This window comes from Microbispora sp. NPDC049125 (genome assembly GCF_040802045.1).
GTDB lineage: Bacteria > Actinomycetota > Actinomycetes > Streptosporangiales > Streptosporangiaceae > Microbispora.
Genome location: NZ_JBEZDW010000053.1, coordinates 1 through 46,892, shown reverse-complemented (window position 1 = coordinate 46,892; position 46,892 = coordinate 1). Strand labels below are relative to the sequence as shown.

Here is a 46,892-nt window from a genome sequence, read left to right as displayed (position 1 = left end):
GTGGGCACGTGGTCGTAGTAGCCGGTGAAGTTGTACAGGTGGTGCAGGGTGACCAGGAACTTCAGGTTCTTGGACCGGATCGCGTCGGCGAACAGTTTGACCAGGTCGAGCTTGGGGCCGCGGTCGACGGAGTTCCATTCGTTGACCTGGCTGTCCCACATGGAAAAGCCGTCGTGGTGCTCGGCGACCGGCCCGGCGAACTTGGCCCCGGAGTCGGCCACCAGCTGCGCCCACTCGTTGGGGTCGAAGGCACCGCCGGCGGACTTGAGTTTCGGCGCGAACTGGACGAAGTTGCCCGCCTTGTCCCGCGCGCCGTCGATGAAGTTGTTGTACGGCCACGCCGAGGGGTCACCGTAGACGCTCTTGTGGTGGGTGTTCTCGGGTGAGCCGTTGATGTACATGGTCCGCGGATACCACTCGGTGCCGTACTCAGGCGTGGCGAAGGCCCCCCAGTGCCAGTACACGCCGAACTTCGCGTCCTGGAACCATTCCGGCGCGGCCGGATGCTGATCCACCGACGCCCAGGTCGGCTGATACGTGGCAGGCGCGGCATCGGCCGGAGCGGTCAGGCCCGGAGCCGTCAGAAGAGCTCCAACGAGCAGGGCCGAACCGGTCAGAGCGGTTCGCCGGCGTAGCCGGAACCACTTCGTGGTGGGCATGCTGCCTCCTGATCATGAGGGTTGTCGTATCGATTCGACAGTGGAATCGCGGATGGAGGGGTGGACAGACGGAGAAGACGCGCTTCTCGTGTGATCAGGCGGTGCGGGCCGGCCGGTACCGCCGGCGGCCCGCACCCCGGGCGGTTCAGTAGGAGTAGGTCGTGGCGCAGACGGTCCCGTTCAGGGTGAACGAGGCGGGCGGCGGGTTGGCACCGGTCTGGTTGCCGACAAACCCGAGACTGACGGTGTTGCCACCGTTCGGAGCGAGGTAGGTGTTCGAGCTCGTCGGGGTGACGACCACGTGGCGGCCGTCCGTCGAGAAGTTGCCGTTCCAGGTGCTGTCAGAGACGGTTTCGGTCGCGGCTGGGAAGGTGAACGCCAGCGTCCATCCCGTGATGGGCGTGGGACCGGTGTTGGTGACGCTGATGTTCGCCACGAAACCGCTGCCCCAGCCCGTGGCGAGGTTGTAGGTGACGGCGCAGGTGCTGTCCCGCGGCGTCCCCGTGATGAAGGTGACCGGCTGCGAGGGCATCGATAGATAGCCCTTCTGGTCGGTCGCGAGCACGTTCAGCGTGTAGGAGGTGCCGGGGACCAGGTTCCGCGCGGTGAACGAGGTCGAGGTCGACTCGCCGAGCAGCACGCTGTTGGTGCCGAACTGCTGGTAGACGGCGTAGCGGGTGACGGCGCCGCCGGTGGACGGCCGCCAGGAGATGGTCGCGGTGTCGGCGGTGACGTCGCTCGCCGCCGGGCCGCCGGGCGCGGTCAGGGTGGTGCTGACCGGGTTGGTGGCCGACGGCGTGAGCTTGAGCGTCACGATCGAGTACGGCGGAATGACCTGCGTGCTCGCGGTGCCCTGCCTGGAGGTGGCGATCGCGGTGTACCCGGAGCCGAGGGTGTGGACGGTCGGCGTGGTGCCGCTCGGGGTCCAGCCGTCGTAGCCGAGGTGCACGGTGTAGGCGTTGCCGGGGTCCTGGTTGACCAGTTCGACGCTGAGGCCGCCGTCGGCGTTGCGGGCCGCGTGCACGGTGACGAGCCGGTTGTCGGAGGCCGCCTTGACCAGCGTGTCGCCGGGCATCGCCACCTTGCTGAGCATCTGCAGCGCGTAGTAGGGAGCGAACGGCGTGTTCAGCGGCGGTTCGCAGACGTTGTCGCTGTTACAGTTGCCGCTCGATATCAGACCCCCGTCGCCGTACGACGTCGACCCGTCGGGCGCGGTGGTGACCTCGCCCATGCCGTTGCGGGTGTCCCAGTAGTCCACCGTGAAGACGCCGTTCTCCAGCGCGGCGAAGTAGACGTCCGCCGTGAACAGGCCGCCGACCTGTGTGTCCGACTGGTAGTTGGACGAGGTCTCGGTCAGCGCGATGCCGATGTCCGGGCCATTCCGACCGGCGTACTGATTGATTTGCTGTCGCACCTGCTCCAGCTCGCCGGGAAGCAGCCGCACCTGCTGGAGGACGTCAGCGGCGGTGGTGTGGTTCGGGTAGTAGTGCATGATCACGAAGTCGATGTACGGTCCCGCGATCGACAGCACCGTCTGGTTCCAGGCCGCGGTGTCCCCGTCCCCGACGACGCCGTCGGGCCAGTTGCCCGGATCGGTGACCACGGCCCCGATCTTGATCGTGGGATCGACCGCCTTCATCGCCCGGGCGTACTCCACCACGTTGTTCGCGTAAGTGGCCGGGCTCTTGCTCTCGTGGTAGTCGAGCTCCCAGTCGGCGCCGTAGTGACCGTTGCCGAAGATCTCGTTGCCGATCTCCCAGTACTTGACGCCGTACCCCTTGGTGACGTTGGCGTACTTCACCCAGTCGGCGGCCTCCTGGGCCGTGCCGGAGCCGTAGTTCGCGATGAGGATCGCCTGCGCGTCGATGGCCTTGACCGTGCCCATGAACGAGTCGAAGTCCGTCCCCGGCGCGACGTACCCGCCGCCGGAGACGGTGCTGGTCTTCCAGTGGAAGCCGTCTCCGTATGAGCCGCCGGGATACCGCATCATCCGCACGCCGGCTTTGCCGAGAAGGTCAACCGACGCCGGGGTGTTCATGTTTCCGTCCCATACCGCCTGGTTGAGGCCGTACGCGGTGTCGGGCACGGTGCCCAGTCCCTCACGGGCGTTGACGGTGACCTCAACGGTCGCGGTCGCCGCCTGGGCCCCGGTGGCCGGCGTGGTGAGGACGGCACCGGCGAGTGCCACCACCGCGCCCATGGCGAGCCGGCGCCGCCGGCCGCCACCGCGGAGAAACGACAGGTCCACTGGTTCTCGCTTTCTGGGGTTAGCCCGCGCTGGGGACCCGGGGCCGCGGCCGATGTGGCCGCGACCCCGTGCCGGTGTGTGGTCAGGTGGTGCTGCCGGTCACGCTGGTACCGGACTTGGTGATGTAGTAGGTGATCTTCGCCCCGCTCCAGAAGTGGAAGGTGAGGGTGACGCGGCCGTCGTTGACCTCGGCGAAGAACTCGGGTTTCAAGATGATGGTGTTCGCGGTGTAGTCGGGCTGGAAGGTCGCCCAGAACTCCTTGAACGTCGTCCAGTTGGCCGGTCCGGCGGGGCTGCCGTCGGCGTACTTGGCCTCCATCGTGGCGAGCTGGTCACCGCGGAACTGGGTGGGGATGGAGAACGAGGAGGTCGTGCCGGTGGCGGCGGCCTGGGTCGGCGGGTCGGAGGTGATGATGCTGATCTGCCAGGGCGCGCCCTGGGAGAAGCGGGCCTCGATGGTGGCGTTCACGCCGTAGGCCCGGCTGCCGGCCAGCCGGGTGAGGGCGGACGCGGTGAGGGTCAGCGTGTTGCCGGACACGGTGTAGTCCGTGCCGCTGACGAGGTTGGCGCCGCCCTGCCGCAGGCCCTGGAACGAGGTGCCGTTGAGGTTGAGCGTGAGCGTCTTGGCGGTGATCGTGCCGCCGCGCGGGAGATACACCTGATCGGAGGAGGCCGTGCCCGATCGTACGGTCCAGCTGGCCTTCATCATCTCGTAGATGCCCTGGTCCCGCCACCGCAGCTCGTTGCGTTCCAGGAAGGAGCCCGCGTCCCACAGCATGGTGGTGAGCTTGCGTATGCGGGCGTTGTAGCCCACGGCCTCGATGTACTTCAGGAACTCGCCGCGTTCGATGATGCCGGGCCGGGTGTAGTCGTAGGCGAGCAGCGCCCACTCTCCGATGATCACGGGGATCCCGCGGGACACGAACGTGTTGTACACCCGGTCGAAGCCGCCGACCAGGTCACTCTCGACGTTGCTGTCGTAGCGGGTGCCGCCGGCGATGTTGGCGCTGAACGGCCACCACCCGTAGAAGTGCACCGTCGCGGCCAGGTTGGGGTCGTGCAGCTCGTTGAAGGTGCCCGTCAACGCGTCCAGCCGGGCCTGCTCGGAGCTGGTGTACAGGGTGGGAAGCACGAGCAGCCGGGTGGCGTTGCCGCCGCCGGACGCGCGCACCACGCGGACGAACGCGGCGTTGAGCTCGTTCAGCACCTGATCGCTCTCGCTGTCTCCCGAGGTGCCGGTGAACTGCGGCTCGTTGATGCTCTCGAACACCAGCTTCTGGGAATAGTCACGGAACGTACCGGCGAGCTGCCGCCACAGAGCGTTGTACCGGTTCATCACGGTCGTACGGTCGCCCGGGTACCCGTTGATCCACTGCCAGGAGTCGTGATGCAGGTTGATCATCACGTAGAAGCCCTCGGCCAGCGACCAGTCGACCACCTGCCGTACGCGGCCCAGCCAGGCGGCGTCGAGGATGTAGTCAGGCGCCGGGCCGTGGTGGTTGCTCCAAGTGATCGGGATTCGGATGCTGTTGTATCCCTGGGACCGCACGTAGTGCAGCATGGCCTGGGTCGTCGGCGGATTGCCCCATGACGTCTCGTCGGGGATCGCGTCGAAGGTGTTGCCCAGGTTCCAGCCGGGCTGCATGGCGGCCACCCTGGCCATCGCGTCGCCCGGCTGCGGAGACACCGACGGCGAGGGGGACGGCGACGGGCTGGGCGACGCCGACGGTGAGGGGGACGGCGACGGGGATCGCGACGGGCTCGCCGACGGCGAAGGGCTGGGCGATCGCGACGGGCTCACCGACGGCGACGGCGAGCCGCCGTTCCCGGTGCACGTGACGCCGTTGAGCGTGAAGGCGCTCGGCGGGGTGTTGGCGCCCGACCACGACCCGTTGAAGCCGAAGGAGACCGTCGCGTTGGTCGCGATGGCCGCGTTCCAACTTGCGTTGACGGCGGTGACCTGTGCGCCCGACGAAGTGACCGTGCTGTTCCACGGCTGGGTGACCTGCTGCCCCGACGGGAACGTCCAGGCGAGCCTCCAGCCGTTGATCGGGTCACCGAGGTTGGTGATGCCCACGTCGGCGGTGAAACCGCCCGGCCACTGGGAGGTGACCGTGTACCCCACGCGGCAGCCCGCGGCCGCCTGGGCGTGTAGGGCGGTCATCACCCCCGCCGGCAGCAGCACAGCCATGGCGCCGGCCACCATGCTCACCCACAGCCGCGCTCTGCGTAAAAGCTGCAGATTCACGTGTAATCTCCTTTTCCTTTCATGGGTCTCGTCATGCCTTAGGCGGAACCGCGTGGTGTGGAGCCTCTCCCCGCGGTCGCATCAGGACGCGCCGATCAGGACGCCATCGGTAGGAGGGACGACCGGTTCGCCGCGAGCCATGACACGGGATGGCGTCCATCCGCCACGGGAATCACTGGGAAAAGGGCACCTGCAGCGTCGTGAGGGGCTCGCGCCCCGAGCCGCCATCCGGTTCGGTGTAGGCGATGGCGCGCTCAGCGTGAGAGGTTCGCGAAAGATGGCGTGCTCCCCGCAACCGACGCGGTTGCGGTTGCGAAAATCCCTGGAAGTCCGTCCCGCCCCGTCAGCGTGGCCGAGCGCGTTCACCGGACGGCTTCACGAGGCCTCGGAATGGGCCCGCAGGACCCACGCTTGAGGTGACCAAGCCATGCGAGTCTCGTCCACGGCACGCACTCTCCTGTTGATGAACGGCGGAACACGGCTCCCCGACCGCCGAACCGATTCGGATACGTCGAGATGCCGAAACCAGAGCGATCCCAGCTACGCAACAAGAACTGGATATGTCGCGAAACATAGCACCACCATTTATGGCAGTCACCGTCCACCACTTAGCCGACAGGTCAACGAACAGAGCACATCCATCAGGAGTGACGCCTCGAGAAGGGCCACACTCCCCCCCACCTGGTCAGCGGCGTGATCACCCTTCCCCCCGATGCGTGTTCATGTGTGCGGGGAGAAAACATCAGAGAGTTTCTAGGTCAGCACAGTGAAACTTTCAGTGTCCGAGGTACCGCCCCCCGGCCCGGATGGCGCAGCGGGTGCGGCGCGACGGTGATCTGTTCGGCGGCGACTTCATCAGGAGCCTGCTCGGGGTCCCCAGGAGGGTGGCAGGAACAGGCGCCAGTGCAGGGGGCAGGAGGCGGCGTCAGTGACGGCGTGGACGCTGATGCCGATCTGGCAGTTGCCGACCTTGCCCAGGATGCAGGAGTACTGCCGGGCCACCCGGGTGAGGCGATCCCGTCCCCCCGCGACCAGGGCCTCCACCCCAGGTGGCAGCTCGCCGTGGAGATGCTCGAGTGGCAGCTCGCCGTGGAGATGCTCGATGAGCTGGCCGCATGAGGGCTCGTGCCGCCGCTGGTGGTGGCCAATGCCGCCTACGGCGACAACGCCCGCCTACGCGCGGCCCTTGCCGAACGTGGCTTGCACTATGTGGTCCAGGTCAAAGGTGCTGTCACCGCCCACCACGCCACCGATGAACCCGACCCGTCACCTACTCGGGCCGCGGTCGCCTTCAAGGATCCATCAGCGGCCGGACCGGCCTGGGATGTGCTGGGACGCGTGGCCGTCGCCGTACGCCCGGATCCGTTTTGAAAGATTCAGGAAAGTTCACCTGGAAAGTTTCTCGGCTTACGGGCGTTTCAGATCGGCGTCGATGACAAAGGCGATGGTCCTAGGGACAGCGGACCAGTCGGTGGTGGCGGTGAACCCGTCATTCCAGGAGCCATTTTCATCCTGAGTAGCGGTCATCCTCGATGGCTTGCAGAACGAGGATGGCCTGCACGATCGGGGTGGCGCGGTGGGGGCAGCAGTGCAGGGTGCCGAGGATTTTCCAGGTCTTCAGGGTCGCGACGGCACGTTCACCGATGGCTCGGATGGGCATGCGCGTGGTTGACGTCCTTCTGCCCGCGTGACAACCGCGGGCGGTGGCGGTACCGCTTAAACGGGGTCCGGATGGCGCCGCCGGCGCCTTGGTAGCCCTTGTCGGCGAAGGTCTTCACGTTGCTGCCGATCAATGCCTCGATCAAGCCAACCGTCCGCGCGGCGGTCAGATCGTGGATGGCTCCGGGCAGGGCCGGTGAGGCCCAGATGAGGCGGCCGGCGGGATCCGCGAGGACCTGAACGTTCACCCCGTGGCGTTTGTGCTTCCCGGAGTAGTACGGCGTGTCATCGGCGACGCGGTCGATCGGGATGAGCATGCCGTCCAGGATCACGTAAGCCAGCCGGGCGGCCCAGACGATCGCGGCGTGCAGGTCATCGGCGAGGGCGGCGAGCAGGTCGACCGACTCGCATACGTACGTATCGCCAGGCGGTGGTGGTGCCGACGGCGAACCCGGCGGCCAGGCGGGTGTAGGTGTCACCGTTGCGCAGGTGGGCCAGCACGAGTAATGCCTGCCGTCCTGGTGTCAGGCGCCGCCATCGGCTCCTGCGTTGCGCGCGGTTGGCACGGATGAGGTCGGCCAAACGGGTCGACAGGCGGCCTTACACGCGCCTCCGCGCCCGCGCCGAGCTCAAGCGGCTGCCGATCCAAGCGGCTCGATGCCGGTCCAGCACGGGGTCTGACGGCTCATCCGAGGGTCAGATCGGGGTCAGACGATCAAAAAGCCGGACCCCCGATCTCGGGATCTAGCTCCTGACCTGCGTTAATGTGGTGGGCGATACTGGGATCGAACCAGTGACCTCTTCGGTGTGAACTTACCGGCCAGTGGACGACAGCGTCACTGTCCACGATTTGTCGAAGTTCGCAGTCCACCGGAGTCTGGCGCTCGAATGCCACGCGCCTTTACGACGTAGATTCGTTGCCCGTTTGAACATGGCCCGCCCGAACACTCAAGGGACCGGCGAATGCGGTGACACGCTGGACAGACATCTGTCACCGGGCGGCACCCTGCGGGAGGGTGGACTTTGATGACACCTGGGTGACACAAGAGAAAAGCCACAGCATCCGATCTTGGATACTGTGGCTCCGACCTGCCGAAACAGTGTCGGGACGACAGGATTTGAACCTGCGACCCCTTGACCCCCAGTCGCGTTTTCTCGTTCAACCGAATGCCGAACTGATCGCCTCGCATCTATTAAAGTGCAGGTAGACGGCCTGATCGGGCTGTCGGATCCTGTCGGCTGAATTCGATCGCTGACGTGAGATACAGCAACGAATGAGCAACGGACGATCATCCGGGGGACGCATGGGCCACTCCTACGTCAGGGTCGGAGCAGACGGCAGGAAGCGGTACACAGCCATGTACCGGGATATCCGCGGAGAGCGGCACTCGGCTGGCACCTTCACCAGCAAGAAGGCCGCCGACAAGGCCTGGCAAGCAGCGGAGGCCAAGGTCGCCGAAGGCCGTGTTGGAAGCACCGCCCGGAGTCGCCAGACCTTCCAACGCTACGTGGAGAAGGAGTGGCTGCCGCATCACGTCATGGAGGCGACGACCCGCGAGGGGTACACGTACTCGATCTACGCGCACATCATGGATTGGTTCGGGCCGATGCGCATGATCGAAATCCTCCCCAGCGACGTACGCGCCTGGGTGAAGGAGCAGCAGGACCGCGGCCTCTCCCCCGCCACCATCCGGCTCAACAAGTCGATCCTCAGCGGCATCTTCACCACAGCGCTGAATGACCAGGTCACCGCACTGCACCCGTGCAAAGGCGTGAAGACGCCGACGGTGCCGAAGAAGCCGCTGCGCATCGTCTCGCCGGAGGAGTTCGACAAGCTCTACTTCGCGCTCCCCACCGAGGAGGCCCGGCTCCTGGCCGAGACCGCCATCGAGAGCGGGATGCGCTGGGGCGAGTTGACCGAGCTCCGGGTCAAGGATTTCGATCTACTCAGCCGGATCGTCACCGTGAGCCGGACGATCGTCGAGATCAACCCGAAACACCATCCCGAGAGCAAGCGGTTCCTGATCAAGGAGTATCCCAAAGACCGGGAGTTCCGCCGCTTCAAGCTCAGCCCGCAGATCGCGGCGAAGCTTAAGCAGCACATCGAAGACACCAGGTTGGAGCGGGACGACCTGCTGTTCGTCTATCGCCCTGAGGAGCCCACGCCACAGCCGAAGCTGGAGCCAGTCGAGCTCCTGGGCCTGACCGAGCCGAACGCCGCCGGGCGACGGTACCGGCACGGCACGCTCAGCGCCTACTCCGCGGGCAAGTGCCGCTGCCAGCACTGCAAGAACGCCTACGCCACTTATCGTGCCGAGCGCCGAGCCGTGGGCAAGGACGACCCGCGCCGACCCCGCCGCTGGGACACCGACGGGCACATCCCCCGCCGCTGGTTCCGCGATCAGGTGTGGCGCCCGGCGCTGACCGCTTCAGGCCTGGAGTTCAAGGTCAAGATGCATGACCTCCGCCACGCCCACGCCTCCTGGCTGCTGGCCGGCGGCGCGGATCTGCAGGTGGTCAAGGAACGCCTCGGCCATGGCAGCATCTCCACCACGGAGAAGTACCTGCACACTCTCCCCGACGCCGACGACACCGCCCTCGACGCCCTTGCCCGCACGCAGTCGCGATCGCGAAGATGACACTACATCCGTCGATCAGAGGTGGGCGACACCTCCCCTAAGGGACCATCGTTAGTGATGGAGCGAAGCTTGATCATGGAGCCTGCAGCAAACCTCCGGGGTTTTCTGCACAACCGAAGGTTCACTGCAAAAGAGCGCTTAATCCCTCGTATGAAGAGGCACTTGATCTGCGCCTTTATACTGGGGGTCCGTCCTCATCGCCCCTACGAGGGGTCGCAACGTGATCCACCGGTCGTACGCCTTGGCAAGGATGCCAGTCCTCATCGCCCCTACGAGGGGTCGCAACATCAGTGCGGCTCCGGTGCCGGCAGTGCCCGAGGGCGGCGGTCCTCATCGCCCCTACGAGGGGTCGCAACGCTCAATCAAGCCGACCCCCGGCCTGGACCCGGAGAGTCCTCATCGCCCCTACGAGGGGTCGCAACAGTTGGCCGCGCTCGAGGCCACCGCGCGGGCACAGCGTCCTCATCGCCCCTACGAGGGGTCGCAACCGAGACCAGCTCGGCCGCCTCTTCGGGCCGCATGACCAGTCCTCATCGCCCCTACGAGGGGTCGCAACACCTCGACGTCGGTGACCTTACTCATCGGTGTCGTGTCCTCATCGCCCCTACGAGGGGTCGCAACTTGGGGATGACGGTGTAGCCGAGGCGCTTGCTGACGCGTCCTCATCGCCCCTACGAGGGGTCGCAACTAGCCCTTCACCCGGGCGCTGGTGCGCCGGGTGCGGGTCCTCATCGCCCCTACGAGGGGGTCGCAACCACTGGTCGATCCGGGCCACGCAGATGCAGTAGTCCTCATCGCCCCTACGAGGGGTCGCAACATGCATGGGGATGCGTGAGCCGCTAGGCGAGCGTGTGTCCTCATCGCCCCTACGAGGGGTCGCAACCGGCCCATACGAAACTCATCTCGACCTGACGACGCTGTCCTCATCGCCCCTACGAGGGGTCGCAACCGCGCACATGCGGTCCATGTCGCTCAAGGCCGCGGTCCTCATCGCCCCTACGAGGGGTCGCAACAAGAACGTGTGCCCCATGACGAGGTAGTAGCCGTCGTCCTCATCGCCCCTACGAGGGGTCGCAACCCACCACGGTCGCCCTGGCCGGCCTGTCGTGGGTGCGTCCTCATCGCCCCTACGAGGGGTCGCAACGCTGTCGTTTGAAGTCTGCATCCGGAATAGGGCGGTCCTCATCGCCCCTACGAGGGGTCGCAACAGGGAGCCGTCCTGCCCGGACAGCACCAGGTAGATGTCCTCATCGCCCCTACGAGGGGTCGCAACTAGAACACGCTTAGGACCACAGCACGTCCATGGAGACCAGTCCTCATCGCCCCTACGAGGGGTCGCAACACGCGACCGGCATCTACCCCGGTGACGTGCTCCGCGTCCTCATCGCCCCTACGAGGGGTAGCAACATCGGGTAGCCGATCGCGAGCATCCGCTCGGCCACACCGTCCTCATCGCCCCTACGAGGGGTCGCAACACGTCGCTGATGCCGATGTCGTCGTACAGGTAGGTCAGGTCCTCATCGCCCCTACGAGGGGTCGCAACCAGGAGATGATCCGGACCTTCACGGATGGGTCCTTCGTCCTCATCGCCCCTACGAGGGGTCGCAACGCGCCCGCCCTAGCATGGGCAAGTCCGTCCTGTGGTCAAGTCCTCTTCGCCCCTACGAGGGGTCGCAACAAGAAGACGTCAGTCTGCAGCATCATTTCAATCGGTGTCCTCATCGCCCTACGAGGGGTCGCAACCGCAGCCGGATGAGCTGAATGCTGAGCTGTCGCCGGGTCCTCATCGCCCCTACGAGGGGTCGCAACGCAGTGCCCAGGGTGGACACTCCCATTACATCCCCGTCCTCATCGCCCCTACGAGGGGTCGCAACAGGTGCAGCCGTGCCCGGTCGAGGTACTTGACCTGTCTTCATCGCCCCTACGAGAGGTCGCAACGCGGCGTTCATCGGGTCACCTCGGCAGCGTACCCAGGTATCACCGCCCCTAGGAGGGGGGCGAATGCCGCCGAACTTCCTCTGACCGGAGTCGCCCAAGTCCTCACCTCGGAGGTCACGCATACGCGAAGGCCCAGGCCGATGACATTGGCCTGGGCCTTTCGCGCTTGTTTGATGGTCAGCGTCTGACGCGTTGCGGGCTCTCCAGGTTGCAGTGCTCAACGACCCAATCCAGGTCGGCTCGGCAGACGTTCCTGATGAGCCACCGCACCAGAGCCTCCGCCTCTTCCTGATCGGTGCCGAGCTCATCAGCGGCCCATCCAACCAGCCCTGTGTCGGCCCCAAGTGCAGCAGCAGCGCAGATTCGCTCCACCACTAGGCGCTGAGCAAAGCTCTTGTCGGCCATCAGTCTGGAGAGCTCTCGCCGCGCGGCCTCCTGCTCCTCTTGGTGGATGAGCACATCCTCAGGGCTCAGATCATGGACGGCCACCCATGGCATTGGGTCGCCTTCGGCGAGGTAGAGGGCCACGTTGGCCATGTAGAACTCGGGCCTGAGTGACCGCAGCTGGTCGAGTGCCGCGCGCAACTGGCGTCGCGCGGTGACGGGGTCGAGCCCGAGCCCGTCGAGCTGCTCGGCGGGAGTGCCGTAGAGATCGCGGCTTCCGTTGCGGAGTCGTACGACGGAGTCGACAAGTAGCTCGAACCGTGCTTTCTGCTCACGGAGTGGCGCCGCCCAGGCGGACTGCCTGAGGTCGCGCACCGGCTGTGCGGAGGCCCCACGGGCGACCGCGTCATCGCGTCGCACTCGCGCCTCGATGCTCCGCAGCATGTGATGGACGAGCTGGGCGCGAGTGGCCCGGAGCCCGGCGGGCTCCCCTTCTCGAGGGCGCGTTTGGACCATCCGGGTCATGTGCTTGAGGTTCTCGACGCCCGCCGCCGGCGACGTCACCCACTCGACGATCGTCTGCATTTCGTGCACCGGGTCGCCTGTTCGGGTCCGTGGCAGCTCACCGGCCAATGCCTCGCGGAGCTTCTCATATCCAGCGAGGATGTGGTCGTCCATCACCTGCTCGCAGTCGTCACAGGAGCGCGTTTCCTGGACGCCATGGCAAGGCCTGCCCTCGTGCCTTGCACGCCGCAGGGGCCACCGCGCCGCGTCCCGGAGGGCGGGCGAGATGAGCGAGAAGTACGCCGGAAAAGCTACCGTCTGGTTTACGGACGTGAGAGCGGCGAGATTCATGGATTCCCCTCCGAGGGATGGCAGGAGAACGCGCCGGAAACGCGGTCTCGTGACAATGGCCTCGAAGCCCGAGGCCCTCAGAGGGAGCGGTATGAGCCCGCTCGAAGCTCGCCAGCGTCAGCTGTTGAACGTGATCAGGCTGCCAAACGCAATGACTACCGTCAAGCGCTTTCCCGATATATCACGTGGAGCGCTTCAGTAACCGATTTGTACTGCTCGATCAGCATGTCGTCATTCTCCGCCGGGCCTCCCAGCTCGCGTATCGCCTGACCCAGCAGGCCGCGTACGTCAGCCACCGCACGACGACCGCTACGGCCTTGGCGATCCCCTGCACGCCGGTCCAGTGCGTGCCCCTGCACCGAGGTGTTCGCGCGTATTCCAAGATCGTTCAGCACAGGCATCTCGGCCCGCATGGCCCTCCACTGTCCCCATTCGAAGAGCGCCGGACGCAGTGCCTCAACCGCGAGATACGCCGTCGGCACCCGGTGCTCATCGCGGCTCACATGGGCGATCAGTGCCAGGCGTCTCCTGGCGACGGCCAGGCGCTCACTCCAGGTCCACGAGTCAGGGGCGGCACCGAACAGGTCCTCTTCCAGTCTTTCCAAGGAGGGGCTCGCGTCGCGCAGCACATCAGAGCCTCGCCCGGTCAGCCGCCGGGCCGTCCGCAGGTCGAGCCGCTCGACCGCGCTCACACCGAGCCGGGCCAGCACGCGATCCGCTCCCAGCCGCGCCAGGATCCGCTGGCCGCCGCGGAGCTCTCCCGCCGGAGCCTCCGGCGAGCGAACGAGTTCAGTTACCCAGAGGGGGCAGGCAGCGGTCAGCGACCAGTCCACGGCAGCCGCGATCATGCCGTAGTTGGTCATCGGCGGTCCGGGGTTGAGTACGAGCACAACCTCGTCGACATCGCGCAGGCTGCCGAACGCCTCAGCGTCGGAAGGAATCGTACGTCCGGTGGGCGCCGCCTCCGACTCCAGCGCGGAGGTGACCAGGTCGCGGATTCGTCCCAGGCCTCCTGATACCCCCTCGATCACCCGTACGTCCACGGCAGCCGCCACGTTCGTGACCGAGCGCGCCAGCCGATGGGCGCGCTCCCTTGTCTCGGGGCTGGCCAGCAACCGCAGCCGTAGAGCGCCACGACGCGACAGCCGTTCACGTCGGCGCCACATCTCCGCGAGAACGGCCCCTACGGCCTGGCGGTCCTCGGCGTCCCTGCCCTCGCGGCCGAGGCCGACCGCCAGCAGCCCCAAGACGTCGCCGCTGCCCAGCACGGGCCAGCCGACTCTGCCGGTGCCGGCGACGAGCTTGACTCCCTGATCGTCCTTCTCCCAGCGCTCGGCGGCCGCCAGCAGGGTCGGCGGCAGAGGCCCAGGCTCCAGCCGTTCCGGCATCAGGTGCGCCCGATGGGTGGACGCAGCGGTGTAGAACTCGACCAGCGCATCGTCCTTGATCATGGCCGCGCAGGTGCTCCCGGTCTCGGCCCACAGCGCCCGGGCGGTCGCTCGCAGCCTTCCGGCCAGGCCGCCCTTTCCGTCGGCCCGGTCGCCGAGCGCGTCGATCAGTTCCCGCAGCCGGGTTCGGGCAGGAGGAGCGAGCGTCTGCTCCTCGCGCCGGAAATGCCTGCGGATCGATTCGGCGAACCAGGCACGCAACAGGCCGTAGTCGGCGGCCTCCCCTCGCCCGATGCGCTCGAACAGGGCGGCCTGCGCCGTCGGCCACAGATCGGCGAACCTGTCGATCTGGCCGGAAGTCAACCCGTCGACCGGCTTGGAGCGTTCCCGCAAAGCGGCGGCGAAGTGGGTGTCTCCCGCCTGCCGGGCTGCGAACAGCCGCCACAGGGTCCGGTTATCGGCGTCGATCTCGGCGAGGACGTCCCAGAACCGGTGGCGGAGCAGCCACGACTCCAGATGCGCGTCCGGGTCCCGCTGCCGATCAAGGACGTACGGCTCTTGCGGCGCTTCGATGTCGACGATCCTCGCGGGACACCGAGTGGTCAGGGCGGCGCAAAGAGCCCCGGCGCTCAGTGCGAACGCCCCTGAGCCGCAACTGATCAGGATCTCCTCCGGGCGACGGCCGGCGAGCCATCCGGCCAGAGCCCGCGAGGTGTCCTCAAGCCCCGGGCTCTCGACCTGGACGACTGCGACCGCTTCACCGTCGAACCGCTTACCGCATAGCCCCGCCTCCGAGATGAGCTCGGTTCGCATGTCGCCGGCCCACTCCGCGAAAGACCTGTCTCCCGGGCCTCCGGTAGACGTGGTTCCGAGCAGTACGAGCTGTGAGATGGGGATCTCAGCCGATGCAAGGCCCTCGAACATCTTGCGCAATGGGCGACGAGCCTTGCCCACCGCGGCGGGGTCGCCATCCAGGTCGGGAACAACCCCCACGAAGGTCCGGGCTGCCGGGCATCCTAGGTCGCCGCCACCCACGGCATGCACGAGCAGCACACCCTCGGTCTTCTCCACCCGGCGCCTCCAGTACAGCCCAGCCAACGGAACCAGCCGGGCAGACGGTACCTCTCCAGGTTGGAGGACGTTGATTAAATCGGTAACTATCCCATTTCACGTCTCCAGCGCCGGGTGTCCGAACTGGAGGAACCAGCCGATTTGCCATTAAATTTCCCGTTTTTCGGAGCTCTTGCGCCCCGATCGTTACCCGCATTTTTGGTGGAATAAATGACGAGCTCGGCGGACGGATTCACCGCGGTAGGCAACGAGCGCCCTCTGCCAGGGGCGATTACGTCACCGCTCATCCGCTCGTTGGCGGTGAACCACTCGTAGTTCTGCCCGCGTGGATCCGGGGGCGCCGGGTTGCCCTCCGGCCGCCAGCTCGGACGGACGCGAGGGTAGTGGACGGGGAGCCCCGGGTTGCCGCGCGCAACCGTCAGCAGGGCGTCTCTGATCGCGACGAGCTGAGGCGAGGATTCGACGAGCCGCTCGAACTCCTTACGCGCCTGATCGAGGATCGCGGTGGGGTCTTCGTCTGGGAGAGGGGCGGACAGCGACCGGTAGTAGTCGGCGTAGTCCCGGCCGGAGTGAAGCTCGGTGTTCTGGTAGTCCACGTCGAGCCGTACGCTGCCGAAGCCGAGCGGGCGGCCGTATCCCAACCTGTGGAAGTGACCAGGCGGGAAATCGAGCAGCCACGCGAGCGCACCTAGCTCGTGTTCGTCGAGGTCTCGGATGTCGACGACGAACCGGAAGGTCGTTTTGGGCCGCACCCAGCCCTTGATCGAGCGGTTCTGCGAGTCGCGCTGCTCGGCGTCCCTCGTCGCGTAGCGCTTGGAATCGCGAGTCGGTGAACCATAGTCATCGAGAGGGGCCCGCGACCGGCGGAACTCGCGAAAGTGACGGCCTACCCGCACCTGCGCTGGGTCGATCTTTCCCTGGCCCTCACTCCAATGCTGCGTGGGGTCGAGCCCGGCGTGATGCCAGTACGCCTTGCGCCCCCGCAGGCCCCGACCGGCCTGGTAGAGCTGCTCCTTCGGCGTTCGGTCTGGCACTGGTCTGTCCGGCCGATCGGCGGATTCCGCGAGGTAGAACCGTCCCTGTTGGGGCTTGGGGGCGCTGAGGATCGCGAGCGGGAGGCCATCACCGTCGAAACGGTCGACCGCCTCGGTGGCGACTTGCTCGCATACGACCGGGCCGACGCGAAGCCGCCCGCGATAGGCCGCCGGCCGTGCCCCCGAGCCGTTGGGTGCCACCCAGCCGAAAAGGCGGTCCGCCGGGGACAGCTGTTCGTAGCTCGGCGCCGGTGCGAGCGAGGCGGGCAGCAGCGCCGACGGCGCCACGGGGTAGAGGTCGCGCGGAACCAGGACCGGGTAGAGCCGATCCACCTTGCCGTCTTTCATGCGGGCATAGCAGGCCATTTTCGGCTTGAGCGTCATCCATTCCTGATCATGGATGTGCGGACTCCAGGCAAGCTGTCCCGGCCCGACACCGATTCGTTCCTCTGGTCCGGCGACACCGCCATCCTGACGTCGTCGTTCGAACAGCTCGGCCTTACTGTGCGCGTCCCGGTAGCTCTGAATGAGCCGGTCCCAGTCTTCGAGCAGCGCGCTCCACTCGCGTCCCAGGGGAAGCGGCTCTCGTTTGCTCCCGGGGGGCAGAGGTTCGAGATAGAGGAATCGCTCAGAGGTCTTGCCCTCGATGTTCGCTCCGGTGATGTAGGCCATTCCGTGTACGAGCCGCTGCCCTGGAGGGAGTCTTTCGGGCGATTCTCCTCGCACGAGGCGGACAACCCGGTTGCCGCCCTTTCGGCCGCCGCTGATCACGGCGCGGAGCTTCTGCAGGTGTTTTGGAGCCTCGTCCTTCCCGTAGATGCTCTGTCCGGCCTTGTCATACATCTCCAATGACGCGATCTCGAGCTTGCCGAGCACCCCCTCTGCCGCCACGTACACGGGCACCATGCCCAGGGCGTATCCGGCGTCGCGGCGGAACCCGAGAGGGGTGTCGTGTCCGCCGAAGACACCGAATCGGGAGTTGGTGACGGCTTCGTACGCGGCGCGGAGCATGCCTTTGACCGAGGTGGCGGGCAGGTGCGGGCGGCCGTCACGAAGTCGGACCGGGTAGACGAGATGGTCTGCCCCATCCTCGGACGGCGGCCGTCCTCGCGGCGTGTCGAGGAGCAGCAACGCTGTCTCGACCGTGAGCCTGATCCCGATGCGGCCGGTCCATGAGTCCTCCCGCAACCGGTCACGCGCGGGCGGTCGCCCGTCGTGGAACTGCTCGGGCAGGTCCTCCCGGGGAAACGCGGGAACGAAGGTGTAGGGATTCAAGAACTCGTCGGCCATCAGGCGGCACCTTCCACTTCATAGGGCTCGAAGCCGAGCAGGCGCTCCTCTGCGACATAGGCGTTGCCGTGCTCATGGTCGTGGACGACGTACTCGCGGGCGACCAACCGTACTCGGCCCCCAGGCGTAGTAGTAAGCGCGGGAACCGCGAGCGTGCCGATACGAGCAGAGGCGAGAGTGGCCCAGCCCTGATCCGCGGCTTTGACCCGTCCCCAGACCAGATACCGGGCCTCGATGACGTCGATCGCGTCCAGTGGCTCAACCCGATCGCCCATTGAGGCGGGCAACAGGCCGGCGTCCTCGGCGAGGAACACCACGTACCCCGCCTCCACCCAGCGCATCTCCACATCCGGTGTGAAGGCCCGCGCCTCATAGACCGTGGAAAGGTCCACGTGCCCGGCCGAGGTGACGCAGTCGCGTCCCATCACCCGGGTTACGTGGTACGCCGAAGGGGCGGTCAGCAGGGCGCAGCCGCCATCCATCCGGCCCGCCTCCAGTGCCTCGGAGAGCGTGACGCCGGAGCCGGCGACGCCGTACAAGGTGGTCATGACACCTCCTGTGCCAGGTAGTCGGTCCAGGCCCGGGCGATGAGCGCGATCTGAGCGCCCGCCAGCGCTTCGGCGAGCGTCACCTGTTCCGGCCACGGACCACCGGTGATGGTGATCTCCGAGACGTCGATGTCGCCGAAGCCACGATTGACGAGCGCGCCAAGCGGGATCCGTCCGGCGGCCAGATCTCGCAATGTCACGAACAACAGCGCCAATGCCTGATCACGTGCGTCGCCGAGACGAGTGAGGTCGACGGTGAGCCGGATGGGCTCCCAGTCGACCGCATGCGGCTCCAGGACGTGGAACAGCCGCCCTTCAGCGGCGCCGCCCGTCCACCTGTCGAGGGCGACGTGGTCGGCCTGGGCCATTCCGAGGTCCTCCAGCCTGTCAAGGACCGCCTCCGGCAGTGACCGGCGCTCGCCGTCGTAGTCCTCCGGAGGAGCTCCGTCGGCCCCAGTGACCGATCGCCACAGCGCGTCCGGGATCGTGACCTCGGCGGTGCACTCCTCGACGCGCAGCGCTCCCGCCCGCCGATCCGCGACGTCGTCACGGGCGGCGCCGAACAAGGCTCGTACGGCGGGCAACTGGTCGAGCTGGGCCCGGAACGCAGCGCTGTGCCCGGCGACAGACTCACCCGGAAGTGCCGTGGAGGCGATGAGACCTCGCGCGGTACGTTCGGCGAACTCCGCGTGGCCGCGTAGGGCCCCCTTCAGCGACGACCCCGGCAGGACCAGCGTCAGGTGGCCGCGGTCGACTCGGGTAGTGAGCGGCAACGTGTCGACGATCAGCCCGCTTGAGGTGCCACGGACCATAATCGGCGCACGCGGCCCCCAGGCGACCCGCACCTCCAGAACCTCCCGCCGAGGTGACAACTCCGGATCCACCGACCGCAGTGACACCGGCGATCGTCGGCGCGCCGGATCGTCCCGGAGCACGGCGAGCAGTCCCTCCGGCGAGTCGAACCGGTCCACCAGCACATCCAATGGCTCGTCGAGCAGCCGGACCGAGCCGAGCCCCCGGCGGGTGGCGGCCCCGATCCGGATCTCTCCCGCCGCGAGGGCGCCCAGCAACGCCCCCATCCGGGCCTCGTCCAAGTCGGCGTCCTCACGGGACTCGATGTCGATCTCCAGCCGCAGGTAGCATCCGGCGGGCACGACGGCCCTTCCGAACAGGAACTCCGGCGCCGCCGTCCCGGTCACCCGGTCGATGCCCACTGAAGGCCGGAACTCCAGGTACGCGGGATCGAGCGGGGCGGCGGGCACACCGTGCTCGTCCAGCCGGCATGCGGTGGCGACCAGGGCGTCCGCGACAACCACGCGGCTGGCTCTGCCCCCTTTGCCGCGCTCCGGCACGAAACCCCACAGATCGGTGAGGCTCGGCGACTCCGGATCGATCCCTCGTGACCAGCTTCGCAGGACTCCGGCGAGCGTCGTGCCAGGCACGTACACGCGGCCGAGCCCGTCCAGGGCGATCGGCAACGGTTCGGCGGGATCCCCGCCGAGCCCTCCGACATGCAGGGGCGACTCGGTGCGCAGCCAGCCCAGGGCCCTGACCCGGCTCGTCACGTGCCGCCCGGCTCTCACGCTCATCGCGTCCTCCCGTCGACCGGCACACGCTCCCGCGCGGCCTCACGGACCTGCGCCGCCACACACGTGGTGAGGAGCACGCGCACCGCCTCATCGTGCAGCTCGGCTCGCAGCGCGGCGGCGCCGTCACTGGTCACGGTGAGCTCCTCCTCGCGCAGACCGAGGAAAGTCCATACAGATTCGGCGTCGTCCAGCAGCAGGCGCAGCGACTCCACCCTCTCCTTCGGCCAAGGGCGGCGGCCCGCGTTCGACTTGGTGAGCCAGGCCAGCCGATTGCGGGCACTCTCCATCGACGGCGCCCTGACCACCTCCCGCAGCCCGTTCAGCTGCGACGAGGTCACTCCAGTGGGAAGGAGCCGGGCCCGTCGGTCGGGATCGGCCATGATGAGCTCGCACCAGCGATGCATCTCCGCGCGCCATGCCGCGCGCTCAAAAATCCTTCCCTCGGCGTGGCCGTCCTCGTCCGGTAGGAGGAGCTCGACAGGCGCGGCCACGGGGGCCGGCGCTCCCTCACCGAGGTCGGCCGCCGACCGTGTCCCTCCCGACACCGTGGTCTCCTCGAAAGTCCGGCGCAGCAGGTCGTGGTCGATTTCGAGCTGCCCGAACCCTTCGGCCCGGCGCTCCCCCACCCCTGCGGCGCGCAGCTCCTCCAAAGCCTCGGCGGCGATGGGGCCGCCCTCGACCGCGAAGGTCAGGCAGGCCCCGGCGGCAAGGCCGTACAGCGTGGCACGGGGCAGGCCCCAGCCGCGGTGCCAGCTCTCGGTCCGGCGCGCGCCAAGCGCCGCGTCAAGCGGCCCGTCCCCGGCCGTGCCGAGCAACGGCTTCAGCCTCACTCCGGGGGCTCCCGCGCGGCAAAGCGCCTGCTCCAGCGCACGCGCCACGTCGGCCGGCTGGGTGCTCGGGCGCAGCCGGAGGTCGCGCACCAGCAGGTCTGACAGCAGCCACACGCGGAGCAGGTCGGTCGCCCCCTGACGTCGCGGTGGGGCGACGACCGGACGCGCCTCCACCCGCACCTGGCCGTAGTCGTCCTTCGACGAACGGCCGAGCCGCCAGCGCCCGGCCAGCCGCTTCTCCCAGCCCGGCTCCAGGACGCCGGACCGCACCCTCACCTCGGCGCGGAGAACCGTTCCGGCCGCCAACGCCTGGTAGATGTAGACGCCACCGACCTCCCGGGTCGGCCGCTGCTCGTCGTCGCTGACCGTGTTGTGCATGCGCAGTGTGAAAGTGGGTCTGACCACCATGCCCAGGTCCGCGTTCTCCACGGCGACGTGGCCGTCCCGGTACGGCTTGCCCTCCACGCGATCCGCGGCCATCCGGTTGCCGATGACGACCTGCCTGTTGTTCTTCTCGTGGAGGAAGACCCTGGGCACGGGCAGCGTGCGCGACCCTCCCGGCGCCTGCGGGGTGGCCGTCGTCACCAGCAGGTCACCGGTGCGGACCAGGGCGTGCGCCGGGCCGCCGAGCCGCCGAGCCACCTCCGGCATGAGGCACCAGCCGGGCAGGTCCCCCCGGCCCTGCACCAGGTTTCCCTGAACGATGGCTCCAGCCAGCACCGGCTCCTCGACGGTGATCAGCAGCTCGGCGCGTTCCCAACCGCGCCCGGCCGGGGGGCGCGCCGGTGCGGGCCGATCAACCACCTCGTACGGCGAGGCTGCCGGAGGCGCGGGAACCGGCGTCCCGGCCAACACGGCGAAGTCCGGAGTGATCCCCCGAATCGTCAGCCGGCACCGGCCCGCGCCCCGGCGCCGCTTGCCGCCGACTCGATCCAGCAGCCGTGCCCCGGCCGCGAGGAGCGCGAGTGCGGCATCTCGCTGTGCCGGGTCCAGTTCATCGCCCCCCTTCAGGGCCGCCTGGCCGGTTAGCGTGACGCCCGCCCGCGACATTTCCTCGAACCGCAGCTTCCGGGCCTCGGCGGTGCCCGTCACCGGGTCGATCGTCACGCCCGGCTTGCGAAACGTGGCCGCCCACGCCACCCGGGGCCGCGCGCGCAGCAGCGCGGGCAACCGGCCGGGCAGCCGGAGGGCGCCTTCCAAGGACAGGGCGGCCGGCCGTACCGGATCGTCGTCCGGCCCGTACTGTCCGCCGAAGAGGAACCCCACCCAGGCGTGCCACGCTCCGGGCCGGCCGCCGTCCAGGGCGTGCGCCGCCAGCTCGCAGGAGTCCCGCCAGACACCGATGAGGGTCTTGGCCGGGACGATCGGCGCGGCCGGGGCGCCTCCGTCCTCGGGTGTGTCGCGCTGAACGAGCCGGTCGGCGTACCCACGAATGCCGGTGCCCGTGCCGATCCGCCAGTCGCTGATCATGTGGAGATCCAGCTCGAAGTTCACCTTGCCCCTCCCCCGTCGCCGAGGAATGCCTGAGCCTCCATAGCGTCTACCAGGCCCGTCATCGTCGTCCCTTCGTGATCACTCCACACCAGCCGCCCGGACCCGTCGCCCAGCTCGTCCAGCGCCTCCAGGCGGGACTGATCACCCCTGAACCGCATGCGCAGCAGACTCCACCGGGCCTCCGCCACGTCTGCGCCGAGGCACAGTCCCTCCCGCAGGTCGTGCGCGACACCGGCCGGCACGAGCGGCTCACCCGACTCCGCGTCCCTGCGCCGCAGCGCTGCCACCCGTCGTTCCAGATCCGCCCAACGCCGACCTTCGGCACGTGGGTTGCCGCTGCTCTCGCCCACCACGTACGGCGTGGCCGTGGCGGGCCCGCCGCCAGGCAGCGTGACCGACCGCCGGAGCCGCTTCAGGTCCGGGGCGGAGCTTTCCAGCAGCACGGTGAACGCGAGCGCCGACGCCCAGTCCTTGACCCCCTTAGCCTCGGCGGTGATCAGCTCCTCGGCGAGGTCGTAGGCGAATCGGAACGGGTAGTTCCGCTTGACGATCGCCACTCCCGCCGCGGCGCCGAGGCCCGTACGGCCCGCTTTCTTCAGCACGGGGCGGAGCGTGTCATCGTGAGCGGTTTCCCGTTCGAACGCCTCCAGGTAATGACGGGTGAAGGGCAGCGCGACCTCGCCCTCGCAGAGCACGGTCAGGTCGTCGCCCCCGAGCACCAGCGGCAGCACCGGCGGCCGGCCGTCGACGTTCCGGCTCGCGTGCTCGACGGCCGTCAGCTGCAGCGCGGTCCGGAACGCTTTCAGTGCGCAGCGGTCGGCACCGAGTGACAGCGTGCGCAGTTCCTTCGCGTAGGCGGCGTGCCCGAGGCCGGACATGCGCTCGCCGAGACCGCGGAAGAGCTGACCGAAGCCGTTCCCGTCGGCATGGATCACCGCCACCCATTCGGCCTCCAGCCCGAGGCGATCGACAATCTTCGACATCGTCCTGGAGGTGGTCTGCGCGTTTTCGGCCAGCCGATCCAGCGCGGACGGGAAATGCGCCAGTTTCGCCACCGAGGCCGCTGATCTGGTGCTGAGCGGCTCGCCGCGTCCCTCGCGGCGCAGCTCGGTCGCGGGCAGGCCGGTGGATTGGCAGTCCTCCACCAGCGGCAGACGCAGGAACCTCGCCTCCGGGCCAGGCCGGGTCTCCTGCAAGGCAGCCAGCTTCTTGCCCGCCTCTTCGCGGCCGGCGGCCAGCGACTCACCCACGTCGTGGACCACACCGCAGACGTCGAGACCGGGCGCCTCCACCAGAGCTCGCCGAGTGAGCTCGGTCACCAGACGCCGTCCCGCCTCCCGGTCTCTGACCAGCGCGGTGACCGAGCCGGCGCTCGCGGTGATCAGCTCGGCGTCATGACCGTCCTCCAGGCGCCAACCGGGGTGGAACCCCTGGAATGTACGTGTCAACGCCTCCTCTGCCCAGGTGCTGTTGACTCGGGCGATCAGGTCGGAGGCGCCGACGATCTCCTTTCGTTTCCTGGAGGAGAAGATGTAGCGCTGTTTGCCCGCCGTATTGATCACGACGAGATGCATGGCTCTCCCTTGTCGTTCGACGTCTCGTAGGGATGCGGGACCGCCTTGACCGCGTGGCCGAACAGCCAGCCCAGCGCGAAGGCGACCCCGGCCGGCGCGGCGATGAACAGCCGGGGCCGCAGCTCGGCATACTGTGGCCGAGCCACCGTCCACGAGCGCCAGGCCGCGTAGACGTGCCGTACCGCCAGTTCGAAGTCCGCCGTCGCCTCGGGCAGGTTGGCCGGGCCACCGTCGATGACCAGTGCCGCGCGGCACCGCTCCCAGCGGCCGTCAGTGTCCGCGCAGCCCTCGCGCGCCACCCGCAACGCCTGGGCGACCATCAGCGGGTTGTCCGCCAGGTGCACGACGATCGCCACCGCCGTGCCTTCGGCCACCTCCTCGAAGTCCGGCTCCTCGATCACCTTCGCCAGCACCATCGCGCGGCCGACCTCGGCCGGGCTCAGCGGCTCTTTCAACCGGCTACTGATCCGGATGGAGGGAAAAAAGTCCGACTGGGCCCGCTCCGAGCGCTGGGGCAGGACAAGAGCGTGGCCAACGGCCGGGGTCAGTTCTGCCACCTCGCCGTCGGATTGGAGTCGGGCCTGCCGGTCAGGGTCACGGGCATCGCCGCTCAACCCTCGCAGCTCCCGCTGCACGTTGAACTTGAACATGGCCCCCAGCTCGAATGCGTCCGGCAGCGCCGCGTTGACGTAGAGCGACACTGGCGTTGACGGATCGGCCTCGGACAGCTCGGTCAGCCTGGCGGTCGCCAGCTCGTAAGCGAGATCAAGGGCGTCCTTGCGCGTTGCGCGGACCGCCAGACGTTCAGCGGCGTCCCCATCCGGCCTCGCCGCCGGGATGTCCCGCCGTACGACGAAGCAGGAGTCGTGGTGACGGCGGGCGTGATCGGAAGCCGCGGCGCTCCATTGGCTACTCCATGGCCCCCGCCAGGTGCTCTTCGGCAGGGAGATCACGATGCCCACGCCTCTGCTTCGCTGCTGCCACAGGTTGATGCCGGCGAACATGGCGGCGGCGGTCACGCACAACGCGGTCAGAAACAGCCGCTGCTCGCCCAGCCAGCTCTTGATGACATCCGGCACGGTGCCGGCGGCCACCGCGCCGGCCACACCCGCGAGAGCCGCCACCCCCCAGCGCGACACGCCTTCGAGTAACGGCTTCGTCCTCGCAGCTCGACCCCGGGAAAGCCCCATCCCGTTCCGCCCTTCGCCCATGATTTCGCTCTCATCTACTACAGATGGACAACGGGAACGGCGCGGGCAGAGGCTCGCCCACCTGCCTGAACGGGCGGAGTGCCACGGAAGCGGCCGCCTCCTAAAGGATGAAGACGCCCCTTCATCACGCTGACGACGGCTCACACACCGCGTTGCGACCCCTCGTAGGGGCGATGAGGACCCCGTCACCGCCAAGCACCGCCAGCTCATCCGCTGTTGCGACCCCTCGTAAGGGCGATGAGGACCGCTCCGGCCGGACTGGCAGGAACAGCGGACGGGCAGTTGCGACCCCTCGTAGGGGCGATGAGGACTGGCCGCGGGCGATCGTCGGCATCTGGGTGTAGTCGTTGCGACCCCTCGTAGGGGCGATGAGGACTGGCAGCCCCGGCCCGGCCGGCGAGTCAGCGCCCATTGGGTTGCGACCCCTCGTAGGGGCGATGAGGACGCTGCGCTTGACGTCTCGCGAGCACCAGCACCGGTTGCGACCCCTCGTAGGGGCGATGAGGACTGGTCCACAGGCCGCCGGTCACGTTGACGGCGTGTTGCGACCCCTCGTAGGGGCGATGAGGACACAACATGGCCCGCGTAGAGGAGGCGGCCCGCACGTTGCGACCCCTCGTAGGGGCGATGAGGACTTGCAGGGGCGGAGCGCCTGGCCTTCTATCGGGCCGTGTTGCGACCCCTCGTAGGGGCGATGAGGACTTCGTGGAGTGCAAGAACCGGTCCGAGTACCAGTACGAGTTGCGACCCCTCGTAGGGGCGATGAGGACCGTCGCCGACGTTGTCCTTGACCCCGGTGACGGGTTGCGACCCCTCGTAGGGGCGATGAGGACACCCGATTGGTGACCAGTCGTGGCCGCATATCCATGTTGCGACCCCTCGTAGGGGCGATGAGGACTTGACGGCTGGACCTTGCAATGCAAGAACACCAAGGTGTTGCGACCCCTCGTAGGGGCGATGAGGACTCCGGATGACGGCCATGACGGATGCGTCACCCGGGTTGCGACCCCTCGTAGGGGCGATGAGGACGAGGACTGGCCCGAGCTGTTCGCCGTCGAGTACGAGTTGCGACCCCTCGTAGGGGCGATGAGGACCCTTCGGCCTGCTCCTTCGCCGCCCGGATCCGCCGCTGTTGCGACCCCTCGTAGGGGCGATGAGGACAACTCCTTGTCCGACAATCGGGTCAAGATGCTGTCGTTGCGACCCCTCGTAGGGGCGATGAGGACGTCACGTCCATCCGTTTTCGCGTGCGACTTGGGGTTGCGACCCCTCGTAGGGGCGATGAGGATCCCGGCGTCACGGCGGAGAACTGCCGCTTCCCGTGTTGCGACCCCTCGTAGGGGCGATGAGGACCCAGGGGTTTAGCATCACACCCGCCACGCAACCCCGTTGCGACCCCTCGTAGGGGCGATGAGGACTCAGGCGGGTGGCTCCGGCCCCGGCCATCACCGGTTGCGACCCCTCGTAGGGGCGATGAGGACATAGTGAGAATCCCACCAACACGGGAAAGGTTGTTGCCGTTGCGACCCCTCGTAGGGGCGATGAGGACTCCTCCGCGCGGTCGCCCGGCAGGCCAACATCGCGTTGCGACCCCTCGTAGGGGCGATGAGGACCGGCTTCGGGAAGCGTTGATGAGCCAGCACTTCGACAAGTTGCGACCCCTCGTAGGGGCGATGAGGACCTGCGCATGTGGAAGCCCGACGGGCACCAGCGAGGTTGCGACCCCTCGTAGGGGCGATGAGGACACCGGTTTCCTGTGGCGCACCGTGGCGGCGCACTACAGGTTGCGACCCCTCGTAGGGGCGATGAGGACATCCAGGTGGACGCGACCGGCGGCGCCGGCTCGTGTTGCGACCCCTCGTAGGGGCGATGAGGACGCTGCGCGAGCGCGGCAACAGGCAGCCGCCATTCATGTTGCGACCCCTCGTAGGGGCGATGAGGACGCCGGAAGATACGGACGGCTTCCTGTAGCGGCTTCCCCGTTGCGACCCCTCGTAGGGGCGATGAGGACCTGGTGATCGTTCTCGCTCGGGGGCTGTGGTGTCTCTGGTTGCGACCCCTCGTAGGGGCGATGAGGACTCCGAATTGCAGAGCGTTGGCCCTAGGGGGCCATCCCGTTGCGACCCCTCGTAGGGGCGATGAGGACCCCACGGTAAAGGCGCAGGTCACGGTAAGCAATATCGACGGCTGGGAGGGCCGTTTTGCAGTGAACCTCCGGTAGTGCAGAAAACCCCGGAGGTTCGCTGCAGAACCATGATCGAGATACCCTCCTGCGACTGCCTTGGAGGCAGCCTAACCCGTCCTTGTCCTATGAAGCGCGTGCTCATGGGCTTCGCAACTCCGCTTCAACCTGACCTGCGGAGATGCGTATTTATGTGTCGGCCTTGGCCCGTCGTCCATCTGTGTCAGATGAGGCGACTAACAAGGAGGTAGCGATGAGGCTGCGTGTAGAGGTGACCACGACGGCCACCGAGCTTCCCTGGGCGAAAGTGCTGGCCCCTGGCCGGTCCCTGACGTACGACCTCTTCGCCCGTGAGGCGCCGGAGCTGGGACGGCAGCTCCACGCCCAGGGGGCCGGCCCGTACGGCATGGTCCCGCTTGGGCACGGCGCGCCGGTGTTCCCACAGGCGAAGCGGCGTCAGGGCTCGTACGCCGTCGGTGGGCGAGGCTGGGTCGAGCTGGGCAGCCCGCGTTTTGATCTGGTGACGATACTCGCGCAAGGAATCAAGCAGCGAGAGCTGCTCGACTGGGGCGGCGCGGCGTTCAGGGTGCTGAACGTCTCCACGGTCGAGCCCCCGGCGTACAAGTCGGGTCGCGGGCGCTTCCGGACCCTCACACCGGTAGTGATGAAGGGCACCGGCCGGGATGAGTCGGGGCAACGAGCCACTCGGCAGGCATGGTTACTCCCCACGGAGCCCGAGTTCCCCGTGTTCTTCCAGCGCAACCTGCGGCGAAAGGCTGAGACGCTGGAGCTGGACCCAGAGGTGTCGCTGACGGAGGTCTCCTGGGTGGGGGCCAAGCGCTCCTTCTCCGTGGGGCAGGGGGCGAAGCCGGGAGCGCCGATCGAGGTCGAGCTGACTGGGCCGCCGGAGACACTGCAGGCGATCTGGAGCTGGGGGCTCGGGCAGGCCAACGCCGCCGGCTTCGGCTGGGTGGCCGCGTGACCGAGACCGACCTCGGCAAGTGCCTGGTGCCGACAGCCCACCCGCTGCAGCGCGTCGGGGCATACGCGTTGGCGATCCTCGGCAAGGCGTCGTCACCCGAGCAGTTGACAGCGGAGGCGTTCGACCGCGCCGTGAGCACGGTCACCGAGCACGCCGTCAACGCGGCCCTTATCCGGGATACGAAGGACGCCCGCGGCTTCTGGCTCAAGGCGAGCATGTCCTTCTTCCCGAACTCGAAGATGAACCATCACAGCAACGCGAAGAAGGGCGACGAGGACGTCCGCGTCGCCGTACGGCAATGGCGTCGGCCACCGGAGCGGGACGCGTGGCCGGAGGCGGCGTGCGTGCTGTGCGGGCGTGCCGCGGTCGGGTTCTTCGGCAAGGTTGACGTCCCGCTGGCCGAAAGCGACCTCTATCGCAACAGCACCCCGCGTGGGCACACGGGGATGGCGCTGTGCTGGCCGTGCCTGTGCAGTTTCTACGCCCTGCCGTACGGCTGCCGCCTCACAGGCGGGCCATCAATAGCGCTGCACAGCTGGGATGAGCGGTTCATGGCACGGACCGTGTCCCGGCGGGTGGAGCGCAACCATCAACTCATCGCTCTCGGCCGCCCGCCCGCCCATACCGGCCTTGGCAAGGAGGTGGTGGCGCTGCAGGCGCTGCGCCACCACGAGGACAGGTTGACGGCGGGCGTGGAACTGCTGGTGTTCAGCAACAACAATCGCGGCCAGACGCTGGAGATCCAGTCGATGGACCAGCCGCTCGCAGAGTGGCTGCGACGCTCGTCACGGCCACCGCTCAGGCGTAGCTTCCCGGCACTGCTGCGCGCCCACGCGGCCGCGGACCGCCCGGGGATTGTCGGACTCGCCCGCAACGCGTTCCGGTCGCCGGACCTGATCGCCGGAGCGTGTGCCCGCTACCTGACCAGGCCTCTCGACCACGGTGTGATCCGCGACGACGCGGCCGACCTGGCAGAGCTGTGCTTCTCCCTAGTGATCGAGGTGATGCGGATGAACCAGAACGAGATCGGCGAGATCAAGGCCGCCGGGGCGCAGGTGGCGACGTGGCTGAATGCCGAGAATTCCGCCGGACAGCTACGGGCCTTCAACGCGACACTCAAGGAGCAGTCCCGCATGCGGCACTGGCTGATGCGCCGCAACGTCGACGCCCTGCTCGCCCGTGAAAGCGGGATCGAAGGGCCGTTGATCACTGATAACCAGTTCCGGCTGCTGTTCGACCCCGAGGTGGAGCAGGCGTGGTTCCACCGGCAACTGCTCGTCGTGTCGGTCGTCCAGCGCCTGCACGAGCTCGGCTTCAAGCCCGCCGACCGGGCCGAGGTCGCCGCCGAGATGGCGGCCGAGGAAGCGGACAACCCCGAGGACATCGCGTACATGAAGGGCGAGGAGTCGTAGATGAGCTACCTGGTGGGGAAGATCGTCCTGGACGTGGTCGCCGGGGCGCCGAACAACGGTCTCGGCGAGGACAATGTCGCCAAGGTGAAGCAACTGCGGGTCGGGCGCGACGTGTACCCGTACGTCTCGGCGCAGGCGTACCGCCGCTGGCTGCGCGACTCGCTGCCCGCCTCCGAACCGGCCTCGCCGGTCGTACGTTCCGGCAGCGGCCAGAAGCAGCAGGCATACACGAACGGCAGGCCCGATCTCTACCTCGACGACGACCTGTTCGGCTACATGGTGGCGGTCAAGGGCGACAAGACCAAGACCTGCCAGCGGGATACCGTCCTGGCCACGGGAACCTTCGTGTCTGTCGCGCCGCGCCGCCCGGAGCGGGACTTCGGCACGATGAGCCGGGGCTTCTCGGCAGGTGAGAACCCGGTGCTGCACGGTCACGAGTTCTACAGCGCGGAGCTGGCCGCGGATGTGCTGCTCGACCTGCCGAGAATCGGCGTCTTCGAGATCGACGGCAGTGGACTCAAGGTTGCTCTGCCCGAGCCGGCTGCCAAGGAGGCGCGCGAGAGCGGCGCGGAGCCGGTCTCATTCCGCAACTCCTCGGCGCTGCGCCTGACCATCGGCGAGCGCCGTCGCCGCGCCGCGCTGCTGCTGCGCACCCTGGCGGCCGTACGCGGTGGTGCCAAGCAGTCCATGCACTACGGCGACCGCACTCCGGCTCTGGTCCTGCTCGCACCGGTGAAGGGCGGGATCAACCCGTTCACCCGCGTGCTCGGAGTCAGGGGCGACCGGGCCCGATTTGACGCGGGCGTGCTGCGCGCCGAGATGGAGGCGTGGGCCGACGAGCTGGACGGGCCCGTGCTGCTGGGCTGGGCGCCGGGATTCCTCGGAGATCAGAGAGAGCAGGTGCGCACCGAGCTGGCCGACCTGATCACCACGGGCAGCCTGGTGATCGACCATCCTCGGGTCCTGCTCGGCAGGCTGGCGGAGCAGATCGAGCGGGGTGAGCGGGACACCTGGTTCGAGGACCCCAAGGCATGACGACTCGCGAGGCTTTGGAGGTGACGGTGACCGCGCCCATCGTCTCCTTCCGCAACCCGCTGTACGCGGGAGTGCAGGTGGCGCTCCCCTGCCCGCCACCCGCGACGGTGGGCGGCATGCTGGCCGCCGCGGCCGGAGGCTGGGGGCATGTGTCCCCCGAGACCCGGTTCGCCATGGCGTTCCACGCGCGTGGCGCGGGCGCCGACCTGGAGACCTACCACCCGCTGGACGGCACCGGCAAGAAGGCGGATCCGACTCCTCGAAACCGGGAGTTCCTGGCAGGTGTGACCTTGACGCTGTGGCTCACGGCCGAGGTCGACCTGTGGGAGCGGAGGCTTCGCAGGCCGGTGTGGCCGCTCCGGCTGGGCAGGAGTCAGGACCTCGTCGGTGTCATAACGAGGCGGACGACGCTGACCCCCGGTCCCGGCCGTCAGGGCTCAGCCGTACTGCCCGATAGGGTCGCTCCCCCGCCCGCCGGGACCCTGCTGCGCCTGCCGACCGCGATCTCGCTCGACCGGCACAGGACCCGGTGGGACGGCTACCACTTCGACGCCTCCGGGCGAAGCGACCTTCGCGTGGAATCCAGCTGGGCGGACGAGGAAGGCCGCGCGGTCGCACTACTTCCCCCGGTGCATCCTGCGCTCCTCCTCGTGGTGGCCTGACGTGGCGCTTGAGGACATACAGGCCAAGAGCTTCCCGCCGGAGAAGCTCACCGCGCACCTGTCCGCCACCCTGGACGGTGCTCAGGCACTGCGACGACGTGTCGGGGTCATCGCCGTCGCCGACCAGGTGACTGAGGGGCTCTTCTGGACGGCCGCCTGCCTGGCCGCACTCTGTCATGACGCGGGGAAGATCCCGGACGGGTTCCAGGCGATGCTCAAGGGCCTCGTCCGAGCGTGGGGAGAGCGGCACGAGGTCGTGTCGCTCGGCTTCCTGCCGAACCTGATCGGTGACGAACGCCTGCTCACCTGGGTGGCCACCGGCGTCGCCACTCACCATAGGTCACTGGAGGGAGGGCGTGGGCCGCTCATCCATGCCTACGGCGCCGTGCCGGAAGAGGAGTGGCGCGGCCGACTCCACCCGATCCCCGGCGACGTCGCCGCCGAGCTCCACGAATGGCTGGAACGCACAGCTCGACAGGCGGGTCTGCCGGTGACCTCCGGCGCCTGTGGCCAGATGGAGGTGATCAGCGCGGCCCGGCAGACGTTCGCTCTGCTCGTGAACCGGTGGGAAATGCCGGTCCCGCAGAACGAGGGGCTGACGGCGGTGCTACTCCAAGGAGCGGTCACGCTGGCTGACCATGTCTCCTCCGCCCACGGCAGCCTTCACGCGTGCCAGCCTCTCGACGCGGAATTCCGGCCCTTGCTGGAGAAGGCGTTCGCTGACCAGGGCCGGGCTCTGCGCCCGCATCAGCTCGGGGCCGCGTCGATCGACGGACATCTCCTGATGCGCGCCCCGACCGGCTCAGGAAAGACCGAGGCGGGTCTGCTGTGGGCGGCCTCGCAGGCCATGGCGATCAGCCAGGCGACCGGCGGCGTGCCGAGGGTCTTCTTCACACTTCCCTATCTCGCCTCAATCAACGCCATGGCCGTACGGCTCGGAGACCTGCTGGGAGACGAGACCCTGGTGGGGGTGATGCACTCGCGGGCAGCCTCCTACCACCTCGCCGCAGCAATCTGTCCGCAGGACGGGGAGGGCGAGCATGCCGACGCCGCGAGGAAGGCCGTCTCACGCGCGGCGGCCACACGGCTGTTCCGAGAGACCGTGCGGGTGGGCACGCCGTACCAGATCCTGCGCGGCGTGCTGGCCGGCCCGGCGCACTCTGGCACGCTTGTCGACGTCGCGAACTCCGTGTTCGTGCTGGACGAGCTGCATGCCTATGAACCCCGGCGACTCGGATACATCCTGGCGACGGCGCAGCTGTGGGAACGGCTCGGCGGGCGCGTCGCCGTGCTGTCGGCCACGCTTCCGGATGCGCTGGCACGCCTGTTCCGTGAGGCACTGAGGCAGGACGTCCATCTGGTCGAGGCATCGACGGAGGGCCTACGGCGGCGGCACCGGCTGGTGCTGCGCGAGCGGCATCTGACCGACAGCGCGTCTGTCGACGAAATTCGGAGCAGGCTGTCGGGACAGGAGTCGGTGCTCGTCGTGGCCAACAATGTGGCCGACGCCCAGCATCTGTTCGCCGAGCTGGAGCCGGAAGTCGACACTGCCTTTCTGCTGCACTCGCGGTTCCGCCGGATGGACCGCTCGGCCCTGGAGGCGGCGATCACTGCGCGCTTCGGCACGGGCGGACTGCGGCGCCCGGGATTGGTCGTCGCCACTCAGGTGGTCGAGGTGAGCCTGGATGTCGATTTCGACTGCCTGTTCACCTCGGCTGCGCCACTTGAGGCATTGCTACAACGGTTCGGCAGGGTGAACCGGATCGCCGCCCGGCCGCCTGCCGACGTGGTGGTGCATCCGGCGGCCTTCGCTCCCCGGCGCAAGGGAAGCGAGGAATTCGCTGACGGCGTCTACCCCCGGGTGCCCGTCGAAGAGGGATGGAACATCCTCAGCCGTCACGACGGCGCGGAGGTCGACGAGACACAGGCGAGGGTGTGGCTCGACGAGGTGTACGGCACCGCATGGGGCCAGGCATGGTGCGACGAAGTCCTCCGCCATCAGGCGGAGTTCACCGATGCGTTTCTGGGCTTCGCGCATCCGTTCGTCAGCCGGGACGAACTCAGCGAGCTGTTCGACGAGCTCTTCGACGGAACGGAGGCGGTGCTGACCAGGGATCGCGACGCCTACGAGGCGAGCCTCGACCAGGTGACCGGGAACAGCGCTGCCGGCCGTCTGCTCGCCGAGCGCTACCTGATCCCGATGCCGTACTGGGCCGCACCCTTGACGTCCTGGGAGAAGCGGCTCGGCGTGCGCATAGTCGACGCCGAGTACGACGAGCGGCTCGGCCTGGGAGAGATCCACGGCCGCGCCGCCCAGGTCTATCAGGCGGGTGAGGTGCTGTGATCGGCCCGGATGACATAGGGGGTGTGCACGTCAAGTACCTCCACCACTGCCGGCGACAGCTCTGGCTGTACGCGCGCGGGGTGCGCCCGGAGCACCTCAGCACCACAGTTCAGACTGGCGAGGCGGTCCACGAGACCTCATACACCCGCAGTTCCCCGATCGACCTCGGTGCCGCGAAGCTCGATCACCTGGACGGTGCCGCCTGGGTCCACGAGATCAAGTCATCTTCGCGGCCGAGCCGGGCGGACGAGGCCCAGGCGATGCATTACTGCTACCGGCTGCACGCCGTGGGGGTCGCCGCAGAGGGCGGAATCTTGCACTATCCCAAGACTCGCCGCACGAAGCGCCTGCCGTACACCGAGCAGGCGGCCGAAGCAGCCGAGGCCGACATCGCCGAGGTCCTGACCGTCATGTCCGCGACTACCTCCCCGCCGCGACTCGCCCGATCGGGCTGCCGGGGCTGTTCCTACGCCGACTACTGCTGGAACGAGTAGATGCCCACCGCCACCCGAACGTACTGGCTCACGACCTCCTGCCGGATCCGCCGCAAAGACCAGTCACTGCGGATCGAACGGGACGAGGGCTCACCCGTGCACATTCCGATCACCGATGTGCGGGACATCGTCGCCTGCGAAGCCGTCGACATCAACACGGCCGTGATCAGCCTTCTAAATCAGCATCGCATCAACCTCCACTTCCTCAGCCACTACGGCGACTACGCCGGGTCGCTACTGACCTCCGAGACCAGCGTCTCTGGGCAGACAGTGATCGCCCAAGTCCGGCTGGCCTCGGACCCCGTCGCCTCACTGGCGATCGCTCGCGCGATCGTCGCAGGCGCCGCCGCCAACGTCCGCCGAGTGGTCGACCGCAAGCTGCTGACCCGGCCGATGGCCGTACTTGAAGCCTCCATCGCCGACGCCTCCACCCGTGAGGAACTGATGGGCGCGGAGGGCACCTTCCGCCGATCGGCCTGGGCCGTGCTGGACACTCGTCTGCCCGACTGGCTGCGGCTCGAAGGGCGCAGCCGCAGGCCCCCACTCAACGCTGGGAACGCGTTCATCAGTTACGTCAACGGCATCGTCTACGCACGCGTACTGTCCGCCATCCGGCTCACTCCGCTGCACTCGGGCGTGGCCTTCCTGCACAGCACGATGGAGCGCCAGCGCCACTCACTGGTCCTGGACCTCGCCGAGGTGTTCAAGCCGCTGTTCGCCGAGCGGCTGCTGCTCCGGCTCGCAGGCCGAGGTCAGCTGAAACCTGCTCACTTCGACGTGGACGTCAACCAGGCCATGCTTAGTGAGGCGGGGCGAAAGCTCGTGGTGCAGACCGTCCGAGACGAGCTGGCCGTGACGATCCAGCACCGGGCGCTGGGCCGCAACGTCGCCTACGACGAGCTGCTGTATCTCGAAGCCCTTCAGCTCACCCGCCGGTGCCTGGAGGGCACGCCGTACAAGCCGTTCAGAATCTGGTGGTGAGACGGCGTGTACGTCGTGGTGGTGTATGACACCCTGGCCAAGCGCAACGCGGCCATCCTGCGCCTATGCCGCCAATACCTGCATCACGTGCAGCGAAGCGTGTTTGAGGGGGCACTGAGCCCAGCGCAGCTCCGAAGGTTCCGTCATAGGGTCGAGGATGTAATCGACGCGTCGTACGACAGCGTCTTGGTCTTCACGTTCCCGCCCGGCACGACCCCCGAGCGCCAGGAATGGGGCGTTGCCCAGCCAGCGCCCAGCGACATCCTTTAAGCACTATGGATCATGGAATTGCAGCAAACCTCCCGGGTGTTCTGCACTACCGGAGGTTCACTGCAAAAATCGGGACTTACTCTTCGGTAGAGCATGTGATGACCTGCGACTTTATACTGGGGTCCTCATCGCCCCTACGAGGGGTCGCAACCTACCGAATGCCCCGGGAATGAGCTGTATCACTGGGGTCCTCATCGCCCCTACGAGGGGTCGCAACCGGCACAGGCCACCGAGGTGTTGTGCCAGCTCAACGGTCCTCATCGCCCCTACGAGGGGTCGCAACGCGAACTTCGTGTCATGGGGGGTGCTCTGGGACATGTCCTCATCGCCCCTACGAGGGGTCGCAACACTTCGCTCATTGCGGCGGAGTCTCCACGGGTGAGCGGTCCTCATCGCCCCTACGAGGGGTCGCAACGTGTCCTCGGGCGAGTACACCTGGTAGCCGGAGCGGGGTCCTCATCGCCCCTACGAGGGGTCGCAACCCCTTGTAGTCCGGGGCCCACATCCCGTTCAGATGTCCTCATCGCCCCTACGAGGGGTCGCAACGCCCCGATGGCGCTGACGCGCCCATCCTGCTGATCGGTCCTCATCGCCCCTACGAGGGGTCGCAACAGGATTGGCCTCCCCCGATCACCCGTGACCGCGTCATGTCCTCATCGCCCCTACGAGGGGTCGCAACAGATGCGCCCGGATGCGGACCGTGGGAAGCGTGGGTCCTCATCGCCCCTACGAGGGGTCGCAACGCGGCATAGAAGACTATGAGTGTCACATAGATACCCGGTCCTCATCGCCCCTACGAGGGGTCGCAACTGGACTTAGAGATAAAGTCCGAAGCTTCCTTAGTCCAGTCCTCATCGCCCCTACGAGGGGTCGCAACCCCTTAGGGATAAGGGTTACACCATTGTGTGTGCCCAGGTCCTCATCGCCCCTACGAGGGGTCGCAACGGGCTTTGGCGGGCACTGGTCACTCCTGGCGCGGTTGTCCTCATCGCCCCTACGAGGGGTCGCAACGCCGGTACATGGACTTCATGCTGGGCCAGCTGAAGAGTCCTCATCGCCCCTACGAGGGGTCGCAACGTGATCTACTTCGGGGATTCCAAGGAGGGCTGGGCCCGTCCTCATCGCCCCTACGAGGGGTCGCAACTCGGCACCTTCCGCGATCGGCGCAGGCTCAACCCGTCCTCATCGCCCCTACGAGGGGTCGCAACCTGTACTGGGCGTGCACCGTGGCTTTGCTCGTGCCCGTCCTCATCGCCCCTACGAGGGGTCGCAACAGCTCGTTGAGGCGCTCCTGCGTGGCCGTGTGGTCCTCATCGCCGTCCTCATCGCCCCTACGAGGGGTCGCAACGCGCCGCCTGGGGGTACGGCGGCCGTGCGGCCCGGGTCCTCATCGCCCCTACGAGGGGTCGCAACGCGCTGACCAGCGGCAGCGTCCCGTGTCCGCCCCGGTCCTCATCGCCCCTACGAGGGGTCGCAACGTGGCCGTCTTGACCTGTGCGACGAGTGGGGAGGTCCTCATCGCCCCTACGAGGGGTCGCAACACGAGGGCTGACCCCGCACGTCCCTTTGCCGTCGTCCTCATCGCCCCTACGAGGGGTCGCCACTTGGAGCCACCCGATCGCGGCGGCCAGGCCGCCGTCCTCATCGCCCCTACGAGGGGTCGCAACGAGCACGCCGAATGGCTGCGCAAGATTCGGATCCAGGCGTCCTCATCGCCCCTACGAGGGGTCGCAACCGAGCACTTCGCCAACGTCCACTTCGCCTCGACCGATGTCCTCATCGCCCCTACGAGGGGTCGCAACACCATGAGATCACCGAGGCCATGGCCAAGGAAGGCGTCCTCATCGCCCCTACGAGGGGTCGCAACTACGAGTCCATGCACCCGTCACACAGACACTCGTCAGTCCTCATCGCCCCTACGAGGGGTCGCAACACGACGAACGGGACGGTGAATCCCCCGATGTCGACCGGGTCCTCATCGCCCCTACGAGGGGTCGCAACAGATCTTGCGCCCGCCGTCGCCGTGATCCACGCGAGACGTCCTCATCGCCCCTACGAGGGGTCGCAACGGTAGCCCAGGGCCGCCCCAATCTCATCCCGGAGGTCCTCATCGCCCCTACGAGGGGTCGCAACCCGCTATGGTGAAGGGCCCCAACGCGCCGGTGAGGTCCTCATCGCCCCTACGAGGGGTCGCAACTCGATGTCGCCGGGGCCGTCCGCCAGGCGCTCCCTGGTCCTCATCGCCCCTACGAGGGGTCGCAACCGCCACAGGTCGCCGGGCTGCGGGGGCCACTCGGCCGTCCTCATCGCCCCTACGAGGGGTCGCAACTAGCCCCCATCCAGCCAGTCGAGCTCGACCTCCGGGTCCTCATCGCCCCTACGAGGGGTCGCAACATCTCGTGGTAGGTCGGGATGGACGGGTACTTGGTCAGGTCCTCATCGCCCCTACGAGGGGTCGCAACATTTCCTCGCCCCAGTCGAGGATGTCCCCGCCCTCGTCCTTATCGCCCCTACGAGGGGTCGCAACCGGGCGTACTTGCGCAGCACCTTCTCGACCTCGCGGGTCCTCATCGCCCCTACGAGGGGTCGCAACGTGCCGTCCTGGAACAGCCCGATCCGCAGCGCGTCGGTCCTCATCGCCCCTACGAGGGGTCGCAACCGTACCAGTTCTGATTGCTGATGGTCGTCCCGTGTCCTCATCGCCCCTACGAGGGGTCGCAACCTGAGGTGAGCGAGAGGTCCGTACCGAACGGCTAGCCGGTCCTCATCGCCCATACGAGGGGTCGCAACAGCGGCGCCGGCGGTCCGTGTGTGCCCCCGCCGGGGTCCTCATCGCCCCTACGAGGGGTCGCAACCTGTATGGGACACGTCCCTCACCGTTGGCGCGGTAATGTCCTCATCGCCCCTACGAGGGGTCGCAACGCGACGACGGGGCCGGCCTCGATGAGGGCAACGTCGTCCTCATCGCCCCTACGAGGGGTCGCAACAGCTGCACCGCGCGGGGACCTGGTTCGGGCCTGATGGTCCTCATCGCCCCTACGAGGGGTCGCAACAGGATGTTGCAGTCCCCGGAGAAGCCGCGCCCGCTGCGTCCTCATCGCCCCTACGAGGGGTCGCAACGCTTCGGGGTCATACTCACCCGTGATGATGGAGAGGTCCTCATCGCCCCTACGAGGGGTCGCAACTCGGGAGCGACGCCGTTGGCGATGGCCATCTCCCGGTCCTCATCGCCCCTACGAGGGGTCGCAACTCGTATCGAGCGAGCGCGTGGACGTACTCCTCGGTCCTCATCGCCCCTACGAGGGGTCGCAACACCCTTATGACTTGAGGGGCGGCCACGCGATGTTGGCGTCCTCATCGCCCCTACGAGGGGTCGCAACACGCCGCCGGCAAGTTCAAGCAGAACTGAGCACCAGTCCTCATCGCCCCTAGGAGGGGTCGCAACAGGCGCAGCCAGTCGTTGAGCAGTGCGTGGATGTTCGCGCGTCCTCATCGCCCCTACGAGGGGTCGCAACCGCGGAACACCTCCTCAGGCTCGACCGCCCACCGGGGTCCTCATTGCCCCTACGAGGGGTCGCAACGCACCCTGACCCGCATGGCCGCGTGGATGGAACGCAAATCCTTATCGCCCCTACGAGGGGTCGCAACTCGGGTCTCCCCCTCGGCCTGCACGGCGGCGGACGCGTCCTCATCGCCCCTACGAGGGGTCGCAACTCTCCCGTGGCGCTGTTGCTGTTGTGCGCCGCCGCAGTTCTCATCGCCCCTACGAGGGGTCGCAACATGGACAAGGCCACGCCGTTGATGTCGGCGTTGACCGCGTCCTCATCTCCCCTACGAGGAGTCGCAACGTTTACGCGCCCCGTGATGCGCCGTACGGGCAGGAGGTCCTCATCGCCCCTACGAGGGGTCGCAACACCTGGGTGCACGACCCGCTCAACACCCCGTTCAGCAGTCCTCATCGCCCCTATGAGGGGTCGAAACGCGTACTCCTGGAACGTCTGGGCGCGGCCCTCGGCCTTGGTCCTCATCGCCCCTACGAGGGGTCGCAACTGGATGCTTTGACCAGGCAACGGTCATATGGGCCGAGTCCTCATCGCACCTACGAGGGGTCGCAACCTCCGTGTAAGCGGCGCGGTAGCCCGCGCACGCGGGCGTCCTCATCTCCCCTACGAGGAGTCGCAACAAGGAGTTCTCGACCTCGGGGTACATGGTGATCCTTTCCTCATCGCCCCTACGAGGGGTTGCATCGCCTAGGAGCTGCCGTCCGGCCTCGGCGTCCGGGAGCCTCATCGCCCCTCCCGGGTGGATGGTTCTACGCCGAGGAGCCTCAAGAGCTCGGCCGTTGGGACGAGGTAGGCGACGCCGACGCGGATGATGCGGCAGGGGAACTCGCCCCGCTTCGCCAGCTCATACGCCTTGGTCCGACCGAGGCCGAGGGCCCGCGCCGCGGTGAGCAGGTCGACGGTGGCGGGGAGTTGCTGCAGCTCCGCCAAGGTGAGGCCCTTCATCTCTTCTCCCACGAGAGTGTTGGCCGGGTGAACCCGACCACGTCAGGACGAGTGGAATAGGACGCGTAGCGCACCACGTCTCCGGTGTGCGGCGCGTGGATCATCTGGCCAGGGGCGACGACCACCCCGACATGCCCCGGGCCGCCCGCGCCCGGGTGCATGAAGATCAGGTCCCCCGGCTGCTCCTGTCCGCGAGCAATCGCGGGCCCCTGGCGCCACTGGTCAGCGGCGACGCGCGGCAGCAGGATCCCGGCGTACTGGTAGGCGCGCATCGTCAGCCCAGAGCAATCGAACGAGCCCGGTCCCTCAGCACCCCAGACGTACGGTTTGCCGAGTTGCATCCGCGCGTACGCCACGACGCGCCCGGCGACGGCATTCGGAGCAGCGGGGAGCGCGCACAGTTCCTCCCCTACCGTCCCGAATGAGCCCGAGTACTCGCGGGCGAAGGCGAGCACGCGGCGCACATACCAGTCGGCGTGGTTGTAGCGCCAGACGGCCCGGTACAGGTCTCCCGGTGCGCCGCTCGCCTTCAGGTACTTCGCCGCCGACGGGATCGCGTCGGCCGGGTCGTAGACGTCCGTCCTCCCGTCGCCGTTCCCGTCGACGCCGTACGTCTTCCACGTCGTGCCGAGGAACTGCATCGGCCCCATCGCGCCTGCGAGGTTCGCGCCGGCGCGAATGCCGGCACCGTCACCACGTCCATGGTTACTTTCGGCCTTGCCGATGCCGGCGAGCACCTGCCAGGGGATGCCGTACGCCTGCCCGGCCTGCTGGTACAGCCGCAGGTAGTCCGGCGGGATGCCCCGCGCCTGCCCCTGTCCGCAGCCGGCCGCGCCACCCAACGCCGTGAACGCGAGGACCAGCCCCAGCGGCACCGCGATGACCAGGCATGCGGCCGCCAGGAGCAGCCGCGCGGTCACCGGGACCGGACGGGATCACAGCTCCCGTACGCGCTCCTTGGCTTGCTGTGTCGCCGGCCGTCCAGCGCCCGGCCTGGTCTGGTCATCGTTCATGCCCCCCGTTGTCGGATGGGGCTGTCGCAGCACGTCGAGGACCGCGTTCCAGGAGTACCGGTAGTCCTTGCCCGTCCTCAGCGCCGGGATCTGGCCGGCGTTGGCCATCCGGCGGACGGTCTGGGCCGACAATCCGAGCTTGCTGGCGAGTTCCTTGGTGGTCAGCACGTCCGGGTCACGGCCAAGCGGCTCGGTCATCGTCACTCCCTATCGGTCAGCGGTCCCCTGACTAGTTTCCCCTACGTGACTGGGACAGCACTCCTTGTGAACGTCTGAAGGTGGATGTAGCCGTTTGAGGCTGCTTGCGCTCTGGAAGGTACCCACGTAGCGTGACGAGCACGCTACTCATTGCGACAATCCGTGGAGTCACGTCAGCAAAGGGAGGGCAAGCATGCTGGTCAGCGCAGTGCTCGACATGGTCCAAGCGGCACCGGTGCCGAATCCGCAGCCGATCGCACCGCCAGGCCTGGACAAGCCGATCACCACGATCCTCGGCTGGGCCAAGTGGGGCGTGATCGTCTCCGGCGTCGCCGGCCTGCTCATCTGCGGCGCTCAGATGGCGATCGGCCGCAAGAACCGCTCGTCCTTCGCCGCCGACGGCGCCTCCGGCATCCCGTGGGTGCTTGGCGGGCTCAGCCTGGCCGCGACCGCGTCCGGCATTGTCGGGATGTTCCTGCGATGAAGGCATCGGTCCTCCTGCTGGTGCTGCTCACCGCCTGCGCTTGCGGCACGTCACCGACCCCGGCGCCGTCACCTCGCCAGCCGCACATCACGTGGCAGGACTTCCACGGCGTACGGCTACCGCTATCGGACGCCGACGGCCCTCGCGTGCTCGACCACGATCGGGCCCAGGGTTTCACCCGCACCCGGCAAGGCGCTCTGCTCGCCGCGCTGCACATCGCCGTACGCGCGAACTCGCAGTGGGGCCCGGCCGTATTTGAGCCGACCATCACCGAGCAGGTGACCGGCCCGGATGCCGACCGGCTGCTGGAGCAGACGCGGAATCAATACGAGGAGAGCAGGCAGGAGGCGGGGCTCTCGCAGGGCAGCCCGCTCGGCAAAGCCTTCGTTGACGAGGAGGCCTACCGCTGGGAGAGCTACACGCCTGATGCCGCCGCCGTGGACATCGTCAGCGCCGGGCCCGACCCTCGCGGCACCACGGTCCGCGCAACCACCCGCATTCAGGTCGTCTGGCACGAGGCTGACTGGCGCGTCGTGGCACCGCTCGACGGCGACTGGAGCAACATGGCGACCGAGCTGAAGTCCCTCGACGGCTACACGCCCTTCGAGGGGTGAGTCACCATGTCATGCGAGAACTTGATCTCCCCCACCTGCGTCGTCGCCAAGCATCTCGTGGGCCGGATGGCAGCGGGCGCCGCCAATGGCGTGCTCGGCGAGATCGCCAAGGCCATCCAGGACGGCGTGGCCTGGGTGGTGGGCAATAGCGTCTCCTGGTGGGTGAAGGTTCCCTCGCCGGATCTCGCTGCCGAGTCCGCAGTAGACCACCTACGCCAGTGGACGCTGCCGATCGCCATCGCGGTCGCCCTCCTCGGCATGATCAGCGCGGGTGGCAAGATGGCGCTGACCCGCAAGGGGAGCCCGCTGGTCGACGTCGGCTCCGGCCTGGTCACCATCGCGGCGACTTCTACCATCGGGGTGCTGACCGCCTCGATGCTCGTCAAGGCCGGTGACGCCTGGTCCACCTGGGTGCTCAACTCCGCCACCAACGACGATTTCAGCAGGCGACTCACGAAGATCCTCGGCCTGAGCGGAGCGGCCCCTGGCGCAGTAATCGTGCTGGGCATCATCGCCATCTTGATCGGAGCGATCCAGGCCGTCCTCATGCTGTTCCGCGAGGCGGCGCTGGTCATCCTGGCTGGCCTGCTCCCCCTGGCCGCCGCCGGTGCGATGACCGCGCTGACCAAGCCCTGGTTCCGCAAACTGACCGGCTGGATGCTGGCGCTCATCTTCTACAAGCCCGCCGCCGCCGCGGTGTACGCGACGTCGTTCACGATGGTCGGCGAAGGCAAGGACGCGCGGACCATTCTCATGGCGTTCACGATGATTCTCCTGTCGCTGATCGCGATGCCCGTCTTGATGAAATTCTTCACCTGGACGACGGGCTCACTCGCGGCGGCGAGCGGGGGCGGCGGCATCCTCGGCGCGAGCATCGCCGGAGCGGTGGCCCTCGGCGCGTTCCGCAACTCAGCCCCCGCCTCCCCTGCCACGGACGCGAGCACCCACGCGAGCTTTCTGTCGTCCCAACTGAGCGGCGGGAAAGCGGCGGGCGGCGCCCCACCGACCTCTCCTCCAGGCGCCTCCCCAGCAGCGGCGGGTTCGAGCCCAGCCGCAGCCGGCGGGGCGGCGGCAGGAGCTGCGGCAGCAGGAGCGGCTGCGGCCATCGCGGTCAGCGGCCTGGCCAACGGGGCGCGGACCGCGGCGAACTCCATGGGAGAGGACCACCAGCGATGACGGAGTTGCGTACCTACGGCGGCTGGCGCAGGCGGCGCGGGCTCGGCCTGCTCGGCCTGGGCACCGCGGGAACGTTCGTCGCGCTGGGCTCACTCACCGCCCTGGTGCTGGCGGTGTCGATCGATATGCGCGCCGCGATCTACACCGGGCCGCCTGCCGCCCTTGCCGGTGCGCTGGTGCTGATCCGGGTGAGCGGCGTCCCGATCGCCCATCTTGTGCTGAGACGGGTGCGCTGGTCGTACGGCAAGGCGCGCGGTCACACCCTCTACAAGGCCGGTGTTGTCGTCGCCCATCCGCGGGCCTTCCAGCTTCCGGGCGTGCTGGCCGCGACGCGGCTGCTGTCGGCCGAGGACGGGTTCGGCCGGCAGTACGGCATCGTGTGGGACCGGCAGACCGGGCTGTTCACGGCGACGTTGAAGGTGTCGCCAGCCTCCACCTGGCTGGCCGAGCGGTCGAACGCCGACTCCTGGGTGGCCAACTGGGGCGCTTGGCTGGCCTCGCTCGGGCACATGCCTGCCGTCCGCTGGGTCACGGTCACCGTCGACACCGCCCCCGAGCCCGGCTCCACCCTCGCCGACACCGTCGGCCAGGCGCTGTCCCCCGACGCTCCCGAGGCAGCGGCGCTGCTCATCAAGCAACTCGTGAGCACGGCTCCACGGACGGCCGCTCGCGTGGACACCTACGTCAGCGTGACCTTCGACCCGTCCCGCTCCCCCGCCGCAATGGACGACATGCCGACCGCGATCGGCGAGCTGGGCCGGTCCCTGGACGCGCTGGCCTCCTCGCTCGGCGGGTGCGGTGTCACGGTCACCGGCCGGGCCACCACCGGGGAGCTGGCCTCGATCGTGCGGAGCGCGTACGACCCGGCAGCACGCGCGGACACAGCCAGAGCCACCAACCTGAGCTGGGCGGACGCGGGACCGATCGGCGCCGAGGAGCACCCCGACCACTACCGGCACGACAGCGGTGTCAGCGTGAGCTGGGCATGGCATGAGGCGCCGCGCCAGAACGTCCCCGCCGACGTGCTCAGCCGCCTGGTCGCCCCGGGCCCATTCCCCAAGCGGGTGAGCCTCCAATACCGGCCGCTACCCGCCGCCGAGGCGACCCGGGTGCTCGAAGACGAGGTCAACGCCGCCGCGTTCCGGGAGCAGTACCGCCGCCGGACCGGCCGGGACGAGACCGCCCGCGACGCCTACGACCAGGCACGTGCCCGCCAGGCCGCCGCCGAGGAGGCGACCGGGGCGGGGGTCACGCTGGTGACGCTCTACGTCACCACCACCGTCACCTACGAAGACGACCTGACTCGTGCGGTCGCCGTCACCGAGGCCGCCGCGGAGGCCTCCCGGATCCGGCTGCGCCGCCTTTGGGGCAGCCAGTCGGCCGGGTTCGCCACCACTCTGCCCTGCGGCGTGTGCCCCGCTGAGCTGACGAGGAGGTCCTGGTGAAGACACCGGCACGCGGATGGCGCGAGCCGTACGGCGGGCGTGCCGTGCACGTCGAGGTCGGCGTGGAGTTCCAGGCGACCACAGCGCAGGTGTGCGGCCTGTTCCCCTTCGTGGCCGGCTCCGGCTCCCCCGCCGTCGGCACGCCGATCGGCCGCCATCAGCTGTTCGGGGAGGTCGTCTGCCTCGACCCGCTGGCCTGGCTGCGCGCCGGGCTCGTCACCAACCCCGGCGTCTTCGTCCTCGGCCAGCCCGGCACGGGCAAGTCCACCCTGGTCAAACGGCTCATCATCGGCGCCATCGCGTTCGGCTCGACCGCGCTCATCCTCGGCGACACCAAACCCGACTACACCATGCTCGTCGAGCACGTCGGCGGCCAGGTCATCCACGTCGGCAGGGGGCTGGACCGGATCAACCCGCTGGACGCCGGCCCACTCGGCGCCACCGTACGCACCCTGCGCGGGGCCGAAGCCGAGCGGATGCGCTGGGAGATGCGCGGACGGCGGCTGTCCCTGCTGATGGCACTGTGCACACTCATCCGCGAAGCGCCGATCACCAACGTCGAAGAAGTCATCCTCGGCCGGGCGATCGACCTGCTCGACGAACGCCTGACCGAGCCCACCGTGCCCGACGTGCTCGCCGTACTCGAGGAAGGCCCCGAAGCCCTGCGTGCCGCCGCGCGAACCGACCACTCCGATCGGTATCGCGAGCGGGTCAACGACCTCGTCTTCACCCTCGAACTACTGTGCACCGGGTCGCTGGCGGGCGTGTTCGACGGGCCGACCACCCGCCCCCTCGATCTGACCGCGCCCGCGGTCTCGGTCGACATCTCCCGGGTCGGCGCGGCCGGCGACAAGCTGCTGACCGCTGCGATGCTCTGCACGTGGGCGTACGGCTTCGCCATGGTCGACGGCACTGCGGGGCGCTCCTACCTCGGGGTGATGGACGAGCTGTGGCGCGCGCTGCGCGGAGCGCCTGGCCTGGTCGAGTACGCCGACAGCCTGACCCGGCTCAACCGGACCAAGGGCATGGCGTCGATCATGATCACCCATTCGCTTGCCGACCTGGAAGCTCTCCCCACCGAGGAGGACCGGGCCAAGGCACGCGGGTTCATCGACCGAAGTGCCATCACCGTGCTGGCCGGGCTGCCGCCGCGCGAGCTGGCCCGCGTCAGCGAGATCACTCGCCTGACCGGGCCGGAGCAGGAGCTGGTGGCCTCCTGGTCGGCGCCGGACTCTTGGCAGCCGGGGGCGCGCCACCCTGGCCGCGGCAAGTACCTCATCAAGACCGGCGACCGGCTCGGCATCCCGGTCGAGCTGGCACTCGTCGGCGTCGAGCACGAGCTGTACGACACCGACCAGGCGATCCGATGACGAGGGCCGTGGGACCGCGCGCCGGGTTCACCCCGCACGGCGCGATCGGCGGATGGGTATTGTTGCTGGCCGGATGGGGCGTCGTGGCCTTCTTCGGCCTCATCTGGGTCGCCGCCAGGATCGCAAGCGGCCTATTCGGCGGGCGGGTGCACGAGTTCGGGTTGGATTTCGCGCTGGAGGTGTTCGAAGGCCGTACGTCTACCGCCTGGCCGGGCACGCCGACCCCCGCCGTCATCGCGGTTGCAGCGCTCCTTATTACTGCGGCGCTCGCCGTGATCCTGGCTGCCTGGTGGGCGATCACCGGACGGCTGCCCGACCCGGTGGACCCGGTGGCCGCACTCGCGGACAACCCGGGTCTCGCCGCACTCAAGCCGGACGCGGCGGAGAAGAAGGCCCGCGAGCTGCGTCCCTCCCTGGCCGGGCCGCTGGCACCATGCGACATCGGACTGCCACTCGGCGACCTCATGCGGAACGGGCCCACGTTGTACGCCTCCTGGGAGGACACCATTGTTGCCTTCATGGCGCCCAGGTCGGGCAAGACCACCTGCCTGAGCATCCCCTACGTACTCTCGGCGCCCGGCCCGGTGATCGCCACCTCCAACAAGGCCGACCTGTGGGCGGCGACCGCCGCACTACGCGCCGCCGACGGCGCGGTGTGGCTGTTCGACCCCCAACGCATCACCTACCAGGAGCAGGTCTGGTGGTGGGATCCACTGCGTGGTCTGTCGACCGTGGAAGACGCTCACCGCCTGGCTGGGCACTTCGTCTTGACCGTCGACGATGGCAACAAGCGCGATCTGTGGGGGCCTGCCGCTCAAGACCTGCTCTGCGCCCTGTTCCTGGCCGCCGCGTCCTCCGGCCGCACCCTGCGCGATGTCGCCATGTGGCTGGACGCGCCGGCCGTACCGACACCGGTCGAGCTGCTGGAGGCCGCCGGGTTCTCCCTGCTGGCCTCGTCCCTGCGGGGTGCGCAGAACGGCGCGGTCGAGACCCGCGACGGCATCTACCAGACAGCCCGGACCGCCGCCAAGGCGCTGCGGGACGAGGCGATCATCTCGTGGGT

Annotated in this window: 30 protein-coding genes, 2 pseudogenes and 3 CRISPR repeat arrays; of the genes and pseudogenes, 16 read left to right on the top strand and 16 right to left on the bottom strand. The window is 68.1% G+C overall.

The window, feature by feature from the left end; translation table 11 throughout:
- The 4 genes and pseudogenes from AB0B72_RS37105 to AB0B72_RS37090 form a co-directional block, all read right to left on the bottom strand.
- The coding region (locus AB0B72_RS37105; RefSeq protein ID WP_367744234.1) for an alpha-L-fucosidase at positions 1-659 on the bottom strand (659 nt) is incomplete at its 3' end.
- Positions 660-804: 145 nt separating this feature from the next.
- Positions 805-2,907, bottom strand: coding sequence for a cellulose binding domain-containing protein (locus tag AB0B72_RS37100; protein WP_367744233.1), 2,103 nt, complete (start codon positions 2,905-2,907; stop codon positions 805-807).
- An 82-nt stretch (positions 2,908-2,989) separates the two neighbouring features.
- The gene (locus AB0B72_RS37095; protein WP_367744232.1) at positions 2,990-5,155 is read right to left on the bottom strand and encodes a cellulase family glycosylhydrolase; all 2,166 of its coding nucleotides are present in this window, start codon (positions 5,153-5,155) and stop codon (positions 2,990-2,992) included.
- Positions 5,156-6,040: 885 nt separating this feature from the next.
- A pseudogene (locus tag AB0B72_RS37090) lies at positions 6,041-6,157 on the bottom strand (transposase); the annotation flags it as partial.
- A gap of 123 nt (positions 6,158-6,280) precedes the next feature.
- On the opposite strand from AB0B72_RS37090, the gene AB0B72_RS37085 reads away from it, so the two are divergent.
- Entirely contained in the window at positions 6,281-6,526 is a 246-nt protein-coding gene (locus AB0B72_RS37085; RefSeq protein WP_367744231.1) for a transposase, read from the top strand.
- Positions 6,527-6,662: 136 nt separating this feature from the next.
- Here the strand turns inward: AB0B72_RS37085 and AB0B72_RS37080 are convergent.
- A pseudogene (locus AB0B72_RS37080) lies at positions 6,663-7,408 on the bottom strand (transposase family protein).
- A 680-nt stretch (positions 7,409-8,088) separates the two neighbouring features.
- Between AB0B72_RS37080 and AB0B72_RS37075 the strand changes: the two are divergent.
- Positions 8,089-9,453 carry a tyrosine-type recombinase/integrase gene (locus AB0B72_RS37075; protein ID WP_367744230.1) on the top strand — a complete coding sequence of 455 codons (1,365 nt, stop codon included), beginning with the start codon at positions 8,089-8,091 and terminating at the stop codon, positions 9,451-9,453.
- Between the two features lie 190 nt (positions 9,454-9,643).
- Positions 9,644-11,456: a CRISPR direct-repeat array (repeat unit 30 nt; unit sequence GTCCTCATCGCCCCTACGAGGGGTCGCAAC).
- 112 nt (positions 11,457-11,568) lie between these two features.
- On the opposite strand, the gene AB0B72_RS37070 is transcribed toward AB0B72_RS37075, so the two are convergent.
- The 8 genes from AB0B72_RS37070 to AB0B72_RS37035 all read right to left on the bottom strand — a co-directional run bounded on the left by AB0B72_RS37070 (position 11,569) and on the right by AB0B72_RS37035 (position 24,554).
- Entirely contained in the window at positions 11,569-12,453 is an 885-nt protein-coding gene (locus tag AB0B72_RS37070; RefSeq protein WP_367744227.1) for a hypothetical protein, read from the bottom strand.
- A gap of 338 nt (positions 12,454-12,791) precedes the next feature.
- Positions 12,792-14,831 carry a hypothetical protein gene (locus tag AB0B72_RS37065; protein WP_367744226.1) on the bottom strand — a complete coding sequence of 680 codons (2,040 nt, stop codon included), beginning with the start codon at positions 14,829-14,831 and terminating at the stop codon, positions 12,792-12,794.
- A gap of 344 nt (positions 14,832-15,175) precedes the next feature.
- The gene (locus AB0B72_RS37060; RefSeq protein ID WP_367744225.1) at positions 15,176-17,413 is read right to left on the bottom strand and encodes a TIGR03986 family CRISPR-associated RAMP protein; all 2,238 of its coding nucleotides are present in this window, start codon (positions 17,411-17,413) and stop codon (positions 15,176-15,178) included.
- On the bottom strand, positions 17,413-17,961 hold the full coding sequence (csx19, locus tag AB0B72_RS37055; RefSeq protein WP_367744224.1) for a CRISPR-associated protein Csx19: 549 nt from the start codon (positions 17,959-17,961) through the stop codon (positions 17,413-17,415). Before csx19 ends, AB0B72_RS37060 begins: the two co-directional genes overlap by 1 nt.
- Complete coding sequence (locus AB0B72_RS37050) at positions 17,958-19,550, bottom strand: RAMP superfamily CRISPR-associated protein (RefSeq protein ID WP_367744223.1); 1,593 nt, start codon at positions 19,548-19,550, stop codon at positions 17,958-17,960. The genes csx19 and AB0B72_RS37050 overlap by 4 nt, the downstream gene beginning before the upstream one ends.
- Entirely contained in the window at positions 19,547-21,874 is a 2,328-nt protein-coding gene (locus tag AB0B72_RS37045) for an RAMP superfamily CRISPR-associated protein (protein WP_367744221.1), read from the bottom strand. Before AB0B72_RS37045 ends, AB0B72_RS37050 begins: the two co-directional genes overlap by 4 nt.
- Positions 21,871-23,448, bottom strand: coding sequence for a hypothetical protein (locus tag AB0B72_RS37040; RefSeq protein ID WP_367744220.1), 1,578 nt, complete (start codon positions 23,446-23,448; stop codon positions 21,871-21,873). Before AB0B72_RS37040 ends, AB0B72_RS37045 begins: the two co-directional genes overlap by 4 nt.
- The gene (locus AB0B72_RS37035) at positions 23,433-24,554 is read right to left on the bottom strand and encodes a hypothetical protein (RefSeq protein WP_367744219.1); all 1,122 of its coding nucleotides are present in this window, start codon (positions 24,552-24,554) and stop codon (positions 23,433-23,435) included. Before AB0B72_RS37035 ends, AB0B72_RS37040 begins: the two co-directional genes overlap by 16 nt.
- A gap of 256 nt (positions 24,555-24,810) precedes the next feature.
- A CRISPR array of direct repeats spans positions 24,811-26,805; the repeat unit is 30 nt; unit sequence GTTGCGACCCCTCGTAGGGGCGATGAGGAC.
- Between the two features lie 289 nt (positions 26,806-27,094).
- Here AB0B72_RS37035 and AB0B72_RS37030 point away from each other — a divergent pair.
- The 8 genes from AB0B72_RS37030 to cas2 are packed head-to-tail and all read left to right on the top strand — an operon-like array spanning position 27,095 to position 35,021.
- A complete protein-coding gene (locus tag AB0B72_RS37030; protein WP_367744218.1) occupies positions 27,095-27,823 on the top strand; it encodes a CRISPR-associated endoribonuclease Cas6 in 729 nt (242 codons plus the stop codon).
- Complete coding sequence (locus AB0B72_RS37025; RefSeq protein ID WP_367744217.1) at positions 27,820-29,235, top strand: hypothetical protein; 1,416 nt, start codon at positions 27,820-27,822, stop codon at positions 29,233-29,235. The genes AB0B72_RS37030 and AB0B72_RS37025 overlap by 4 nt, the downstream gene beginning before the upstream one ends.
- A complete protein-coding gene (gene cas7i, locus AB0B72_RS37020) occupies positions 29,236-30,270 on the top strand; it encodes a type I-B CRISPR-associated protein Cas7/Cst2/DevR (RefSeq protein WP_367744215.1) in 1,035 nt (344 codons plus the stop codon). It begins immediately after the preceding gene.
- Positions 30,267-30,932: a CRISPR-associated protein Cas5 gene (gene cas5, locus AB0B72_RS37015; protein ID WP_367744213.1), complete on the top strand. Its 666-nt coding sequence runs from the start codon at positions 30,267-30,269 to the stop codon at positions 30,930-30,932. The genes cas7i and cas5 overlap by 4 nt, the downstream gene beginning before the upstream one ends.
- Position 30,933: 1 nt before the next feature.
- Positions 30,934-33,276: a CRISPR-associated helicase Cas3' gene (gene cas3, locus AB0B72_RS37010; protein ID WP_367744212.1), complete on the top strand. Its 2,343-nt coding sequence runs from the start codon at positions 30,934-30,936 to the stop codon at positions 33,274-33,276.
- Positions 33,277-33,299: 23 nt separating this feature from the next.
- The gene (locus tag AB0B72_RS37005) at positions 33,300-33,770 is read left to right on the top strand and encodes a CRISPR-associated protein Cas4 (RefSeq protein ID WP_367744211.1); all 471 of its coding nucleotides are present in this window, start codon (positions 33,300-33,302) and stop codon (positions 33,768-33,770) included.
- A complete protein-coding gene (gene cas1b, locus AB0B72_RS37000) occupies positions 33,771-34,751 on the top strand; it encodes a type I-B CRISPR-associated endonuclease Cas1b (protein WP_367744210.1) in 981 nt (326 codons plus the stop codon). It begins immediately after the preceding gene.
- A 6-nt stretch (positions 34,752-34,757) separates the two neighbouring features.
- Entirely contained in the window at positions 34,758-35,021 is a 264-nt protein-coding gene (gene cas2, locus AB0B72_RS36995) for a CRISPR-associated endonuclease Cas2 (RefSeq protein ID WP_367744209.1), read from the top strand.
- A 121-nt stretch (positions 35,022-35,142) separates the two neighbouring features.
- Positions 35,143-39,269: a CRISPR direct-repeat array (repeat unit 30 nt; unit sequence GTCCTCATCGCCCCTACGAGGGGTCGCAAC).
- A gap of 38 nt (positions 39,270-39,307) precedes the next feature.
- Here the strand turns inward: cas2 and AB0B72_RS36990 are convergent.
- Genes AB0B72_RS36990 through AB0B72_RS36980 form a run of 3 tightly spaced genes read right to left on the bottom strand, consistent with a single transcriptional unit; the run spans position 39,308 to position 40,740 of the window.
- Positions 39,308-39,529, bottom strand: coding sequence for a helix-turn-helix domain-containing protein (locus AB0B72_RS36990; protein ID WP_367744208.1), 222 nt, complete (start codon positions 39,527-39,529; stop codon positions 39,308-39,310).
- Positions 39,526-40,449: an NlpC/P60 family protein gene (locus AB0B72_RS36985; RefSeq protein ID WP_367744207.1), complete on the bottom strand. Its 924-nt coding sequence runs from the start codon at positions 40,447-40,449 to the stop codon at positions 39,526-39,528. Before AB0B72_RS36985 ends, AB0B72_RS36990 begins: the two co-directional genes overlap by 4 nt.
- 15 nt (positions 40,450-40,464) lie before the next feature.
- On the bottom strand, positions 40,465-40,740 hold the full coding sequence (locus AB0B72_RS36980) for a helix-turn-helix domain-containing protein (RefSeq protein ID WP_367744206.1): 276 nt from the start codon (positions 40,738-40,740) through the stop codon (positions 40,465-40,467).
- 193 nt (positions 40,741-40,933) lie between these two features.
- Here AB0B72_RS36980 and AB0B72_RS36975 point away from each other — a divergent pair, with 193 nt between their 5' ends.
- The 6 genes from AB0B72_RS36975 to AB0B72_RS36950 form a co-directional block, all read left to right on the top strand.
- Positions 40,934-41,224 (top strand): hypothetical protein, encoded by a 291-nt coding sequence (locus AB0B72_RS36975; RefSeq protein ID WP_367744205.1) that lies wholly within the window; start codon positions 40,934-40,936, stop codon positions 41,222-41,224.
- Entirely contained in the window at positions 41,221-41,838 is a 618-nt protein-coding gene (locus AB0B72_RS36970; protein WP_367744204.1) for a hypothetical protein, read from the top strand. The genes AB0B72_RS36975 and AB0B72_RS36970 overlap by 4 nt, the downstream gene beginning before the upstream one ends.
- Positions 41,839-41,844: 6 nt before the next feature.
- Complete coding sequence (locus AB0B72_RS36965) at positions 41,845-43,014, top strand: hypothetical protein (RefSeq protein ID WP_367744203.1); 1,170 nt, start codon at positions 41,845-41,847, stop codon at positions 43,012-43,014.
- Positions 43,011-44,459, top strand: coding sequence for an SCO6880 family protein (locus AB0B72_RS36960; RefSeq protein WP_367744202.1), 1,449 nt, complete (start codon positions 43,011-43,013; stop codon positions 44,457-44,459). The genes AB0B72_RS36965 and AB0B72_RS36960 overlap by 4 nt, the downstream gene beginning before the upstream one ends.
- Positions 44,456-45,829 carry a hypothetical protein gene (locus AB0B72_RS36955; RefSeq protein ID WP_367744201.1) on the top strand — a complete coding sequence of 458 codons (1,374 nt, stop codon included), beginning with the start codon at positions 44,456-44,458 and terminating at the stop codon, positions 45,827-45,829. Before AB0B72_RS36960 ends, AB0B72_RS36955 begins: the two co-directional genes overlap by 4 nt.
- Positions 45,826-46,892: type IV secretory system conjugative DNA transfer family protein (locus AB0B72_RS36950; protein WP_367744200.1), on the top strand; the 1,067-nt coding region annotated here is incomplete at its 3' end. The genes AB0B72_RS36955 and AB0B72_RS36950, both read left to right, overlap by 4 nt.

Excerpts from the sequence above, each read along its gene's own strand:
- csx19 (WP_367744224.1), bottom strand. The coding sequence starts at position 17,961 with ATGACCACCTTGTACGGCGTCGCCGGCTCCGGCGTCACGCTCTCCGAG.
- cas7i (WP_367744215.1), top strand. The coding sequence starts at position 29,236 with ATGAGCTACCTGGTGGGGAAGATCGTCCTGGACGTGGTCGCCGGGGCG.
- AB0B72_RS36990 (WP_367744208.1), bottom strand. The coding sequence starts at position 39,529 with ATGAAGGGCCTCACCTTGGCGGAGCTGCAGCAACTCCCCGCCACCGTC.
- AB0B72_RS36965 (WP_367744203.1), top strand. The coding sequence starts at position 41,845 with ATGTCATGCGAGAACTTGATCTCCCCCACCTGCGTCGTCGCCAAGCAT.
- AB0B72_RS37030 (WP_367744218.1), top strand. The coding sequence starts at position 27,095 with ATGAGGCTGCGTGTAGAGGTGACCACGACGGCCACCGAGCTTCCCTGG.
- AB0B72_RS37075 (WP_367744230.1), top strand. The coding sequence starts at position 8,089 with ATGAGCAACGGACGATCATCCGGGGGACGCATGGGCCACTCCTACGTC.
- cas1b (WP_367744210.1), top strand. The coding sequence starts at position 33,771 with ATGCCCACCGCCACCCGAACGTACTGGCTCACGACCTCCTGCCGGATC.
- AB0B72_RS37050 (WP_367744223.1), bottom strand. The coding sequence starts at position 19,550 with ATGAGCGTGAGAGCCGGGCGGCACGTGACGAGCCGGGTCAGGGCCCTG.
- cas5 (WP_367744213.1), top strand. The coding sequence starts at position 30,267 with ATGACGACTCGCGAGGCTTTGGAGGTGACGGTGACCGCGCCCATCGTC.
- AB0B72_RS37065 (WP_367744226.1), bottom strand. The coding sequence starts at position 14,831 with ATGCGAACCGAGCTCATCTCGGAGGCGGGGCTATGCGGTAAGCGGTTC.
- AB0B72_RS37040 (WP_367744220.1), bottom strand. The coding sequence starts at position 23,448 with ATGCATCTCGTCGTGATCAATACGGCGGGCAAACAGCGCTACATCTTC.
- AB0B72_RS36975 (WP_367744205.1), top strand. The coding sequence starts at position 40,934 with ATGCTGGTCAGCGCAGTGCTCGACATGGTCCAAGCGGCACCGGTGCCG.
- AB0B72_RS36980 (WP_367744206.1), bottom strand. The coding sequence starts at position 40,740 with ATGACCGAGCCGCTTGGCCGTGACCCGGACGTGCTGACCACCAAGGAA.
- AB0B72_RS37060 (WP_367744225.1), bottom strand. The coding sequence starts at position 17,413 with ATGGCCGACGAGTTCTTGAATCCCTACACCTTCGTTCCCGCGTTTCCC.
- AB0B72_RS36970 (WP_367744204.1), top strand. The coding sequence starts at position 41,221 with ATGAAGGCATCGGTCCTCCTGCTGGTGCTGCTCACCGCCTGCGCTTGC.
- AB0B72_RS37070 (WP_367744227.1), bottom strand. The coding sequence starts at position 12,453 with ATGGACGACCACATCCTCGCTGGATATGAGAAGCTCCGCGAGGCATTG.
- AB0B72_RS36960 (WP_367744202.1), top strand. The coding sequence starts at position 43,011 with ATGACGGAGTTGCGTACCTACGGCGGCTGGCGCAGGCGGCGCGGGCTC.